At 43.9% G+C, this 57,671-nt stretch carries 52 protein-coding genes (2 of these 52 cut by a window edge); 13 read left to right on the top strand and 39 right to left on the bottom strand.

Going from position 1 to position 57,671, the window contains the following annotated elements:
• The 10 genes from Q1Q15_RS09915 to Q1Q15_RS09870 all read right to left on the bottom strand — a co-directional run.
• On the bottom strand, positions 1-570 hold the 5' portion of the coding sequence (locus tag Q1Q15_RS09915; protein ID WP_300459061.1) for an ATP synthase F0 subunit B. The gene continues 27 nt to the left of window position 1, outside the view; only the first 570 of its 597 coding nucleotides appear in the window; it begins with the start codon at positions 568-570; its stop codon lies off the left edge, out of view.
• Entirely contained in the window at positions 570-1,001 is a 432-nt protein-coding gene (locus tag Q1Q15_RS09910; RefSeq protein WP_300459058.1) for an ATPase, read from the bottom strand. The genes Q1Q15_RS09915 and Q1Q15_RS09910 overlap by 1 nt, the downstream gene beginning before the upstream one ends.
• A gap of 424 nt (positions 1,002-1,425) precedes the next feature.
• On the bottom strand, positions 1,426-2,532 hold the full coding sequence (rodA, locus tag Q1Q15_RS09905; RefSeq protein ID WP_300459055.1) for a rod shape-determining protein RodA: 1,107 nt from the start codon (positions 2,530-2,532) through the stop codon (positions 1,426-1,428).
• A 3-nt stretch (positions 2,533-2,535) separates the two neighbouring features.
• The gene (mrdA, locus tag Q1Q15_RS09900; RefSeq protein WP_300459053.1) at positions 2,536-4,380 is read right to left on the bottom strand and encodes a penicillin-binding protein 2; all 1,845 of its coding nucleotides are present in this window, start codon (positions 4,378-4,380) and stop codon (positions 2,536-2,538) included.
• A gap of 2 nt (positions 4,381-4,382) precedes the next feature.
• Entirely contained in the window at positions 4,383-4,913 is a 531-nt protein-coding gene (locus Q1Q15_RS09895) for a hypothetical protein (protein WP_300459051.1), read from the bottom strand.
• A gap of 22 nt (positions 4,914-4,935) precedes the next feature.
• Positions 4,936-5,748, bottom strand: a complete 813-nt coding sequence (gene mreC / locus Q1Q15_RS09890; RefSeq protein WP_300459050.1) for a rod shape-determining protein MreC — start codon at positions 5,746-5,748, stop codon at positions 4,936-4,938.
• A 4-nt stretch (positions 5,749-5,752) separates the two neighbouring features.
• Entirely contained in the window at positions 5,753-6,799 is a 1,047-nt protein-coding gene (locus tag Q1Q15_RS09885; RefSeq protein ID WP_300459049.1) for a rod shape-determining protein, read from the bottom strand.
• Between the two features lie 123 nt (positions 6,800-6,922).
• Positions 6,923-8,005 (bottom strand): serine hydrolase domain-containing protein, encoded by a 1,083-nt coding sequence (locus Q1Q15_RS09880; protein WP_300459047.1) that lies wholly within the window; start codon positions 8,003-8,005, stop codon positions 6,923-6,925.
• A 5-nt stretch (positions 8,006-8,010) separates the two neighbouring features.
• Complete coding sequence (locus tag Q1Q15_RS09875) at positions 8,011-8,880, bottom strand: LD-carboxypeptidase (protein WP_300459090.1); 870 nt, start codon at positions 8,878-8,880, stop codon at positions 8,011-8,013.
• A gap of 57 nt (positions 8,881-8,937) precedes the next feature.
• Positions 8,938-9,264, bottom strand: coding sequence for a cupin domain-containing protein (locus tag Q1Q15_RS09870; RefSeq protein WP_300459045.1), 327 nt, complete (start codon positions 9,262-9,264; stop codon positions 8,938-8,940).
• Between the two features lie 114 nt (positions 9,265-9,378).
• Between Q1Q15_RS09870 and Q1Q15_RS09865 the strand changes: the two genes are divergently transcribed.
• Entirely contained in the window at positions 9,379-11,334 is a 1,956-nt protein-coding gene (locus Q1Q15_RS09865; RefSeq protein ID WP_300459043.1) for a U32 family peptidase, read from the top strand.
• Between the two features lie 60 nt (positions 11,335-11,394).
• Here the strand turns inward: Q1Q15_RS09865 and Q1Q15_RS09860 are convergent, their stop codons facing one another.
• From Q1Q15_RS09860 to Q1Q15_RS09850, 3 genes are read right to left on the bottom strand one after another with little or no spacing between them, the layout of a single operon-like run.
• Entirely contained in the window at positions 11,395-12,225 is an 831-nt protein-coding gene (locus Q1Q15_RS09860) for a universal stress protein (protein WP_300459041.1), read from the bottom strand.
• A gap of 30 nt (positions 12,226-12,255) precedes the next feature.
• Positions 12,256-13,983 carry a chloride channel protein gene (locus tag Q1Q15_RS09855; protein ID WP_300459039.1) on the bottom strand — a complete coding sequence of 576 codons (1,728 nt, stop codon included), beginning with the start codon at positions 13,981-13,983 and terminating at the stop codon, positions 12,256-12,258.
• A 26-nt stretch (positions 13,984-14,009) separates the two neighbouring features.
• On the bottom strand, positions 14,010-14,684 hold the full coding sequence (locus Q1Q15_RS09850; protein WP_300459037.1) for a PTS sugar transporter subunit IIA: 675 nt from the start codon (positions 14,682-14,684) through the stop codon (positions 14,010-14,012).
• Between the two features lie 288 nt (positions 14,685-14,972).
• On the opposite strand from Q1Q15_RS09850, the gene Q1Q15_RS09845 reads away from it, so the two are divergent.
• Positions 14,973-15,101, top strand: coding sequence for a hypothetical protein (locus Q1Q15_RS09845; protein ID WP_300459035.1), 129 nt, complete (start codon positions 14,973-14,975; stop codon positions 15,099-15,101).
• On the opposite strand, the gene Q1Q15_RS09840 is transcribed toward Q1Q15_RS09845, so the two are convergent.
• From Q1Q15_RS09840 to Q1Q15_RS09810, 7 genes are all read right to left on the bottom strand, one after another.
• On the bottom strand, positions 15,091-16,503 hold the full coding sequence (locus Q1Q15_RS09840; RefSeq protein WP_300459033.1) for a transferase: 1,413 nt from the start codon (positions 16,501-16,503) through the stop codon (positions 15,091-15,093). The genes Q1Q15_RS09845 and Q1Q15_RS09840 overlap by 11 nt on opposite strands.
• Before the next feature lie 104 nt (positions 16,504-16,607).
• Positions 16,608-17,351 carry an NADH-quinone oxidoreductase subunit NuoB gene (gene nuoB, locus Q1Q15_RS09835; protein WP_300459031.1) on the bottom strand — a complete coding sequence of 248 codons (744 nt, stop codon included), beginning with the start codon at positions 17,349-17,351 and terminating at the stop codon, positions 16,608-16,610.
• A 26-nt stretch (positions 17,352-17,377) separates the two neighbouring features.
• Complete coding sequence (locus tag Q1Q15_RS09830) at positions 17,378-18,886, bottom strand: NADH-quinone oxidoreductase subunit C (protein ID WP_300459030.1); 1,509 nt, start codon at positions 18,884-18,886, stop codon at positions 17,378-17,380.
• The gene (locus Q1Q15_RS09825) at positions 18,883-20,322 is read right to left on the bottom strand and encodes a proton-conducting transporter membrane subunit (RefSeq protein ID WP_300459028.1); all 1,440 of its coding nucleotides are present in this window, start codon (positions 20,320-20,322) and stop codon (positions 18,883-18,885) included. The genes Q1Q15_RS09830 and Q1Q15_RS09825 overlap by 4 nt, the downstream gene beginning before the upstream one ends.
• A gap of 10 nt (positions 20,323-20,332) precedes the next feature.
• A complete protein-coding gene (locus Q1Q15_RS09820) occupies positions 20,333-20,974 on the bottom strand; it encodes an NADH-quinone oxidoreductase subunit K (RefSeq protein WP_300459027.1) in 642 nt (213 codons plus the stop codon).
• On the bottom strand, positions 20,971-21,891 hold the full coding sequence (locus tag Q1Q15_RS09815) for an NADH-quinone oxidoreductase subunit H (RefSeq protein ID WP_300459026.1): 921 nt from the start codon (positions 21,889-21,891) through the stop codon (positions 20,971-20,973). The genes Q1Q15_RS09820 and Q1Q15_RS09815 overlap by 4 nt, the downstream gene beginning before the upstream one ends.
• A 22-nt stretch (positions 21,892-21,913) precedes the next feature.
• Positions 21,914-23,872, bottom strand: coding sequence for a proton-conducting transporter membrane subunit (locus Q1Q15_RS09810; RefSeq protein ID WP_300459025.1), 1,959 nt, complete (start codon positions 23,870-23,872; stop codon positions 21,914-21,916).
• Positions 23,873-24,345: 473 nt separating this feature from the next.
• Here Q1Q15_RS09810 and Q1Q15_RS09805 point away from each other — a divergent pair, with 473 nt between their 5' ends.
• Both Q1Q15_RS09805 and Q1Q15_RS09800 read left to right on the top strand, forming a co-directional pair.
• Positions 24,346-26,514 (top strand): SulP family inorganic anion transporter, encoded by a 2,169-nt coding sequence (locus Q1Q15_RS09805; RefSeq protein WP_300459024.1) that lies wholly within the window; start codon positions 24,346-24,348, stop codon positions 26,512-26,514.
• 133 nt (positions 26,515-26,647) lie between these two features.
• Positions 26,648-27,484 (top strand): cytidylate kinase-like family protein, encoded by an 837-nt coding sequence (locus Q1Q15_RS09800; protein WP_300459023.1) that lies wholly within the window; start codon positions 26,648-26,650, stop codon positions 27,482-27,484.
• A gap of 96 nt (positions 27,485-27,580) precedes the next feature.
• On the opposite strand, the gene nhaD is transcribed toward Q1Q15_RS09800, so the two are convergent.
• Positions 27,581-29,446: a sodium:proton antiporter NhaD gene (gene nhaD, locus Q1Q15_RS09795; RefSeq protein ID WP_300459022.1), complete on the bottom strand. Its 1,866-nt coding sequence runs from the start codon at positions 29,444-29,446 to the stop codon at positions 27,581-27,583.
• Between the two features lie 402 nt (positions 29,447-29,848).
• Between nhaD and Q1Q15_RS09790 the strand changes: the two genes are divergently transcribed.
• The 9 genes from Q1Q15_RS09790 (at position 29,849) to Q1Q15_RS09750 (ending at position 38,426) form a co-directional block, all read left to right on the top strand.
• On the top strand, positions 29,849-31,252 hold the full coding sequence (locus Q1Q15_RS09790) for a sigma 54-interacting transcriptional regulator (RefSeq protein ID WP_300459019.1): 1,404 nt from the start codon (positions 29,849-29,851) through the stop codon (positions 31,250-31,252).
• A 100-nt stretch (positions 31,253-31,352) separates the two neighbouring features.
• Positions 31,353-31,712: a hypothetical protein gene (locus Q1Q15_RS09785; RefSeq protein WP_300459018.1), complete on the top strand. Its 360-nt coding sequence runs from the start codon at positions 31,353-31,355 to the stop codon at positions 31,710-31,712.
• Positions 31,705-33,414, top strand: a complete 1,710-nt coding sequence (locus tag Q1Q15_RS09780; protein WP_300459017.1) for a PAS domain-containing sensor histidine kinase — start codon at positions 31,705-31,707, stop codon at positions 33,412-33,414. The genes Q1Q15_RS09785 and Q1Q15_RS09780 overlap by 8 nt, the downstream gene beginning before the upstream one ends.
• Positions 33,407-33,790, top strand: a complete 384-nt coding sequence (locus tag Q1Q15_RS09775) for a response regulator (protein ID WP_300459016.1) — start codon at positions 33,407-33,409, stop codon at positions 33,788-33,790. The genes Q1Q15_RS09780 and Q1Q15_RS09775 overlap by 8 nt, the downstream gene beginning before the upstream one ends.
• Before the next feature lie 5 nt (positions 33,791-33,795).
• Positions 33,796-34,452: a hypothetical protein gene (locus Q1Q15_RS09770; RefSeq protein ID WP_300459015.1), complete on the top strand. Its 657-nt coding sequence runs from the start codon at positions 33,796-33,798 to the stop codon at positions 34,450-34,452.
• A gap of 200 nt (positions 34,453-34,652) precedes the next feature.
• Positions 34,653-35,870, top strand: coding sequence for a response regulator (locus Q1Q15_RS09765; RefSeq protein ID WP_300459014.1), 1,218 nt, complete (start codon positions 34,653-34,655; stop codon positions 35,868-35,870).
• A gap of 56 nt (positions 35,871-35,926) precedes the next feature.
• Complete coding sequence (locus tag Q1Q15_RS09760; RefSeq protein WP_300459013.1) at positions 35,927-36,355, top strand: response regulator; 429 nt, start codon at positions 35,927-35,929, stop codon at positions 36,353-36,355.
• Positions 36,356-36,374: 19 nt separating this feature from the next.
• Complete coding sequence (locus Q1Q15_RS09755; protein ID WP_300459012.1) at positions 36,375-37,844, top strand: SLC13 family permease; 1,470 nt, start codon at positions 36,375-36,377, stop codon at positions 37,842-37,844.
• A 21-nt stretch (positions 37,845-37,865) separates the two neighbouring features.
• Positions 37,866-38,426: a CBS domain-containing protein gene (locus Q1Q15_RS09750; RefSeq protein WP_300459011.1), complete on the top strand. Its 561-nt coding sequence runs from the start codon at positions 37,866-37,868 to the stop codon at positions 38,424-38,426.
• A 135-nt stretch (positions 38,427-38,561) separates the two neighbouring features.
• Here Q1Q15_RS09750 and Q1Q15_RS09745 read toward each other — a convergent pair whose 3' ends face one another.
• The 18 genes from Q1Q15_RS09745 to Q1Q15_RS09660 form a co-directional block, all read right to left on the bottom strand.
• Positions 38,562-39,986 carry a sigma-54 dependent transcriptional regulator gene (locus Q1Q15_RS09745; RefSeq protein ID WP_300459010.1) on the bottom strand — a complete coding sequence of 475 codons (1,425 nt, stop codon included), beginning with the start codon at positions 39,984-39,986 and terminating at the stop codon, positions 38,562-38,564.
• 1 nt (position 39,987) lies between these two features.
• Positions 39,988-41,466 carry an ATP-binding protein gene (locus Q1Q15_RS09740; RefSeq protein ID WP_300459009.1) on the bottom strand — a complete coding sequence of 493 codons (1,479 nt, stop codon included), beginning with the start codon at positions 41,464-41,466 and terminating at the stop codon, positions 39,988-39,990.
• A gap of 29 nt (positions 41,467-41,495) precedes the next feature.
• Positions 41,496-41,936 (bottom strand): response regulator, encoded by a 441-nt coding sequence (locus tag Q1Q15_RS09735; RefSeq protein WP_300459088.1) that lies wholly within the window; start codon positions 41,934-41,936, stop codon positions 41,496-41,498.
• Positions 41,937-41,996: 60 nt separating this feature from the next.
• Positions 41,997-43,139, bottom strand: a complete 1,143-nt coding sequence (locus Q1Q15_RS09730) for a response regulator (protein WP_300459008.1) — start codon at positions 43,137-43,139, stop codon at positions 41,997-41,999.
• 36 nt (positions 43,140-43,175) lie between these two features.
• On the bottom strand, positions 43,176-44,756 hold the full coding sequence (locus Q1Q15_RS09725) for a DASS family sodium-coupled anion symporter (RefSeq protein ID WP_300459007.1): 1,581 nt from the start codon (positions 44,754-44,756) through the stop codon (positions 43,176-43,178).
• 41 nt (positions 44,757-44,797) lie between these two features.
• Positions 44,798-45,211: a response regulator gene (locus tag Q1Q15_RS09720; protein WP_300459006.1), complete on the bottom strand. Its 414-nt coding sequence runs from the start codon at positions 45,209-45,211 to the stop codon at positions 44,798-44,800.
• Between the two features lie 16 nt (positions 45,212-45,227).
• Positions 45,228-45,659: a response regulator gene (locus Q1Q15_RS09715; protein ID WP_300459005.1), complete on the bottom strand. Its 432-nt coding sequence runs from the start codon at positions 45,657-45,659 to the stop codon at positions 45,228-45,230.
• Complete coding sequence (locus tag Q1Q15_RS09710; RefSeq protein ID WP_300459004.1) at positions 45,646-47,406, bottom strand: PAS domain-containing sensor histidine kinase; 1,761 nt, start codon at positions 47,404-47,406, stop codon at positions 45,646-45,648. The genes Q1Q15_RS09715 and Q1Q15_RS09710 overlap by 14 nt, the downstream gene beginning before the upstream one ends.
• Positions 47,407-47,671: 265 nt before the next feature.
• Positions 47,672-50,356, bottom strand: a complete 2,685-nt coding sequence (locus tag Q1Q15_RS09705) for a GNAT family N-acetyltransferase (protein ID WP_300459003.1) — start codon at positions 50,354-50,356, stop codon at positions 47,672-47,674.
• 76 nt (positions 50,357-50,432) lie between these two features.
• Positions 50,433-51,365: a universal stress protein gene (locus tag Q1Q15_RS09700; protein WP_300459002.1), complete on the bottom strand. Its 933-nt coding sequence runs from the start codon at positions 51,363-51,365 to the stop codon at positions 50,433-50,435.
• A 2-nt stretch (positions 51,366-51,367) separates the two neighbouring features.
• On the bottom strand, positions 51,368-51,850 hold the full coding sequence (locus Q1Q15_RS09695; protein WP_300459001.1) for a universal stress protein: 483 nt from the start codon (positions 51,848-51,850) through the stop codon (positions 51,368-51,370).
• 57 nt (positions 51,851-51,907) lie between these two features.
• A complete protein-coding gene (locus tag Q1Q15_RS09690) occupies positions 51,908-52,201 on the bottom strand; it encodes an isoamylase early set domain-containing protein (RefSeq protein WP_300459000.1) in 294 nt (97 codons plus the stop codon).
• 41 nt (positions 52,202-52,242) lie between these two features.
• Positions 52,243-52,734, bottom strand: a complete 492-nt coding sequence (locus Q1Q15_RS09685; protein ID WP_300458999.1) for a universal stress protein — start codon at positions 52,732-52,734, stop codon at positions 52,243-52,245.
• Positions 52,735-52,746: 12 nt separating this feature from the next.
• The gene (locus tag Q1Q15_RS09680) at positions 52,747-53,430 is read right to left on the bottom strand and encodes a CBS and ACT domain-containing protein (protein ID WP_300458998.1); all 684 of its coding nucleotides are present in this window, start codon (positions 53,428-53,430) and stop codon (positions 52,747-52,749) included.
• A 322-nt stretch (positions 53,431-53,752) separates the two neighbouring features.
• Entirely contained in the window at positions 53,753-54,655 is a 903-nt protein-coding gene (locus Q1Q15_RS09675) for a response regulator (RefSeq protein ID WP_300458996.1), read from the bottom strand.
• A gap of 67 nt (positions 54,656-54,722) precedes the next feature.
• Positions 54,723-55,247, bottom strand: coding sequence for a YIP1 family protein (locus tag Q1Q15_RS09670; protein ID WP_300458994.1), 525 nt, complete (start codon positions 55,245-55,247; stop codon positions 54,723-54,725).
• A gap of 232 nt (positions 55,248-55,479) precedes the next feature.
• Entirely contained in the window at positions 55,480-57,327 is a 1,848-nt protein-coding gene (locus Q1Q15_RS09665; protein ID WP_300458992.1) for a DASS family sodium-coupled anion symporter, read from the bottom strand.
• Positions 57,328-57,351: 24 nt separating this feature from the next.
• Positions 57,352-57,671 carry the 3' portion of a response regulator gene (locus Q1Q15_RS09660; protein WP_300458990.1) on the bottom strand. Its footprint extends 133 nt past the window's final position, so the window shows 320 of its 453 coding nt (coding positions 134-453); its start codon lies off the right edge, out of view; it ends in the stop codon at positions 57,352-57,354.

Raw genomic sequence — 57,671 nt, 5'->3', positions numbered from 1 at the left:
ATCAACAAGTTTATCCTGATCATCGGGTGAAATAGAGGCTTTAATGACTTCTTCAGCTTTTTCCATAGCTTTTGCAACAATTTCCTGCTGGAGTTTGGCTTTTGCAGACTTGAATTCCTGTTCGATATTGCGTTTTGCATTATCCTCAAGTTTTTCTGCCTGGGCTTCAGCTTCAGCCAGGATTCTTGTTTTAGCCGCTTCACCCTGTTTAATGTAATCTTCAACAATCTGTTTAGATTCCTGATCAAGGTTTTTAAACTTGGCTTGATATTCGGCAAGTTTCTTTTCAGCATCGGCTCGTTTTAGTTCAAGCGTTTTAATCTCATCTTCAATGCTTTTTGACCGGGATGCGAAAAATTCAGAAACCGGTTTTTTTGCCAGGAAAAACCCAACAACAGCAAGAATACCGAAATTCAATACTTTCCATGTATCGATGGCAAGCCACGAATTGTGTACTGCGCCATGTCCCCCATCGGATGAGGCCCAGGCAAATCCGCATACGGCACATACGAGCGTCCCAACAACAAGCGAAACTTTCAGCAGTCGTTTGTTTCGTCTAATTTCTTTCATCAGCACGCCCTCCCTAAAATCTTTTCGCCGATGGCTTTGGCATATGCCTCAACTTCGCCTTCAAGCACTTTGCGGGCCTGCTTAGTCTCATTTGCCACCTGTTTTTTAATTTCAGCAAGGTTGGCTTGAGCTTTCTTGTTAATCTTGTCGATTATTTCCTTTTCTTCTTGAGATGCCGCTTCCATAAAGGTTTCTTTCTTTTTCAAACCTTCAGATCTGGCTTGTTTCAATCCATCTTTGTAAGCATCTTCTCCAGCAACCAGGTCGCCTGCGGCTTTTTCAGCCCCACTTTGCATCCCTTCAATTTTTGCCTTTCTTTCGAGAAGAACATTACGGATTGGTTTGTACAAAACCAAATTGAGCACAAAAAGCAGAACCAGGAAATTGATCATCTGATATACCAGGGATATATCAGGAATCACAGTTATCATAAAATTTCCTCCGCCAGTTAATAATTATAAAAAAATCAACTACTTATATCCCATTGACTGTTTTCAAACAAAACAGGTCAAATTCGAATCAAATCGAGACTTGAGTACCATCCAGACAACCATTTGTCAACATTGAATGAGAAAATATTTCAGGTCGATACAAGTAATTTTTTGTCTGCCATTCTTCCGTGCAATGGGCACAAAAAGTTGACCTTTTTTCAAAATTTTCAATTTTTATTATTACAACTTAAACTTTCGGAGTTGACCATTTTTACATGGGGTCAGGCTTTCTTTATGGCACTTTTTACCCGTCTGGTTATGAAATAGTGATAAAAAAGCATGGCCCCGTCAATTAAAGCTAACGTCTGAACGTTGCGTTACAAAAAGACAGGGCTGGAAAAAAGACTTGAACCGGCTTTAACGTTTAATTGGGTGAAAATTTACGCATACTGATGTTCAAAAGAATGCCAAAGCCCACCATATTTGTGATCACCGAGGAACCGCCATAGGATACAAGGGGCAAAGGGACCCCCACAACGGGCATAAGCCCCATGACCATGCCGATATTGATAAAAATCTGCCAGAAAATCATGGTGGTGATACCAAACGCCAGAATAGAACCAAACATATTCCGGCAGTTATAGGCTATGTTCACCCCCCATAACAATAAAAGGAAATATAATATCAATAAACCGGTGCATCCCACAAGACCCCATTCTTCGGCAAGAACAGATACGATAAAATCCGTATGCTGTTCCGGTAAAAAAGAAAGGGCATTCTGGGTTCCTTTTAAAAACCCCTTACCGGTCAACATTCCTGATCCAATGGCTATTTTGGATTGAATAATATGGTATCCAGATCCCAGAGGATCCCGGTCCGGGTTTAAAAACGTCAATATCCTGAATTTTTGATAGTCTTTCAAACTGAACCAAACCAGGGGTGCCACAGCAAGCCCCATGCCGGATATGGTAAAGAATACCTTGCGCTCCACTTTGACAAACAGGGTAATTGACCCTGCAATTAACAATAACAGCAATCCTGTCCCCAGATCCGGCTGGTTCACGATTAAAACAAAGGGTATCATGCATAAAACAGCCGGTTTAATCAATCTCGTAAAATTGAGGCCGGTCTGGGATACCGATGTTGAATAGACTGACGACAGGCTTATGACCAAGGCAATTTTCATCAATTCAGACGGCTGAATCCTTACAAATCCAATCACCAGCCACCGTCTGGAGCCACCGCCAAGCTGACCGAAAACAATTACGCTGATCAACAGCCCAACGCACAGGGTATAAATAAATAAGTTCAATTTATCCAGCTCTTTAAAATCAATCATCACCGTGATCGCAATGATCAGGAACCCGGCCCCCATCCATATGACTTGTTTTTTGAACAGAATGTGAACCGTGCCGGCATCTTGTCCCGCGGTCAGGGCACTGTATAAAATCACAAGCCCCACAGAACAGATCAAAAAGATCAATATTGCAAATCCCCAATCAAAATTTTTTATCAATCTCCGGTCAAACATGCCCTACTCCCATCGTGTTTCTTCTGAAGACATCTTTCGAATATATTGATCAATTAAAGCCCCGGCAATGGGTGCGGCAGCACTGGATCCATGTTCACCATGCTCGATGATCACCGATACGGCGATCACTGGATTTTCTGCAGGGGCATAGCAGATAAACCATGCATGGTCCCTTAAACCATAGCGCAGTTTTTCCGTTTTTATTTTTTCCCCTTTTGCCATACTGAAAACCTGGGCCGTACCCGTTTTGCCGACGATATCGACCTGTTTCAGTCGAATGCTCCTGGCGGTTCCCCGGTCCCCCTGGACAACTTTTAATAACCCGCTTCTGATAATATCCAATGTATCTTTGCTGGCCGGCAGACCACCGGTGATTTCAGGATCAATTTTCTGAATAACCTGTCCATGGTTATCTTCGATGGTTTTAACGATTCTAGGTCTGTACAGGGTCCCCCCGTTTCCCACGGCAGCCATAAAAACAGCCATTTGCAGGGGTGTGACCAGGTTGTAACTCTGACCGATGGCGATGGAAAGCGTTTCACCGCCTTGCCAGACCTCATTGTATCGTTTCTTTTTCCAAATCGAGGTTGGAATGAGTCCTTTTCGTTCATTTTCAAGCACAATTCCTGTCCTTTTCCCCAACCCGCAACCCAGTGCATACTGTGCCAGCGTATCCACACCGACCTTTTCTCCGGCCTGATAAAAAAACACATCACAGGACTGGGCAAGACCGTTTATGACATTCATCTCGCCGTGACCATGTTTTTTCCAGCACCGGTAGACCCTGTTCCCATATTTATAAAACCCCGGACAGTATGCTGTGGAATAGCGATCGATATGGTTTTCTTCAAGCGCTGCAAGTGAGGTAATTATTTTATACGTGGATGCTGGAGGATATTCTGCCTGGATCGCCTTATTGTTCATTGGCTTACCCGGATCCGACATTAATGCTTTCCATTTTTTACTGCTGATACCCCCAATAAAATCATTTTGATCAAAACTTGGATTGCTTGCCATTACAAGGACATCGCCATTGTTCGGATCAATGGCGACAACAGCACCATCCCTATTTCCAAACAATTTCTCTGCCGTCTGCTGCAGTTCAAGATCTAATGTCAAATTCACATCAAACCCTGGGACAGGTTCAACTGTTTTCAAAATTTTAATCGTCCGGCCATTGGCATCTACTTCTATCTGCCTGCCGCCCCTTTTGCCCTGAAGATAGATTTCAAAGCTTTTTTCAATCCCATATCTGCCAATGGCGTCTCCTGTCCGGACATGGGGATATTTGCCCGTTTTCAGTTCCTGGCTGTTGACCTGTCCAAGATACCCTAAAAGATGAGCCGCTGTTTTTTTATAAATATAATATCGTGTTGGCTCAATATCGATAAGGATTCCCGGAAGATCAAATTTATGCGATTCAACCAGGGCAAGCTGCTCCCTTGAAATATCCGTTTGCAGTGTGACCGGTTTATAGAAAGCACCTTTTCCCGCCCGGGCAATCATCTGCATAAGTTCCGGAAAGGGCAGTTGAATCAATTCAGCCAGTTTTTGAACCGTCTCTTTTACGTCACCCGCATCTTCAAGCACTATTTTTAAATTAAATGAGGGTCTGTTGTCCACCAGCAGTGTTTTGTTTCTGTCAAATATCAGACCCCGGGAAGATTTAACACTTTTAAGGCGGACCGCATTTTTTTCAGACAAAAGCCGGTATTCTTCACCTTTTATTATTTGGAGATATACCAACCGAAGAAATAAAAGGACAAAGACCAGCAACACACACACACTGGCAACGATAAGTCTTTGCTTTATCCATTCTTTATCCGGATTTTTGCTGAATTCGCTCACGGTTACCCTCTGTACTTTTGAGCCATTTGTTTTCCCATTGCTTTGGTGATTAAAACCCACTTCTGCCGGAAGATGTTTACCAGCCAGATACCCAGGGGAACAAACACAATCCCCCAAAAAATCTGTCGTATCAAAAGGCCTAAATCAATGAATTGGGTCGCGCGGCTGCCATGATTGATAAAAATCGAAAACACGAACAATCCCTGCTGGATGACGATGGATACAATACTGATAATCAGTATAAAAATGATGCTTTGTTTGAAAAGAAATTGTTTGACCAGGTATACGATGATGTAGATCCATAAATAGGAAAATATATGAAGGCAGAAAGGCACACCTGAGACGCTGTCCATGATGCATCCGATCAGTATGATGGCAAAAGCCATGGCATAGTGGGAAGAAATGAAACTTAAAAAAAGCACATTGATGATCATCAGGTCAAAACACTGGGGAAACCAATCAAACGTAGGCAGAATGATCGTTTGCAAAATCATAAAAAACACGGTGAGAAGAATGAAAAACACGGCATTCATGATTGAATACTCTCAATAGCAGTCATCTGCTGGTTTTCAATACAAGGACTTCTTCGATTTTATCAAAATCAACACTGGTCTCTAACGTGATGTCCTGGAAAAGTTGAGAATGGACCTTTGTTACTTTTGTCACCCTGCCTATTTTAAGCCCCTTGGGAAACACTTGATCCAATCCGGATGAAACAATCAATTCACCCTGTTTCACCTCATCCTTTCTCAATGCATAGACAAAAGAACACTGATTCTCATTGTTCCCCTTAACCATCCCACGAACCCGGGAATTCTGAACCAGCGCATCCACAGCAGAGTTTCTGTCTGTGATCAAAAGAACTCTGGAATAATGGGTTGAGATCTTGATTATCTGTCCGACAATGCCTTCGGAAACCAGTACCGGACTTCCCTTGATAAGGCCGTCTGCTGCACCTTTATCGATCATAATGGTTTTAAACCAGGGTGAGGGCTCCCGGGCAATGACTTGAGCGGCCACGTAAGTGTCTGGAACCCGGCCTTTAAACTCGACAAATTTCTTCAGCCGGCTATTTTCACGTTCCAGCTCTTCATAGCGATTTTTAATTTCCAGTGCTCTACCCAGCTGCTTTTTAAGTGCAATATTCTCTTGAACGGCAAGGACACTCATAAAATAAGTTTCCCAGACGTTCCGGGTCTTCTGTAAAATTTTGGTAACTGCCTGTTGAACAGGCGCTGTAATAGAAATGAACAATCGCTCAATACCGTTGACCGGTAAAGTGTCTCTGGTGCTAAGGGTTATGACGGTAAAATTAATGGCAACAAATAATGCAACGCCAACAAAAATGAGTATGTTCCGTGAAAACATGGAATCAATTAATGACGACTTCTCTCAAAATATCAATATTGTCGAGGACTTTCCCGCACCCCAGCGCAACGGTAGACAAGGGATCTTCCGCCACAACAATGGGTAACCCGCTTTTTTCCTGGAGAAGTTTATCTAAGTTTTTCAGCAAACCGCCGCCACCGGTTAAAACGATTCCGGAATCAACAATATCTGCAGCAAGTTCCGGCGGGGTCTGCTCAAGGGCAATGCGAACCGTTTCAACAATCGCATCGATCTGTTCAGAAATGGCCACCCGGACTTCTTCGGAATCAATGGTAAGAATTTTAGGGATACCCGTCACAAGATCCCTGCCTTTTACCTCTATGGTTTCAATATTTTCAGGATCAGGATAGGCATTTCCAATGGTTGTTTTGATGATTTCTGCCGTTCTCTCCCCAATCAAAAGGTTGTATTTGCGTTTGATATGCTGACTGATGGAAGCGTCCATCTTGTCTCCGGCCACCCTTAAAGATCTTGTATAAACAATCCCGGCAAGAGAAATAACCGCCACTTCCGTTGTCCCCCCCCCTATGTCAACCACCATATTGCAGGTGGGTTCGGTAATGGGAAGGCCGGCACCAATGGCAGCCGCCATGGGTTCTTCAATCAGAAAAACTTCCCTGGCACCGGCAGATTCTGCCGATTCCCGGACGGCCCGCTTTTCAACCTGGGTAATGCCGGATGGCACAGCGATGACAATCCTGGGACGGACAAAGGTTCGCCTGTTATTATGAACTTTTCGGATAAAATGCTTTAACATGGCCTCGGTGACTTCAAAGTCAGCAATCACCCCATCCCGCATGGGCCTTATGGCGACAATATTCCCAGGTGTACGCCCCAGCATTCTTTTTGCTTCGGTCCCCACGGCAAGCACTCTGCTTTTTGCCCTTCTGTCCGTTCGAACAGCAACAACAGAGGGCTCACTCAATACAATGCCTTTTCCCTTAACATATACAAGTGTGTTTGCCGTTCCAAGGTCAATGGCCAGATCATTGGAAAATGCGCCGAGCAAAGCGTCTGTTAAAAAGTTCATTTTACCTCTTTCACGAAGAATATTTATAAATTGTATTTAAAAACCAAACAATCTTATTAAGCACTATCTGCTAACAAACTTAACAGGTTTTTACAAGTCCAAAAACGCTTATTCCTCAATATTTTACATTAATTCAGAATAGATCAAATCGTGGAGTTGAGGACGGAAAATGTTAATTCCCTCATTGGATCTCAAGGGGTGTCCCCTATTGGTTAAAAGGACAATTATCACGGATGTTTCAGGATCAATCCAGAAAGAGGTCCCCGTAAACCCAAGATGCCCCAGGGATAGGGTTGAAAAATATCGTCCGGAAGCAGAATTTTCCTTTGAAGGCGTATCAAAGCCGGCAACCATATCACCGTGATTTTTCCTTACCACAAACCTTTTTATAATATCAGGCGCCAAAACTGTTGTGGGGGTGTTCTGCACGGCATTCAATATTTCACAGCAAAGTGTATATATGCCGCCGGCACCCCCGAAAAGACCGGCATGTCCTTGTATTCCTCCGACAGCCCAGGCATTCTCATCATCCACTTCCCCCACAAGAAGACGTCTTCTCCAGGGACATTGCTGGGTGGCAACCATTTTTTGTGCATACGGGTGAAACCTATCCTTCTTTTGATTCAGGTCGATAAAAAACAAATCTTCAATTTCAAGGGGGGTGTATACCTGGTCTGATACAAACCGATCCAGCCGTTGACCGGTTATCGTTTCAATGATCCACGACAGGACCATAAATCCCAGATCGCTGTATACCTGACAGGTATCTATTTTATTTTCCAGGACCTCGTGGACAAGCAGGTGTCTTAAATATTGGTTTGGGTTTTTATTTGCCGGTATGATTTTTTTAAAATATTCCTTATGTGCGGGAAACCCTGACGTGTGTCTAAGCAGCATATCAATCGTAATATTTGTTTTTTCCGTTGATTTAAATTCTGTCAGAATTGACCCCAATGTCTGGTCCAGAGACACCTGGTGCCATTCAATGAGTTTGGATATGGCCAGGGCGGTTGCCAGGGGTTTTGTCAATGAGGCAAGATCAAAAATATGATCTTTTCTCATCTTTTCTTGTTTAAAAACATTTGCCATCCCATAAGATTCATGCAGGACAATTTTTTGATTTACCGCACACAACAAAACAGCCCCGGGGAAAACACCCTTTGAAATGGCCTGTTTTATTGTTCTGTCGATCCTGTCTTTGTCCATGGGCATCACATCCAGAGAATCCGTGAAGCAGCGGTATCCATTTCAACCTCAACGCCCATGCATAAAGACAAATTGGCGTGTCCATGGCCGGCATCCAACCCAAAAAGCACAGGGAAATGGTAGGGCTCAAATATTTCCCACAGGATCTCCTGGATGACCGCATCTGTGTCACATTTTTCAAATGACCCGGTAATGACACCCCGAATGCCATCAAACAAACCCGCCATTTTCATCTGTGTTAACATGCGATCAATTTTATAGGCGGATTCTCCAATGTCTTCGATAAACAGGACAGCATCCGTAAAGTCAGGTTGAAACCGTGTGCCCAAAAGATGGGATATGGTTGCCAGATTTCCCCCCTTTAATACCCCCATACCCTTACCCGGTCTCATGACCTGCGGGGATTTGATAACGATTTCACCCCCCCCTGTCACCAGGGTGGTGTAAAATGAATCAAGGGTCTCTTTTGATGCACTGTCAAAGGAAACAACATGTGGGCCATGAATCACCGGGTTTCCGGTTTTTCCAATAATGGACAATAAAATTGCCGTATTGTCCGAAAATCCAATAAAGGGTTTATGATGGTGCTGGATCACATGCCAATCCAGGTAATCCAGGATTCGCATGGCGCCAAAACCACCCCGGGCACAGATAATACCATCAATATCCGGGTCTGAAAAAAGACGGTTTACCCCATTGGCCCGGGATAGGTCGTCCCCGGCCAGATATCGTTTGGTTTTAAAGATATCTGCCGGGACAGCCACCTCAAATCCCAGGTGCCTCAATACATCAATTCCCCTGTTGAAGGCCTGAGCGTCAAAGCGTGCGGATGGTGCACAGACGCCTAATGTGTCCCCTGGTTTTAAATAACGAATTTTTTCATCCCCTTGCAGCCTTTTTCGATCTGTTTTTTTTCAAGGCGCTGTTTTTTTTTATTTGGGCAGATAATCTTCCCTTAAAGGAGCGAACACTTCAATGGCCACAGAATCTTCTATGATTTCAGCCCAGTGTTCTATCCCCCCTTTTATGGACCAGGTGTCTCCGGGTTCTGCAAGGAATGTGTCTGTCCCAATGAACAACTTGATCTTCCCCGAAACCAGAAACCCTGTCTGTTCCTGGGGGTGGCTGTGTTTTGGCAACACAGATGCTTTCTTTAGATGGAATCGCGTTAACAAACTGTTTTCACCATATACAAAGGTTTTCATTTGTATGCCGGGGAGGGGTGTCGAGAATCCTTCAGGACTGTACTTTGCAAACATATAAGGTTTCCTTTATCGTTGTTTGAACCCGAATTATAATTTTCATTATTTTGACAAAATTCACCAAAATTGCAATACTGTTTTTTTATTAATTTAACTTGGATAAAATGACAAATGAACATCACCACTCCCAAAATCCTTGCACCGGCAGGGGATAAAAATTCATTTTTAGCCGCCATTGCAGCGGGTGCCGACGCTATCTACTGTGGCCTGAAAATATTTTCCGCCCGCATGGAAGCTGGGAATTTCAGTATCGAAGAACTGGCAACGCTTACACGGCTTGCGAAAGCCAAACAGGTGTTGGTCTATATTGCATTTAATTCGATTATCAAGGAATCCGAACAGGAAAAAGCCTTCAGGCTCCTTAACAAACTCTGTTGCTTTGTGGATTTTGATGCCCTGATCATTCAGGATCTTGCCATGATACCCCTGGCCCGGAAAGCTGGATTTAAAAGAGAAATTCATCTGTCTACGCTGGCCAATTGCACCTTCCCGTCCGGATTGGAAACCTCCGCTCATTTGGGATTTAAAAAAGTTGTTCTTCCCAGGGAATTTACCATTGACGAGATCAAAACAATGGTTGAGCATGTCCCTGACAATATGGAGCTTGAAGTATTTATCCATGGGGCGTTGTGCTATTCCATTTCCGGACGATGTTATTGGAGTTCATGGTTTGGCGGAAAAAGTGCGCTCCGGGGCAGATGTGTGCAACCCTGCCGGCGGATGTATGAACAAAAAGGGAACAAAAAAAGACATTTTTCCTGTATGGATTTTTCTGCTGATGTGCTGGTAAAAGTTTTAAAACAAATCCCTCAAATCACCACCTGGAAAATTGAAGGCCGGAAAAAAAGCCCCCATTATGTGTATTATACGGTTAAAGCCTATAAGCTTTTAAGGGATGATCCAAAAGAAAAAAAACAGGCCCTTTCCTTTCTTGAATATGCCATGGGAAGAGAGTTCACCCATTATAACCTGTTATCCCAGCGAATCATGAATCCTCTGGATCACCAGTCCGAGACAGGTTCAGGGCTGTTTGCAGGACGAATACAAGACCCTGCATCTCCCTATTTTAACACCAGAGAAGCGCTTTTCCCATCCGATCTTTTGAGAATCGGGTTTGAAGATGATCCATTCCATGACATTCAAAAAGTCACCCGGGCCGTACCCAAAAAGGGAAACTTTTATCTGAGCAAAAAAAGTAAACATAAAATCAAAAAAGGCACCCCGGTTTATATCATAGACCGGAGAGGGGCAGAGCTGACAACATTGCTGAAAGATCTTGATGCAGAACTTCAAGGGTTGGAGAAAACATCCATTCGGCCTGTTGACAATACATTCAAGTTTCCATCGCCCCGGAAACCTGCAAAATCAACGATCAGAATCAAGGACATCACCCTTTCCCGGGGCGGGGGACAACCCCCATCCACCAGGGGAGAAACCGGCGTATGGATTTCAAGCCGGGGATATTCCATCCCCCCCAACAGCAAAAATTGGTTATGGCTGGATCCCCTGTTGTTTCCGGATGAAGAAAAAAAATGTTCTGAATATATTGCCCGGGCCATAAAAAAAGGGGCAAAAAATTTTGTTGTGAATGCCGTATGGCAACTCTCTCTTTTTAAATCGCCAAAGCAGTTAAATATTTGGGCGGGGCCTTTTTGCAATATCACCAACAGCATGACGGTGAATCTGTTAAAACCCTATGGGGTATCCGGTGCCATTGTCAGCCCGGAACTTGATCAAGAGACCTTTTGTTCCATGCCCAGGGCCTGTGACCTGCCCCTGGGGGTTGTGATTTACGGCAACTGGCCCTTGGGTATCTCAAGAATCATTTCCAATGATCTTAAACCGAACCAGGCGTTCACAAGCCCGAAAGGTGAAACTGCATGGATATCAAAACACAATAATAATTATTTTGTTTTCCCCAACTGGTATCTGGATTTAACGTCCAAGCGAGAGATATTAAAAAAGGCCGGGTTTTCAGTTTTTATCACCCTTCATGAAAATATCCCCCGGGGTGTTAACATAAAAAATCGGCCGGGCCTTTGGAACTGGGATCTCAAGCTTTTGTAGCAAAAAACGAAACGGCCACCCTTACAAAAGCGATCCTGGTCTTAAAATCAGAACACCCGACTATTGCAATGACATTGAACAATGGGGTCCTGTAATTAAAAGATTGTTCATCACTGTTGACTGGATTTGCTCCATTTTGCTGCCCAGCAGGAGATCCTTAATAATCCCGTGACCATAGGCGCCCAGAACGATGAGAGAATTATGGGGCACGTCATACAACATGGTATCAAAATGGGCTTTTTCATAAAAAAACCATTGGCGAGATAATTGGGTGACCGGTTCGTCTAGCCCCTCTTTTTCGATCAACTCCCGATAATAGGCTTCATCCTGTTTTTCCAACAGGGTGTAGATATCCAGAGGAAGCCCTGATGCCAAGGCAATTTTCAGTCCCAATGTCAATGCGGTCAAGGCATTCTTAGAACCGCCGAAAAAAACAGAAATACTTTTCCAGGGTTTAAATACCGGACTTGTGATTAATACCGGAAATGTCGCATGCTTGATTATTCGCCTGACCCTTGGCCCGATGTGGCCCAGCCCTATTTTTGAAGACATGTCGCTGACAGACCGCGGGCAGCACAAATAATCAAAATTGGTTGAAATATCAGGCAAAGAAGAGGCCGTAAAATTTTTAGGTTCATAGAACATGGGTTTGGTTCCCATTTCCTCGAACAACTTCTCAGCATTGCTTTTGGCTGTATCCGGTGACGTCAGATAAGAATGATCCAGGTCAACCTGTACGGCATCATTGGAAAAATACAATAAAAATTTATCACTCCTGGGAATATAGGCCAAAGGAAACGCATTTATTGTTTTACAAAAATATAATGATTGAAGAAATGTTTCCCTGCCAAAAGGGGTATTCCTGAAAATATGTAGCAATTTGTAATTCATCCTCTTCTCCTTGATCTCTGTATAAAATAGCTAATGCGCACTGGTCTGTACAATCAATTCCCGGCGATACAAATCCAGTATTCTTGTTTTTGAAATCATACCGACAAACCGGTCATGTTCAACAACCGGTATGGTTTCCATACCGTTGATATCCATAATTTCCAGCACTTCCTGCAAATCATTTTCCAATGATACGGTCATCACTTCGGTATCCATAATCTGACTTAGAAAAATCATGTCATACATTCCCGGATCCAGGACATATTTTCGAATCGCACTGATTTTAACCATCCCCTTATATTCATTGGTCCGGTCATCAATGACAGGAAAAAAATTCTGGCGGGAGGTTTTTATGATCTCAATAAATTCTCTGAACACCATATTTCCCGAAACCTTGGTGTACCGGGTCTCAATGAGCTCACTGATATTCAAGTCGGACAGGATTCTTGCATCCGTACCCGGTCTTAAGAATTGTCCCCGTTCTATCAAGTCTTTAAAGTAAAAAGATGCCGGTTCAATATAGTGACTCATGGTGGAGGAGATGGACGACACAACAATTAAGGGGAGTGTCATCTCATACCCCCCCGTGATCTCAACGATCAAAAAAATACCGGTTAAGGGCGCCTGCATCACCCCGCTGATAATCCCTGTCATCCCGAGCAGGGCATATGCACCTTCTCTTGCACACCCAACAGAGGGAAGCAGGATAAGCAGGAATTTATGAAAAACAATGCCGGTGAGACTACCGATAACCAGGCAGGGGGCAAATATTCCCCCTGATCCCCCCCAGCCAAGTGTCATGGCTGTGGCAAAAATTTTTGCAAACACCGCTACAAATGTAATAAAAACACCCAGGGAAAAGGTTCCGGAAATCATTTCCTGGATGAAATGGTATCCTTCCCCCAGTACAACCGGCATAAAGATCCCGATGGTCCCGACAATACAGCCGCCAAAAACCGCACGAACCCATAAGGGGAAAGAAGAGGTCCGGGCAATTTTTCCGCTCTGCTGTAAGGTTTTTGTAAATACAACGGAAACCAGCGCCGTAACCAGTGCAAGACAAAGACTTGGCAGAATATCCAATAATCCGACCTGAAACGTCTGGTGGTTAAAAATAACCTGTTCCGGAATAATGGCCTGGCTGACTTCCGCCCCTGCCACTGCAGCAATGGCAATGGGAATAATATTGACAAATTTCCATTCTCCCAGGATAACCTCAATGGCAAAGACAAGACCGGCAATCGGGGCATTAAAAATAGAGGCAATGGCACCGGCGGTACCACATCCCACCAGCGTAATTCGCTGGCGCTCGTTCAAAGAAAGAAATTTGGCAATGTTGGAACCAATGGCGGACCCGCTCATGACCACCGGGGCTTCCGGTCCGGCAGATCCCCCGCTGCCAATGGTTAAAAAACTGGAGATCAATCTTGAATAACTGGATCGAAATCGTAATAGCCCACCATATCTGGACACCGCATATATGACTTCCGGTACGCCATGTCCTGCCCCTTCCCGGGCAATTTTTTCAAGATAAAGGGATGACAGCAGGGCACCAACCGCCGGCAATACAAAGGCCCACCCATAATGACGGAACGGATGGAGCCATTCAAGGACTGTCTGAAGGGATAACCGCAGTGCCACTGCAGCCAGGCCGCTGCAGATTCCCGCAACAGAGCCTGCAATGATCAACAGCAATCGGTCATCCCGATGAAACAGCCATTGGTATAGAATGCTATACCCTTTTTTTAGTGTGGACATTTAACTTGAATGCTCCATTTTGCCGGCTATATCGGGTTTGCTGTTTGCAGAATCTCGATTTTTTCAATCAATTGATGGGGATCGGGCCTGGCGTTGAGAAATCGTTTGAATTGTGCATCCCTGAGGCAAAATGATAAAGCAGATAATAACTGCAAGTGCATTTTCAGTGCCGGGCATAATATAAAGAAAAGAACGGACACGGGCTGGTGATCCAATGCGTTATAATCCACTGGGTCCGCAAGAAAGAAAATCGACACCGCAGGATCATTTAAATAGCTCAATTGCTCCCGGGGATGCGGAATGGCAATCCCATTTCCGATACCCGTAGAAAGTGCCTGTTCCCTTTCTACCAGCCGATCAAAAAGGTCTTTTTTGAAATCATCATGGATGATTGACATTTTCTTAATACATGCTCTCAAAACACTCGTCACATCATCGCCGATAATATCAAAATAGATCCCTCCATTTTTGACAGCACTGGACAATGAGATGATGGATTCTCTTTTTTTTTCCGCTGGATCTTCATCTGATAGATTCAAACAAATATTATGGGTGGCGGCCCATTTTTTTAGTTCACTTATACGAAATTGGTAATTTTTTCCTGTTCTGGAAACCGGTAGTTTTCCCTGCCGTACCCATCGTTCAATGGTGTCCGGGACAACTCCCAAATGTTTTGATAGCTCAAAAACTGAATACTGCATTTATTCTTCCTTTAATCATAACGGGAAAACAACATATCAATTTTGTTATTCCTGGTTTAAGCACATTCGGCACAATTTGGATCACGCCTTCCGGAGGAATCCGGAAAAGATCAGGTCTGGCTGGTCAGGTTTAGTTCCAGATGAATATCATATGTTCATATATACACGTTATTAACCGTTATAAGCGACTTAATTCATAAACTTTTTGAAATCTGTTATAAAACAAACAGGCGCGAATAACAACCTTAAAAAACTTCTAAGCCGGATCAAGGGTGATAGGACTTTACAATGGTAAGGATTCCGGTTTCAAACACCTCTCATGGGAAAAAAATGGGCAGCGGCGACACTCTTTCCATGGGTCCCGGGCTGAAACAGATTATGGATACGATATCCGTCCAATACTCTGTCAGGGGTTAATCCTTATGGAAGGATACAAGCCTTTAAGTTTTCCAGTTGTATACGGTTGAATGATATTAAAGGAGATGTTTTGATCATCTTGAGCATGACCCCGCTTTTCCCCTTTATCAAACAGGGCACCATTTGCCAGTAAAATCTGACCAATTCTTTTCCGGAAAACATCAATAAAAACGGATCCCTTACCGGAGAACACCATTTTTCCAATGACCAGGGTATCCCTGGCTTCAGCAAGATCATCGAAAGCAATCGTGTTGTTTTTAACATCTTCTTGAGAAAGAATAAATCCCCATATCAGATGTTCACTGGGTATTTTGATGGGACCATCCGGATCGATGATGGTGTGTGGCATGACAATACACCCTTCACCAATATCAATGGGGGCATGGGCTTTTCCATTTAAAAATGAATTAAACCCCACAAAGGTTTCAAACCCAATATCTGCATGGATGATCTTTCCACCATGAGCGGTGATGCAGTTGCCTGAAAGAGTTGAATTAATAATATAGGTATTTTCCTGGGCATTGGAACCATCTCCCATTGTGGCATTTTCCAAAAAAGCCCTTTGGGCCACAAGGACATTTTCACCAATGCGTTTTTTACCCTTTACCACGGCATATCGACTGACGGCAGAGTTCACCGGAACATCTATCGGTTCAAGATTCATTACATCAAACAGCTTTTCATAATCCTGTTCCCGTTCTTTAACAAAATCGTAGATGAGCCCCCGGGGCTGATGGGAGGAATTGACACCCACAAAATGTTCTAAAATATTTTTTTTGAATTTATATTTAAACTCAAAATGCTCGCTTCTTATCCACACGGTACCCGGATCGATTTTTCTATGGAACAGTTCACCCGCCTGCACATATGAAAACTCACCCACGATACAGGAATGAAGGTTCATCTGATCAACGGTTGCAAAAGGGCCTAAGAAACAGCCTTGAAGGGTTGTCCCGTGGATATTCACATAATGGGCTGAAATTGTATTCTGAATACTGAATTCCTCAGGGCTCTCCAGATTATGGGAATTGCTGTGAACAAGGGTCTTATATAGAAGACTGTCTCTGATCGTGATCCGTTCGTCTTCGATAAGGGGGACATCTGTTTTATAACGGATCGTATCCCCCTTCCGTTTCAACTCATCGCCCCTCACATCACTTTTATAAATGGCAGATCTGCTCACAAAACACTGCCCGAGAAAATAACTACCCGCAATATTAGAATTTTTAAAATGGAAATAGATGGGATGTTGAGACGTAATGCCATAAAATGCGTAAAATTTCAACATCTTATCATGTTCAAGAGAATTATTTACATACCCTTCCGTATCAAAATCAAATTCATCTAAATTAACATTAACCCGCCGGATAATTCTATCATTCAATTGCCTTAGCTTGTCCATGATTAAATTCCTCTTTTATATAAAAAAGTTCGTATTATATACCATCAATAAACAAATAAAACCTGATCCTGTCCATCAAAGCGGACGTCCAAACGTTGATATTCTTATTTAAAAAATGTCAACAATGCATGAAGGTTGGTGAGAGGATGGGGTGGACAACCGGGAATAAATAAATCCACAGGCAAAATAGTGTCCAGACCTTCCGCGATTTCAGGACTTCCACAGAACGGACCGCCTGTTATCGTGCAGCTGCCCACCGCAATGACGACTTTGGGGGATGGAATGGCTTCATAGGTCTGCAAAAGCGCTGTTCGCATATTTCTGGACACAGGGCCAGTCACCACAATCCCGTCTGAATGGCGGGGGGAGGCCACAAAGTTTATCCCAAACCGTGCCAGATCAAAAAATGGGGTGGCCAGCACGTTTAAATCTGCTTCACAGGCATTACAGCCGGCCGCGGATACTTGACGGAGCTGCAGGGATCGGCCGAACAAGCGTTTAAAATGCTGTTTTGAATGTCGGGCAAGGGCCGGCAGGTTCCCATCGGTCAACAAATGACTTTTTTGGGATGTGGAAATTTCAAAATCCTTGGTGAACTTGACAAATTCCCCGTTTGAAATCCGTTCACATGCACCGCAGAAGACACATCGACCCATATCAATTTTTTTCTGGCCAACATCAATGGCATCCTGGGGACAGGCCTTGGCACACTGCTCTACAATCTCGGCAGCCACCCCTTTCTGGACCATGGGTTTCCCTCGATAGCGGTCAAATACAGCCGGTTTTTCATTGGGGTAGGCACAGGTTCTATATCCCTGTTCAAATCTGTTTTTAAGTGTATTGAGCATTTAAGACTCTCTTTATCCTTTTATTATCATAGATCAAATCCACAATAAGAAAGATTAAAACTTTTATTATTTAAAGGGAAATCCGATATTCCAGTATCCCGCAAAGCCATGGAAAGACCGTTCCAGTTGTGAAAAGACGGGTCCTTGACTTTGTATCGAAGGATGGCACCCGTTTCATCCGTCACCATCACATGGGAGACTTCACCCCGCCACGCCTCATTGACGGTTACCACAAAAGACGAAGGTGACAGATCGAAACTGCCGGTTTCAACACATTCGGTTTCAATGGGAGCCCAAATCAAAGATTGAATGATATGAATCGATTGCAATACTTCATCATATCTGACTTTTGCCCTGGCATAGACATCCCCGGAAGTTTTTTTATTTTCAGGAATCTCTATCCGTCCATAGGCTTCCGCGGGAAAGCACCGTCTGGCATCATAGGGGAGGCCGCTTGCCCGACCAGCCGGTCCCACCAGGCCCAGTCTATCGGCATCATGGGTGCTGACAGTGCCGCAGTCTTCAAACCGGGTCCGGACAGTTGAAGCGGAAAAAAGAAGTTCAAGAACATGCTCCACCTGGGGTTTTAATTCTTTAATCCGTTCATCAAGTGTTTTCCGGATATCATCGGACAGGGGAAAACGAACCCCTCCAGGTCGTACCAACCCTTTTCCGAACCTGTTCCCGCACAACAAAAGCGCCAGGTTTAAAAAATCACCCCTGATCCGTCCAAAATAATTGGCCGGCGGTAAAAAAGCAACATCTCCGCTCAGTGCCCCAAGGTCCCCGATATGATTGGCAAGCCGTTCCAGTTCCAGTGCAATGGTCCGAATCACCTGGGCCCCGTTATCCGGTTGAACCCCGGTCAAAGCCTCAACCGCCTGGGCCATGCAAAGACCATGACCGATAGTGGTATCGCCGGCAATATTTTCCGCAAGAATGGGCAATCTTTTTGCCTGAACACCTTGCAGCAGATTCTCCACGGCCCTGTGCTGGTATCCCAACTGGATTTCCAGGTGAAGCACCCGCTCGCCAATACAATTAAACCTGAAGTGACCCGGCTCTATCACACCGGCATGAACCGGCCCCACAGCAACTTCATGGATTTCATCGCCATCGACCTGATAATACGCATAATTGCCTGGGATGTCTTTGGTATAATCATTGCCAAACACATCCGGCAGATCTCTATAGTTGGGATGGTATCTGACCATTTTCAGCCAGGGATGACCCTCGGGCCGGATACCGAATTGTTCGGCAATTTCCCGTTCAAACAGATGAAAGGGTTCACATATTTGCGTAAATGAGGGGTAAGACTCGGGGGCATCACAGGTTGCAACCAGAAGCTTGTCTGTTCTTAAGACAGCCATGAGTTTTATGGATGCCTGGTCCTTATAGCCGAAATACTGAACCACTTTTCCGCCCTGTTTTACAATACTCAAGGCATTTTCTTGAAACGCGTTAAAGGGAAGATGAACAATTTTTTCCCTTGCGATGGCCTCTCCATTTGAAACTTCTAAAAAAGCGTTACTCATTTAAGTCCCCCACCTATGGCAGTCACTGCATCAACAATGGTTTGGTATAATGTATCCGGAATAAAGAAGCACAACATCAGGGATGTCAATAAAAGGATATATTGAGGCCAGACCATGCCGGCCTTTTCTGTTAAGCCCATGGTTTTGCCGGAATCCCCTTGCTTGAAATCATCAAAAGAAATCTTCATGACCTGGTTTGCAAATCCGGCAAAGATGAAACACAGACTCAGGATGAAAATACCGGCGGCTATATAGTGACCGGTTCTAAATGCCCCCACAATAATGAACAATTCTCCAATAAAAATCCCAAATGGCGGAAATCCTGAAATACCGGCAAATCCGGCAAAAAAAGCAACAAAAGTTTTTGGCATCCGGCTGACCATATCGCCCGTACGGTGAATCATTCTATCCCCATATCCCAGCAAAATATTCCCCGAGGATAAAAACAGGGAAGATTTGATCAGGCTGTGGTGAATCATGCAGATCACAGCCCCATATACCGCGATACCACCAATGCCGGTACCAAAAGCAATAATGCCCATATTTTCAATACTGGAATAGGCCAGCATTCTTTTATACTCGTTCTGTTTGAGAATAAAGGTGGCTGCCGCCAGGATGGACATCAGGCCAAACGCAACGAGAATGGTGCCTGAAAAGTCACTGAGTCCGGCAGCATACATAATCTTATGTGTCTTAAAAATACCCAGATACGCACAGTTCAAAAGAACACCGGACAAGAGTGCCGAAGCCGGACTCGGTGCCTCGCTATGGGCGTCCGGAAGCCATGTGTGCATGGGGGCAAGGCCCATTTTTGTTCCATACCCCACCAGAATGAAGACAAACCCGGCTTTAAGCCACAGGGGATCTAATTTTGCAGCAACCTGTGTCAGCGCTGAAAAAGAGAGTGGCACATCAACATTCCCGATTTCCAGGGAAAGGGTAATCAAAACAGATCCTAACAATGCCATGGCAATCCCCACGGAACAAATGAGGACATATTTCCAGGTGGCTTCCAGGGAGGCTGAGGACCTGTGGGTATAAATCAGTGGTGCACTGGCAAGGGTCGTCGCTTCAATGGCAATCCAGAAGACCATGATATGATCGGACAGCGTCACCATGGTCATGGTGGACAAGAACAGGATCATGGATCCGATAAATATATTTTCTGACTGGATCTCACTGGCTTTCAGATAACCCATCGTATAGACGGAAATCAGGAAAAACAGCAAAGAAATGACCAGAAGCGATAGCAGGCCTTCCGGGGTTACGGCAAAATAGCCATTCAAAATGGCTTCCGGCCGGTTCATCCATAAAAGGAGAGACAATATCAGATGAATGGCGCCTGTACCGACTAAAACCTGGCGACCCATGGCTTTAGGAAGAAAGAAAGCAACAATGCCTGTTATAAAAGGTGTCAGAAAAACAATTTCTACCATGAAATAACCCCTAGTCCTTTAAGGTTCTGAGTAATGCCGTATCAACGTCATCAAACGTCTGTTTGATGTTTTGAAGGATAATGGCCATGATCATAACACCGGCAAGCACATCCAGCAGAATTCCAAATTCAACAATGTGGCGGGCGCGAACGGAGAAGGTTGTTCCGATGAGGTAGATACCATTTTCCATCATGATATATCCCAATACCATGGCAATGGCATTACGCCTTGCCATCAAAAGGAACATACCGCTCACCAGAAGCGCAATAGCCGCAGGAAATAAAAGCGTATAATCACTGATAGTCGGAATATTCAATTGCCGACTGATAAAGGTGGCCGCAACAATAAGGCCAAGACCGCAGAATATGGAGGCATGATACCCGATAATGGGTTCCACCTCTCTCCGGATGGCCACCTTTTTGATGACCCAATAAATACTCATTGGAATGATAATACCTCGGACCGCTAAGGTCACAAAGGTAAAAATGACACCCCCGGCACTCATTCCGTGGCCAATGAAAAAAGGCACAATTGACGCGACAATTCCCTGGAAGCCCACCACCAGGATAAGACCGGGAAGTCGACTGGAGCCAAAGGAAAACAAGACAGAAAGCAATACAAGTGATAAAATCGTATCCACTGGATGCATCATTTGATAAACTCCAACGTAATAATGGTTGCAAAAAAGGCCAAGGCAAAGGATGTCAGAACAAATTGCGGCACTTTATCCATTCGATAACGGGCAATCACCGATTCTATAATACCAACAATTAGATAGACCAGAGCGAGCCCGGCAATATAAACAACAAACGTCCCCCCTGGAACACTTGATCCAAACGGTAAAATCAACCGTGAAATAAGGGTTGAATAGAAAAAGAGCTTGCAGAATGACCCCAGCTCAATAAGCGCCAAATCCGGGCCGCTGTGATCCAGCACCATGACTTCATGAATCATGGTCAGCTCCAGGTGAGTGGCTGGATCATCCACCGGAACCCGTGAATTTTCCGTGAGCAGGATAATAAAAAAGGCCATCACAATAAAGAGCAAGGGGGCCCCGGCCAAATTCCAGAGCGCAAGGGGACTTTCTCCCGTAAAATAGGCGGATAACTGTAAGTGGCCGGTCAAGCGATAAAAGAAAATCAAGATCATGAACATGGTGGCTTCACAGATAATGGGAAAATAGGCTTCTCTTGCAGCCCCCATACCTTCAAACGGAGAGGCTGTGTCCATGGCAGCAGCAATGGTAAAAAAACGACCCAGTCCCATGACATACAAAACAAAAATAATATCCCCATTAAATGAAAAAATCGGCGGATACCCCGCAATGGGCAGAAACATGAGGACCGTGATGGCAGAACCCAATGAGATAATTGGCCCAAGCTTAAAAATAACCGTGGTACTGGTACTGTAAACCGATCCTTTTTTAAACAGCTTGATCAGGGTATAATAATTAATCATCAGAGGAGGTCCTTTTTTCCCTCCGAAAAATGCCTTGACCTTAAGTATCATTGCTGAAAAAAACGGTGCCGTTAAAATTGCAAGAAACCAGAGAATAATGGAGTCAATCATAAAGTTTTCCCAGTTAAGGTGGTTATATAAAAAACAATAATAATACGATCGCCAGTAAAATATACCCAATATACAGATGAATATCACCATGCTGAATCCATCTGAGTTTATCAAACAAAGACAAAACAGGATTAACAATGAGCCGGTTCAAATGACGGTCTGCAATATCATTGACATGACTTTGGTATTGTGTTTTTACGGGAAATCTTCCCTTAATTTTCAAGTGCTTTTCTTCCAAAGGTGCAACCGGGCTGAAAAGTTCTAAAATTGATGCTGCATAGGATGAGCCGGTATACTGCATTCGAACCGTTGGCTGGGTAAACCCACATCCCCAAGTCCCGGATCTTGAAATGGATTTTCCCCGGTAGGCAAGGAATCGAATCGCCATCACCAGCAGTAAAACTCCCAGAAAAATCGTGGCACCAAAGGTAATATTTCCAGTTATCCGTTCAAAAGGGGCCAGAGGAACACGGGCATACCCCAGGCCCAAAGCGGAAACCGCGTTAAGGGACAGATGGATAAAAATTCTCGGGAAGATGCCGATAACTATGCAGGCAGCTGCAAGGATCACCATGGAAACCAGCATGCTCGACCCTTTTTCATCCACATTCTCTGCCGCTTTAGTCCTGGGTTCGCCTTGAAAGACAACCCCCACCACCTTGGTAAAACAGGCCAGGGCCAGACCGCCGATAATGGCCAGGCTGATAATGGCCAAAATACTCATGACAAAAGCTGACTTATCCAGGGCAACCCCCTTAAACCCCCCAATATAAATAAAAAATTCACTGACAAATCCATTAAACGGCGGCAGCCCACAGATAGCAAGAGAACCGATGATAAAGGTGGTTCCAGTAATTTTCATATTTTTGATCAGGCCACCCAACGCATCAATGGAGCGGGTGCCGGTTTTATGCACCACCATTCCAGCCCCCATAAACAGAAGAGACTTGAAAATAGAATGGTTGAGAACATGAAGAAGCCCGCCGCTGAATCCGAGAATCGCCATAAGTGGGTTCCCCGAAGAAACACCCGTCATTCCAATACCCAGACCCATCAAAATAATACCGATATTTTCCACACTGTGATAGGCCAGTAGCCGTTTTATATCATGTTGACCCAGGGCATAAACCACCCCCAGAACACCGGAGACCGCTCCGGCAATAATCAGAATATTTCCGCAAACAGGCGTATGAAAATCCAGCAGGGCATAGATACGTATAATACCGTAAATACCGGTTTTGATCATAACCCCGGACATGACCGCGGAAATATGGCTGGGGGCGGCCGGATGGGCATAAGGCAGCCAGACATGAAAAGGGAACACACCGGCTTTGGATCCAAACCCGATAAATGTAAAAATAAAAATTAACATTTTTGCTGTGTCCGGAAGGGATGCCATGGCACCAAATCCAAAATTCCCGGAGTAGCCGTAAGCGATTCCAAATGCTGCAAATATAAACATGGCACCCACATGGGAGAACACAAAATACAGGAATCCTGCCTTTCGATTTTCAGCAGAATGGTGGTTGTAAATGACCAGAAAAAACGATGACAGGGACATTATTTCCCAGGACAGCATAAAGGTAATCATATTGGCTGCGGTAACAACTAGCGCCATGGAGGCAATGAGAATGCTGAAAAAAAAATAGTGGACAGCGGTTCTCAAGGGGTTTTGTGAATCCTCCAGGTAATGGAAGCTGTAAATGGCGGCAAAAAGAGAAACAGCGAAAATGGCCACTAGAAAAAATGAGGAAAGGCCATCCATTTGAAACGTCAGTGAAAACACATTCAGATAGGTGAAGGATGCGGTATCACTGCCTGATTGAATGAGATTTGTCAGGGCATTGAATAATCCCCAAAAGCAGCCGGCGCTCAACAAAAAAACCGCAATGATCCTCATTAACCGAACCTGGCGAGCCAATACGAGGGATATACTGCCGCCTAATATAATGATCAGTATTGCTGTAAAAAATTGACTCATAAATTCCCCTATGTCACTTAATTTATTTTAGCAGTTTAAAATCTGATTCAACTTTTTTATGCTATATGACTGTTTTTATATACCATCCTTATCATTGTGTGGCATGATATTTTTGTTTCAATTTCTTATTTCAGGACCAAAGTGTTCAGTTTTCACTCATATCATATAAAAAAATTAACCTGTCATATCACAAGTCAATTTTTGAAACAACCCTAGTTTTCGTTGTTCTATACGAATGCGCCTTTAATTCCTCAACTTCTTGAAATCTTTTGTCTTGCAATCGTTGGATATCCTTTAACGGTTAATATTTTAATTCCTTACCGTTGACAAACAAAATAATCTTATATAATCAGAGTAACTTGTATGGTTTAACAGTGAACGGTTCAGACATTTTTTTGATTTAAGTTGAACAAGGCCGCAGCGCTTTTGTTCAAAAGGATATAATGAATAAATTTTAATACAGGAGTAAAAAGATGCTTTATAAAATTTTTCCTTTTTTGTTGTGGTTTACAAACTACAACAAAGAAAAATTTAGCGCAGATGTGATTGCCGGAATTACCGTGGCCATGGTTTTAATCCCTCAATCCATGGCCTATGCTCAGTTGGCAGGACTTCCCGCTTATTTTGGCCTTTATGCTGCATTTTTACCGCCCATGGTGGCCTCTTTATTCGGATCAAGCCGCCAGCTCGCTACAGGGCCTGTTGCCGTCGTCTCCCTTATGTCTGCCGCTTCACTGGAACCCCTTGCCACAGCAGGCGGTCCCCAGTTTATTGCCTACTCCATTATCCTGGCACTCACGGTTGGCTGTTTCCAGCTTTTTTTAGGCGTTTTCAAACTTGGCCTTGTGGTTAACCTTCTTTCCCATCCGGTTGTAAACGGTTTTACCAATGCAGCCGCTATTGTTATCGCTTCTTCACAATTCTCTAAATTGTTTGGTGTTTATGTGGATAAAGCACCCCATCACTATCAAACCATTATCAATGTGTGCAAATCAGCCCTTCATTATACCCATGTTCCCACTTTAGCCCTGGGGATACTGGCCATTGTTATCATGGTCATCTTAAAGCGGATTAATCCAAGAATTCCCAGTGTTCTGATTGCCGTAGCCGTAACCATTCTAATTTCAAAATTCACCGGGTTTAACAATGACAAATTTATTCCCCTTGAAAACATAAAAGATCCGCAAATTGTTGAACTGATAAATCAATTCAATACTGACGTCATGACCATAAAAGAACTGGCAGCCAAAAGAGCAGATCTGAACAATATTCTTAAAGCCGTCAAGGAAGAAGGAAAAGATCACAACGTCCATATTGCCTCGAAAAGACAACTGGACATCGAGCATGATCTTGCCCTGATTCAGGCAAAAATTGATCAAACAAAGGGCGCTGCTCACATTAAGCGTGAAAATCTTCGGTTTGTTCACTTTTCAACCGCACCCGATGCGGGTGACAGTCCTGTCTTCTATACGGCACCAACCCTGCCACCCGGTATGACAACCGATGGCAACAAATGGCGGATAGCGGTGAGCAACAAACTTCTGGATGTAAAAAATCTTAAACTCATCGGTGCCGGGGCTGTGGTTGGAGATATTCCAAAGGGACTTAAAATCAGTATCCCCAAAGCACCTGAAGGCTCGTCTTATATTGCTGCTTTTTTACAATTGCTGCCATTTGCCATTATTATTTCGCTTTTGGGGTTTATGGAAGCCATTGCCATTGCCAAATCCATGGCTGCCAAAACCGGACAAAAACTGGATCCAAACCAGGAATTGATTGGACAAGGTCTGGCCAACATCATTGGTTCTTTCGGCCAAAGTTATGCCGTCTCAGGATCTTTTTCACGGTCTGCCGTCAACCTTCAGGCCAATGCAGTCACCGGGATATCCTCTGTTGTCACCAGTATCATGGTTGCCCTGACGCTTCTTTTCTTTACCCCCCTTCTCTATCACCTTCCCCAGGCTGTTCTGGCAGCCGTCATCATGATGGCGGTGATTGGCCTTATCAATACTTCGGGCTTTATCCATTCATGGAAAGCCAAACGATCAGAAGGGATTATTTCGGTTATCTCTTTTATCTGCACGCTTTATTTTGCCCCTCATCTTGAAGAAGGCATTATGGTGGGTGTTCTTTTGACATTCGGACTCTTTATTTACCACCATCTTCGCCCAAGGGTCGCTCTATTGTCAAAGGCAAAAGATGATACACTAAGAGATGCCGTCAAGGCCGGCTTAAGGGAATGCCGGCATATTGCCGTGGTCAGGTTTGATGGATCGCTAATCTTTACCAATGCCACCTATCTTGAAGATAAAGTTCTGTCGTATATTTCGGAAAAACCGGAGTTAATGCATATCTTAATTGCGTCAAAAGGAATTAATGATATCGATGCTTCCGGTGAAGATGCCATTTCCATCCTCATTGATACCATTAGAGCCAGTGGACGAGAAATTTCTTTCTGCGGCCTGAAAGAAGAAGTGTTGGCTGTGATGGAAAGGACCCATTTGATCGACAAGCTGGGAAAAGAAAATATCTATCCGAACTCACGGGCCGGCCTGGAATCCATTTACAAACAGATCCATTCCAAGGGAGACTGTATTGACTGTCCGTTGAAAAATTATATGCCCATTGAAATACGGGGTTGATATCTGGAATACGAAAAAAATGACTGTACTATTTCTAAGGTGACGCGTACCATTGAAATGGTCCATTTTTCCAAGGGGTCTGGTAAATAGTGCCCTTTTATGCAATTGATTTAGTTAAACAAGGAGAGGTGTTGTGCCGATTATAACAATTTCCCGAGGCTCTTACAGCATGGGTAAGGCTGTCGCTGAAAAATTAGCCCAAAGGCTAAAGTATGATTGTACATCCAGAGATATCCTTCTGGAGGCTTCCGATGAATTCAATATTCCAGAAATTAAACTGATCCGGGCACTTCATGATGCCCCCACAGTGCTTGAACGGTTCCATCATGGCAAAGAGCGATATGTTGCCTACCTTCGGTCTGCCCTGCTCAACCATATGCTCAAAGATAACATCGTGTATCATGGACTGGCAGGGCACTATTTTCTCCGGGATGTCTCCCACACACTTAAAGTCAGAATCCTTGCCAACATCGATGACCGAATCAGAGAAGAGATGCGCCGGGAAAACATTTCCGCAGAAGAGGCACGCCATATTCTGAAAAAAGACGATGAAGAACGCCGCAAATGGGGAATCAAGGTTTATGGAGTGGATACTAAGGACAGCAAGCTGTATGATATCGTTATTCACATCGATAAAATAACTGTGGAGGATGCCGTGGACATCCTATACGAAACTATTCAGAAACCCGCATTTAAAACCACACAAGAATCTCAGAAAAAAATTGAGGACCTGGCGCTGGCTGCAAAAGTAGAGGCAGCGCTGATAAGCCTTGTCTCAACGGTCAAGGTAACAGCTATTGATGGCGTGGTCTCCATTGGTAACATTGAGGAGAAAAAAACCATCGGCAAAGATACTGCTGGAATGTTACAAAACATGGCCAAAAAAATTGATGGTGTCAGGGAAGTTCACGTCCATTTGATTCCTATTAAAAAAAAGGGCGATCACATCAATCCATTCTACAACATGTGATGGATGAAATTTCTATTTAAGTCCGGCCGGGCCATGGTTCAAAAACAACCATGGCCCATATTCATGGCCCATATTCATCTATTTTAGACGCATCCCCTACATAAACCGTGCATTAATAAAGAGATGAACAAAAATACTGGCGATATACCCCAGGGCTATAATCGGCATCCATTTGAGATGAACACCAAAGGTATAGATCCCCCGGGCCGTTCCCATCAGGGCAACACCTGCGGCTGATCCGATGGAGAGAAGGCTTCCCCCCACACCCGCCGTCAGGGTCACCAGCAGCCACTGGCCATGGGACATAACCGGGTCCATCTTGAGAACCGCAAACATGACCGGGATATTATCAACGATGGCCGAGAGAACGCCCACAAGGGAATTGGCAATGGTGGGACCGAGATCTCCATACATGAAGTTTGATACCAGGCCCAGATAGCCGAACTGCCCCAGACCGCCGACACAGAGGGTTACCCCGTAGAAAAAAAGCAGGGTGTCCCACTCGGCCCGGGCAATTCTCTCCATGATGTCAAAATACACCCTTGTCTCCTGGACCTCCTCCATATCCTCGATAATTTCGATAACCCCCACCACCTGGCCGTTTATATCCTTGAGGGGTGCTGAAGTAAAATACCGCCAACTGCCCTTCTCACCAATGGAAGGATCAAAATCCGACACCTCATAAACAGATTCAAGAAAATTGTTGACCATGTTTTTGCCGCGGTAGAACTTCTCGATCAGGGTTTTTGAGCCGGTTTCCAGAACCATGTCTGCAAGGACGGGCCGCTCTTTGGGATAAAAGGGCTTCCATTGCTCCTTTGTACCGACTTTATCCCGGGCAGAAACACCGGTCAAAACCTCCATGGCCTTATTCCAGTGGGTAATTACATGATCCTTATTCAGGATAAACGCTGCCGAAGGAAGGGTATTGATCATATGAATGATCTCGGAATGGGTCTTTCCCTGGAGAGCGGAAAGGGACGTCGAGGCCATACCCTTTTTCCGGGCACCCAGGATATTGTCATAAAACATCCGCCGCCCCTCTTTGCGTTTGATATGGTAACTTAAAAATCCCAGATACCCAAGTCCCAGCATCATGCCGGCTGCCGGGGGAAGGTGGAGAAAGTTATGAAAGCTGACGGCCGTAATGATGGTCAACAGAAAGAGGGCGATCACAATCTTGGCGCCGTACTTCATCTCAACTTTATCGTCCAGTTTCTTGGGAGAGCCCTTGTCAATGGCCAAACTCATGCACAAGGCCGGCACCAGCCAGTTGACCAGGGACGGCAAAAAGATATGAAAAAATTCAGAAAACGCCACCTTCCCATTCTGCCACACCATCAGGGTGGTGATATCCCCAAACGGAGAGAATGCACCACCAGCATTGGCCGCAATAACGATATTGATGCAGGCCAGGGCAACAAATTTCTTGTTGTCCCCCCCGACAGACATGATCACCGCACCCATGAGGAGCGCAGTGGTCAGGTTATCTGCCACAGGAGAAATAACAAAGGCCAGAAGGCCGGTGATCCAGAACAAAAGCCTCAGGGAAAATCCCTTGGAAACCAGAAATGCCCTCAAGGCCTGGAAAACGTTCCGCTCCTCCATGGAGTTGATGTAGGTCATGGCGACCAGCAGGAAAAGGAACAGTTCTGCATATTCCAGCAGACTGTCCTTAATGGCTTCGTGGGCCGTATGGGTATCCCCGATGCTCATATAGGCAAGGGCAACCAGGACCCAGATAATACCGGCGGCAAGGAGCACGGGTTTGCTCTTGCGCAGATGAATCGTATTTTCAAGGGGCACCAGCATATACGCGGCCACAAAAAGCCCGATCCCCAGGTACCCGTATATGGTTTTTGTTAAATCAATAAGTTCCGGATGACCGGTCCCTCCACCCGATGCCCAGGCCAAAACCGGTGCAACCAAAAGGGCAGGCAACAACAACAATATTTTTTTCATTTTCTGAATCCTTTTTTCAATTCCAGGTCCCGGGTTAAGCCAGCAAAGAAAAAGGCCCACCCGTTTATATAACAGGAGAGCCTGCGTCTTGAACAACATCCAAGGGCCTGGCAAAAATTTAACTCAACTTTTGGGGTTGGCCATTTAAAGCTGAACACCGAAAGTTGAGAATTTAATATAAAAACACCCGATTTCATTAATCAATATTGGACAAAAAAGCAATTTAAAATTTTACGTCATTTGAATAAAAAGGATGTTGTGTTAAAAAAAATAACGCCTATCATCTTTAGAATTGCTGAAGGAGACCCCATTGAACAAAATAAATTTAATTGATAAATAAAACTGTGGATGATACTAAAAACAATTATGATACGTCTACCCAGTCCATTGATAGAAAGCTTGATGACAAATCCCATCGACTTTACTCACCTGATCGATGAAATTCCTTTGGGTGTTTTAATTCTGGATACGGATCGACGGGTTGTTTTTTTAAACAGGGCCTTTGAAGTCCTTTCCGGGTTTTCCCTTACAATGGCATATGGAATGAAATGCTACAACATTCTCAGGGGAACTGCATGTATTGCCAATTGCCCGGTACTGTCCATGAAAAATGACAACCGGTCTATCTCCTGTAAAAGTGATATGATAAACCTGAACCGGCAGCGTCTGCCGATCCGTATGACCACCGCATCCATATTAGATGATCAGGATCATACCAAAGGCTTTATTGAAACCATAGAGGATATCCGACTGTCACAAAACATTGATTGGGGAAAAAGTGCTGCCTACAGCTTTGCAAATATTGTCGGAAGATGTCCCCAGATGGAAAAAATTTTTCAAACCCTGCCGGTTCTGGCACAAAGTGATGCCTCCATCCTTATCACGGGAGAAACCGGTACCGGCAAAGATCTTGTAGCAGAGGCCATCCATCAGACATCAGGTCGGGAATCCGGACCTTTTATTAAAATCAATTGCGGGGCACTTCCGGAAACCCTTCTGGAGTCTGAAATATTCGGCCATCAAAAAGGGGCTTTCACAGGCGCGGTTGAAAACAAACCGGGCCGATTCAAACTGGCCCATAACGGCACCATATTTCTCACAGAGATTGGTGACCTTCCCCGCCCTCTTCAGGTAAAACTCTTAACGTTTCTTGACGATAAGATTATCTACCCACTGGGCAGTACCAAAGGGTTTAGAGCCAATGTCAGAATCATTGCTGCAACCCACAGAAATTTAGAGCAAATGGTGAAGCAAGGCAGTTTCAGAAAAGATCTTCTTTTCAGGTTGAATGTTGCACGAATTCATTTACCCCCTTTACGGGAGAGGGACGGTGACATACGGCTTCTCATCGACCATTTTTTCAACTATTATAAACAGCAGCTTGATAAAAAAATTAATGGTTTTTCAAAAAATTCCCTGACGATTCTTTTAAATTATAATTATGAAGGGAACATCAGAGAACTTAAAAATATTGTGGAATATGCGGTGAATGTTTCAAACAATTTAATGATTGAACCCCATCATTTGCCTTCTTACCTTTTAGATTTGCCCCCTTCCAATGAATTCAGGCGGGCTCCGATTGAACGCCATGCCATGACACAGAACCCTGACCCGATACCGGAAGGCGCCCTGTTCAGAAACCCTACCCCTCTCAACACACAGGAAAAATGGCCGGCTGTCCAAAGAGAAATGATTATAGACGCCCTGAGAAAGTCAAACGGGAAAAAAAACAAGGCGGCCGAACTTCTAGGATGGGGAAGGAGTACGTTATGGCGGAAAATAAAACTGTTTAAAATTGATTCCTGATGATATTTATCTATACTTAGATGAACCATTATGATACCTAATTTAAACAATAATTGGTGAGTATGCGGCACCCTATGCATCCGGTTTGATGAATTGATTTATGATACACAAAATAACCATTCCACTATATCATGAGGAAGTGGCACCGAGATTTGATCTGGCTACAGAAGTTTTGATTATCTTATTGTCAAAAGGCAACATCATCGAAGAAAAAAAAACCATTGTACTGCCCAGACCATCAGCAGATGACCTGTGTCATCTGCTGCTGGCAGAAACTATAAACACCTTGATATGTGGTGCAATTGAAGAAGAGTATTACCAATTCCTCAAATGGAAAAAAATCGATATATATGATTCCATCGCCGGAAAATGGTCCACGGCATTCAGCCGGTGGGAAAAAAACAAATTGAATCCCGGTGACCTTTTATCCGAACGGACAATAGAAGGAACATATGTTTAAGAGACTTGTCAACACCTTATTCCTTATGGACCGTCCTTCTCAAGATCGTTATGGTGTTTTAAAAAGGAATATCATTCTTATCATGTTGTTGATTACGATCCTTCCCCTTGCAACAATGATTGTGATCAACTTTTTTCAATACCGATCCCATCTTAGAGGCCAAATCATTGCACCACTTTATGCTATGGCGGAAAAAACCAGGCATTCTTTTGAATTATTTATGGATCAACGACTGGCCATCATACGATTTATATCCACAACGTATAGCTTTGAAGAATTAAGCGATAAGCAGAGTATAAAAAAAGTCCTGATTTCCATTAAAAAAGAATGGAGTGGCTTTGTTGATATCGGTCTGATTAACAGCCAGGGTGAACTGGTCAGTTATTCCGGCCCGTATTCTCTGCTGGGCAAAAACTATTCAGAGCAGATTTCTTTCCAGGAGACACAATTAAAAGGACAATATATCAGCAATGTGTTCCTGGGTCATAGAAAATATCCCCACATCGTTATTGCTGTTCAGCATTCAACGGATGATGGACAAACCTGGATATTGAGGGCAACAATTGACACGAATTTTTTTGATAACCTCATCTCCAGCATGGGGCTCCCAAGGCAGACCGATGCTTTCTTGCTCAGCAGGGACGGCATCCTCCAGACACACTCCCTTTATTATGGCAATACCCTTGAAAAATGCCCCCTGCAGCCGCCTATCAGCCATAGATCCAGCAGTTTTGAAGGGACTGACGATAAAGATCGGGCTGTGATCATTGTGGCGTCTCCTTTTTCAATTGCAGGATATACCCTGGTTATTGTTCAACCGCAATCGGTGGCGTTACAATCGTGGTACGCCCTTAAAACAGAAATGATCATCATATTTTTGATGAGTCTGACCATCATCGTTTTTGCGATCCTGCAAATGACCCGTGTTTTGATCAGAAGAATCAAAACATCCGATGAACACAGAGAAAATGTCCTTGCTGAACTTCAACACGCCCAGAAGCTGTCTTCCATTGGAAGACTCTCGGCAGGTGTCGCCCATGAAATAAATAATCCCCTTGCCATTATTAACGAGAAAGCCGGGCTCATGAGTGACCTGATAAAGCTTTCTGACGATTTTAATAAAAAAGAAAAATTTATTGACTTGACCGATGCCATTCTTAATTCTGTAAAAAGATGCAGAAAAATAACCCATAGACTGCTTGGTTTTTCAAAACGAATTGATATAAAAATAGAACCGATCAATATCAATTACATCATCAATGAAGTCCTTGATTTTTTAGAAAAAGATGTGCTTTACAGAAAAATAGATGTCCAGTTGTTGTTATCGGATTCTCTTGTGCTAATCCACTCAGACCACGGGCTGATCGAGCAAACCCTGGTCAATCTTTTAACCAATGCCTTTGCTGCAGTTGAAGAATTTGGAGAGGTGCAAATTCAGACACAAAACTTAAATGACGGTGGCGTAAATCTAAAAATTAGTGATAACGGATGCGGAATTCCTCAAGATGTTATTAAAAACATCTTTGATCCGTTTTTCACCACAAAAAAAGAAAAGGGAACCGGCCTTGGCCTTTCTATAACCTATGGAATTATTAAAAAACTTGGTGGACAGATCAGCGTAACCAGTAAAATCGGTGAAGGAACCGTTTTTACCATAGACTTGCCTGAAAAACCAAATGAACTGGAGATGATGAATGAATAGTCAACGTATCAATATCCTCCTCATTGATGATGAAATCGAATTTATTTCAACACTTGCCGAAAGACTTGAACTAAGGGGGTATGCATCGACAATCGCTTCAGACGGAGAGTCCGGCATCAGCCTGGTCGCAAAAAAATCCTTTGATGTGGCAATCCTTGATTTAATGATGCCCGGACTAAATGGTCTTGATACCCTCCGACAGATAAAAACCATCGATACCTCCCTGCCGGTTATCCTGCTTACCGGTCATGGCTCAACCAAAGATGGTATGGAAGGAATGCGGATGGGTGCCTTTGATTTCCTCATGAAACCGCTGGATATCAATGAACTCCTTGAAAAAATAAAATTAGCAATAAAAGAACCTGCTAAAGAGTGATGCAGATGAAAAATTCAAATGACAAAGCGGGATTTTTGGGCGGTGTAACCGCTTCTGTGACCCATGAACTTCAAAATGTCCTTGCCATTATTAAAGAAACGTCAGGGCTTATGGAAGACTTTCTTCTCATGAACCAGGCCGGTGGCATGCCAGATCTTGATGAGAGGCTTGGCAAATGTCTTGAAACGATAAAAAAGCAGTCTTATCGGGGGGTTACACTGACATCACGCCTCAATGGGTTCGCCCACACGTCTGACAGCCCCCAGAGCACCATTAATATTTTTGAAACCCTTCAAAAAATGATCTCCATTACCGACCGACTGTTCAAGCAAAAGGGGATTGATGTATCGATTATCCCGTGTGATACCCCCTATTCAATCATAACGGATGCCATCCTTTTCCAAATGATCGCGTTCTCTTGTATTGAATGTCTCATTGACGCTTTTCAAGCAAATACAGCTATTATACTGGCGATTCAGTCATCAGAGAGTCAGGCCGCTATCCAGCTTTTGTGCAACAACAGAGATCTCAACCATATGGATTATCGACAAAAAATCATCCAAACCCATCATTGGGAAAAAATAAATGCCCTATGTGAACAACTTGGACTGAAAGCAGACATATCAACAGACATCCCTGCCCTTCTCATTTTTTTCAAATAAATATATTCTATCCCTTTCATTATGTTCCATTGTGTTTCATTATGTTTCAATGTGAATGTTCCAATTTGATTCATATTGATTCTTATTTTTCCAATTCACTTATAACAATTTGTATTTAAAGCATTTTAAATACTGGCACAAGTATTGCTTTATCTTAAAATAGAAGCAGAAACAACCCTATAAACGATAAGGAGGCAAACGTGTCTATCTTAGCCATAACCAGTGGTTTGTATTCAAATGCCGGAAAGACGGTCACTATGCTGTCTGAGAAATTAAACAGCAAACTTCTAACAGATTCCGATATTCTTGAAAAAACCCACCAGATCCATAACATTAAACCCCAAACACTTCAAAAAGTCATTGAAAGCAGACCGATTGCGTTCAATGACTTTACCCATGAAAAAGAAAAATGTATCGCGTTAATCAAAAGAACAATGTCTGACTACGTCCTTAATGATGATTGCCTCTTTCACGGAATCCTGAGCCACCTTATTCCAAGAGGCATCACTCATGTCATGCGGGTTCTCATTATTACCGATAAAAAAACCCGAATTAACCACGGCGTAAAACACCATGGTCTGACTGAAAAAGAGGCCATACGGGACATTGAACAGGCAGATAAATATGCTGCACTCTGGAGCAATTCCATTTTTGGTAAAAAGGCCTGGGATGAGTCCCTTTTTGACATTGTCATTCCAACTGACAAGCTGGATCCGGAAGACTCGGTAAACCTGATCTTAAAACAGCTAGAAAAACTTTTGTCCAACAAAGAAAATCTGATCAAAAAAGAAATTTTTGATTTCAAGCTGACTGCGGATGTTGATGTTGCATTAAGTGAAATCGGGCAAGGGTTATTGGCCAAAGTTGACGATGGTAACGTTGTTGTCACCATCGATAAAAAAGTCATGATGCTGACAAAATTCCAACAAAACATCATAAAAGCCGTAGAAGAATTGCCCGGTGTCAAATCCGTTGAAACGAAAATCGGCCACAACTATTATAAAGGGAATATCATCCATAACTATGAATTTGAGACACCCTTAAGAGTTCTGCTGGTAGATGATGAAAAAGAGTTTGTTCAAACATTGTCCGAGCGCTTGAAAATGAGGCAATTTTCAAGTGAAATCGCATACAATGGGCAGGAAGCCCTTGACTTCACGGACCAGGAAGATACTGAAGTCATGATTCTTGATTTGAAAATGCCGGGGATTGACGGATTTGAAGTTTTAAAAAAAATCAAACAGACAAAACCGAATATCGAGGTGATTATTTTAACCGGCCACGGAACAGAAAAAGACAAAAAAACCTGTATGGATTTGGGTGCTTTCGCTTATTTACAGAAACCTGCTGATATTGATTTAATTACCGATACCATGAAACAGGCTTATGAAAAAATAGCCGCCAGAAAGGCCCATTAATGCCTATCTATACAGTTAACCATTTTTCTCAAGATAGAACAGGAGAGTAAATTAAAATGAAAACCAAAATATTGCTAGCGGATGACGAAAAAGAATTCATTGAAATGTTAGCCCAGCGACTTGAATTGAGAGATCTTGCCGTCACCACCGTATATTCAGGAAAAGATGCCATTGAGTTGGCTGAAAAAATAGACTTTGATGTCATTATCCTTGATGTTCTCATGCCGGAAATCACAGGAATTGATGCCTTACAGCAAATCAAAAAGTCTAAACCGTTCACGCCAATCATCATGCTGACCGGTGAGGCAAGCATAGAGAATGCTATCCAGGGCATGAAACTAGGGGCATTGGACTTTCTTATAAAACCTGCAGACACTGAACTTCTTATTAAAAAAATATCCCAGGCCCGAAAATTAAAACATGAGCATGAAGAGCGTATCCGGCAGGCAGAAATCGAAAATATCTTAAGAACCAGAGGCTGGTAATTTCAGGAGATTAGTTAACATGACAGCACAAACGGAAAGTTTAAATTATAAATTTGATTGGAAGCGGATCCTTTTTTTATTGATTGGTCTGACGCTTTTTTTTGTTGTTAATTTTGCCCCACCCTGGCCCGATGCCATCGATCCCACCGGCAAGCACTTTGTCCTGAGCAAAGAAGCCAAGGGCGCTCTGGCAGTATTCCTTCTGGGCGGTACCTGGTGGGTGTTTGAAGTGGTGCCCATCGGTATCACCAGTCTTACCATCGGCGTTTTACAGGTTCTGTTCATGATCCGCCCGGCAAATTCAGCATTTAAGGACTTTATGACACCCTCAGTACTGTTTATTTTTGCCTCCTTGGTCATTGGTATGGTTTTTACCAAAACCGGTTTAACAAAGCGCCTGGCCTATAAAATGCTGGCAATTGTGGGGGAACGGACCAGTATGATTTACCTGGGGTGTTTTGTTGTAACGGCGGCCCTGACCCATATCATGGCCCATACAGCTGTTGCGGCAACCATGTATCCGCTTTTGATGACCATCTACAGCATGTATACCGATGACGACACGCCCACCAAATTCGGGAAAGGCCTGTTCATGGGAATGGCATTCGTTGCCGGTGCCGGCAGTATCGTCACCCTGCTGGGTGCGGCAAGGGGGGCGGTTGCCCTGGGGTTTTTCAAGGATATTATTGGCAGAGACGTTTCCTTTTTTGAACTTACCTTTTATATGTTTCCCGTTGGTTGGGTCATGACCCTTCTTTTATGGGGATTTTTCATGATTTTTTTCAAACCGGAAAGCGCCACCATCCCCGGGCTGAGAGAAAAAGCAAAAAAACTGAGTATTGCCATGGGCAGCATTACAAAAAATGAAATCCTGGCAGCCACCATCATTTTTCTCTGTATTTTTGTCATGTCTGTAAAACAATTTGTTCCCATATTAAAACCGGTGGATAAAACCGCCATCATACTGATTTCAACGGTCCTCTTTTTTATCTTTCAAATTCTGGATATCCAGGATCTTGAAGCCATTCCATGGAACATTATCCTGCTGTTCGGCGGTGCCATGAGTATTGGGTTCTGTCTCTGGGAAACCGGTGCTGCTGAATGGCTGGCCATCAACTGGCTGAGCATGTTCAAAGAATCCCACTGGTTTGTTTTTGTCATGAGCATTGCTTTTTTTGTCATGATTATGACCAACTTTATCATGAATGTGGCCGCCATTGCCATTTCCCTGCCCGTTGCCCTGGTGATTGCACCCTATCTTGGGGTGGCACCGGAAGTCATCCTTTTTTCCGCCCTGGTGACCGCAGGCATGCCGTTTCTGCTGCTTGTGGGAGCCGCGCCCAATGCCATTGCCTATGATTCAAAGCAATTCACCACAGGCGAATTCTTCCTTTTCGGAATCCCTGCCAGTATCATTCTGATGGTTGTTGTGGGGCTTGCCGTATATGTGATCTGGCCCATCATGGGAATGCCCATACTGGTAAACTAGTGACACGATTAAGGATTTAAGATGATGAAAGAAAGAAAAATTAAAGAACTAATGATTCCCTTATCCGATTACGCAACCGTTTCAGAAGAAGATACCCTTGTCACGGCAATCAAAACACTGAAACAGGCCCAGAACAAAACAAAACAAAACTACAAACACAGGGCAGTGTTAGCGTATGACAAAGACGGTAACATCACCGGAAAATTGAGTATCCGTTGTGTGTTAAAAGCGCTTGAGCCCAAATACCGGCAGTTTGAACATACGGAAAGCAATGAAAGCATTGGACTGTCCCGGTTCGGTTTCAACAATAATTTTTTAAGTTCGCTTCTTGACAACTTCAGCCTCTGGGATGAAACCTTGGAAGAGCTTGTTAAAAAGGCCTCAAAACTAAAGGTAAAAAACATCATGTACACCCCCTCCAATGGGGAATATGTTGATGAAAATGCACCCATTGCCGAGGCCGTGCATCAATTCATCCTTGGTTGCCACCAGTCGCTTCTGGTACTGAAAAAAAATAAGGTTATCGGTATTATAAAGCTGGCAGATATTTTTGATTTAGTCTGCGATATTCTAAATGAATAGGATGTAAAAGGGACTGCCTGTATGGTGTATTTTCCGTCATACAGGCAGTGCTTATTTGAGGGTTTAAGGTTTCAATGGCAGGGCATTTTAGCCCTTTTGGAGCCGCCGTCTGAGCCACAGGCTCGACCTGCCCGGCTAATCTGATATTTCAGTTTTAAGTTTAATATTGTACTTGTCGATTTTGGCATGAAGCGTCGGTCTTGACACGCTTAGCAGTTTCGCAGCCTGGGAACGGTTTCCATTAGTTATTTTCAGGGCTTCTGCCACGACAATACTTGACAGGGTATCAATAAAATCATCAAAACTATATTTTTCAGCTTTGTTGGATAATATATGCCGGACCCATTCCTGAATATTATTTAATTCAATTTCTTCAGTGACATTCGTTTTTTCTTTTTTATTGATGACCTGTTCCAGGTCTGCTATGGAAATTGGAGCGCCCCTGTTAAAGATCAGTACTTTTTGTATCAGGTTTGACAGCTCCCTTATGTTTCCCGGCCAGTTATACCGCTGGAGTCGTTTTAACGCCTCTTTTTGGATACTAGGATTATCCACTTTTAATTCAGCGGAAAATTTAGCCATATAATATAAGATCAAACTATGGATATCATCTCGCCGGTCTCTTAATGGGGGGAGATCAATGGTCACCACTTTTAACCGGAAATATAAATCTTCCCGGAATTTTCCTTCCTTAATCGCCTGTTCCAGGTTGTTATTTGTGGCGGCAATGATTCGAACATCAACAGGAATCGTTTCTTCGCCCCCCAGACGTTCAATACTTTTTTCCTGCAATAACCTTAAAATCTTGGCCTGGATGTTTAACGGCATATCCCCGATTTCGTCCAGAAACACGGTCCCGCCGTTTGCCTGTTCAATTTTTCCAATATGCCGCTGGGAAGCCCCGGTGAATGCCCCTTTTTCATAACCAAACAATTCACTTTCAAGAAGATTTTCAGGTATGGCCACACAATTGATAATCAAAAAGGCCTTATCCGAACGAATACCATGCTGATAGACCGCCCTTGCCACCAATTCTTTCCCGGTCCCTGATTCCCCCAGAATTAATACGGTGGCATCGGTTTGAGAAACCCGACCAATGGATTTATACACATTTTGCATGCGTTTACTCTGACCGATAATGGCATCTCCAGAGGGCTTATCAGGAACGGTATCTATTTCAACCGGAGATCGCATAAAATATCCTGCCTCTATGGCCAGTTTGATCAGAGTCAGCATCTCCACCACATCAAACGGCTTGAGCACATAATCATAGGCGCCCAGTTTAGTCGCTTCTATGGCAATCTGGGTCGTTCCATAGGCCGTTACAATAATCACCGGCAGTTTTGAATCAATGGCCTTGATTTGTTTGAATGTTTCCATCCCGTTTATTCCGGGCAATCGCAAGTCTAGAATAACCAGGTCTAAAGCATTCTCTTTAACAATTTCAAGACCGGCCTCACCGGAAGCAGCGCTGATAACCGCATACGTTTCTTCCTTTAACAGCTTGCAGAAACTTTTTCTCAACTGATCGTCATCATCAATGACTAAAATGGTATCCATATTAGATGTCCTTTATGGGAAGTGTGATAATAAAGGATGCGCCCTGGCCTTGTTCACTTGCCACATCCAACCACCCCCCATGTTCATTTATGATATTAAACGCAATACTCATCCCTAGGCCGGTACCTTCTTCTTTGGTTGTAAAAAAAGGATTAAATACCTGTTCTTTGATCCCTTGAGGAATTCCCGGACCATCGTCTATGATTCTGATCACGGCGACTCTCTTTAACGGCTCCACATAATTTTCTTCTTCCTGAATGATGATCAAGCCACGCTTATCCATTGCTTCACAGGCATTGATAATGATGTTCACCATCACCTCCTTGAGCTGCTCCGGATCCAGGAACGTCTCTGCAAGCGGGTGATGACGGATCAACCGGGTGGTCACATGATAGGATTTCAGTCGCTGCTCCAGAAGCCGCAGCGCACTGTCCACAACCATGGAAGGACTCATTTTTTTCATCTTCAGCTTAGGCGGACGGGCAAATTCCAGAAAATTTTCAACAATTTTATTAATCTGCATTATCTCGTCGGAAATAACATTAAAATCTTCTCGTTGATAACTGGTAAAATGACATGACCGGTTTAATGAGAACAATCTCATTTTTACAGAGGTCAATGGGTTGCGGATGCTGTGCGCTGTTCCGGCAGCCAGTTTCCCGAGCAACGCCATTTTTTCAGACTGCATCAAGGTTTCCTGACTGCGCTTCAGTTGCTGATGGGTCTGGGCGGTGTCTTCAATCAGGCCATGCACGCTGTTTTTTAATGCCGCAACTTCATCTACAGGGGACGTTGAAGTGCCCATTATATCTGCTTCTTTCACCAATTTCCGAATCGGTTCCAATATCAGACGGGCAAAAATATAATTGATCATCAAACACAAGACCACCACAATAATAATTCCCAGGAGAGCGATATACCTGAGCCGATTGGATTCCCTCCGACTTGTCTCGATGGCATCTGATATTTTTTGTTTGTGAAAGGACTTAAACTCTTCACACAACTCTATAATTTTAAAAAAATGCAGTCGCACGTCCTTATGAAGAATAGATCCTTTGCCATCATGACCGGATTTATACAAGTCAAGGACTTTCCGTTTAATGGTAACATAATAGGTATATTCAGATTCAATCTGGGCAACGGCATCTTTTTCCCATTGTTCTTCCACCAAGGTTTTAACCGTTGTCAATTGCTTCTTGAACAGCTGCTTGTATTTACTCAGCTCGTCAAGCCAGGCCGGGTCGCTGTCCAGAATGTAATAGGACACAAATCCTTTCTGGTTGACAAGGGATGTACCAAGGGCTTCAGCAGATTGATAAATAACGATATTTTTATCAATAATATCCTTGAAAATTTTTTCAATCTTATAAGTGTACCAGACCATGAGAACCGCTCCAACCATGGTAATACACAAAAGAATAGCATTCACCAGATACACCCTGTTTTTAAGACTCAATTGGACTGTAAATTTTTTCATCATCCCGAACATCTGCCTTTTTAACCTGGGGGTTATATATCTCCACTTCTTCTGATCAGGAGCCTGACCTCTGCCTGCCGGATTCGTTCTTCCTGTTCATCTTTTCGTTTCCTGGCATTTTCCAGTTTGATTTTAATCTCTTCAAAATCAGCCGGCTTCATCAAATAATCAAAAGCGCCCAGTTTCATCCCCTCAACTGCTGTTTCCGTTGATCCGTGGCCGGTCAGCAAAATGACTTCAACAATGGGATAACGCTTTTTTATCTGTCTTAAGGTATCAATCCCATCCATACCCGGCATCCTGATGTCCAGGATAACCACATCAATGGGCTCATGCTCCAACACTTCCAAAGCCTCTCTACCACTGTGGGCGGTGGAAACTTTTTCACCCTGCTTCTCCAGCCGGAGGGAAAACATTTCAACAAAATCTTTTTCATCATCAACGATCAGAACTTTCGCAGGTATTTTTATCATCATTGTTCTCTCCTTAAATCATTCATTATTGTATAATTGATATCGGTTCATCACTTGTTTTCACCTACCGTTCTTTGGTAATTTGATCATAAAAGCACTGCCCTCACCCAATGTGCTTTCAACCTTTATTTGCCCGTTAAGACCGGACAGGATTTTATGGACCACAAACAATCCCAAACCCGTTCCTTCATCAAACGTTTTGGTGGTAAAAAACGGATCAAATATCCTGCCTAAATTTTCTTTGGCGATCCCAATTCCGTTATCCTTAATTTCAAGGGTGACCGCATCATCGGTTTCACAGGTGGTCAATGTAATCGCACCATTTTTTTTCACCGCATGAACCGCATTGTTCAAAAGGTTCATCAAAACCTGTCGTATCTGATATGGATCACTCCAGAGTTTATTTTTTGCTTTATCAATTTTCCAGTCGATGGTGATCTGTTTATCTTCCAGTTCTTTTTTTAGCAATCCCAGGGTTTCAGACAGCAATGCCGCCAGATGAACTTCTGAAAACTGCGTGTCCTGTTTTTTTACATGCCCCAGAAGCTGATGGGTTATCCTGCGGGCTCGCTTAACACTTTTCTCTATTTTTCCTATCCCCATCAGCAATGCCTCTTTCTGGGCGAACCCCGACATTTCCGGTGAATTGATCACCTGTTGCATAAACCCGGCAGACTCATTGATGATGGCCAAAGGGTTGTTAATTTCATGGGCAATGCCGGTGGACAAGGTACCAAGAGATACCAGCCGTTCCGTATCCACCATTTTTTTTTCCAGCCGGGCACGGTATACCAGTTCTTTTTGTTTTTCTTCTTCCAGTCGGGTCATTTCAAATGCCTGATTAATCTTATTTACCAGGTGATCAATTTCCACGGGTTTTGTCAGGTAATCAAATGCACCGAATTTTATGCCTTGAATGCCGTCAGAAACCGCAACATTGCCTGTTAAAAGAATAACCTGAACCTTTTGATACGATTGTTTAATGGCTTTTAGTGTATCCATGCCGCTCATTCCAGGCATTTTTACATCCAGAACAACAACATCCACAGGGTTGCGGGCCATAACATCCAGGCACGATTCTCCACTGACCGCCTGCATCGGCACAAACCCCCTTTTTCCAAGCCGCTTGGCAATGGTTGTCCTGAAACCGTCTTCATCGTCCACCAGAAGCAGATTGGCCTTATGGTCATTTCGGTTGTTCATCCCTTATTCTCATCACCCTTTTTACAAATCTGTCGACTAAATTAACCCCAGGATTTTCCACCACACGCTGGCAACAACAATTAATACTATCAGCAAAATCGGCGTGGCAACAAGTCCGACCTTTGTCAGGTCAGATGATTTAAAATACCGGTAACTGTATGCAATGGCATTGGGGGGACAGCCAATGACAAGGAGCATGGCAAAAGAGGTGGCCGTTCCCAGACAGAGGGCCAGGATCGTCGGATCAACGCCTTCAAGCTGTGCCATGGGGATGACAATGGGAAGGATCAGGGCTGCCGCAGCAACATTTGCCATGGCGTTTGTTACCAGGGCACCGAAAACTCCCACACCAATGAAAAGAACCAGCCAGCCTTTTCCCTGGATCAAAGGAAAGAACAAATTGGCAAAATAATCTGCTGCCCCGGAATATCCCATGGCCAGCCCCAGTGAAATTCCGCCGCCGAAAATAAACAATGCCGTGCCCCATTCCAGGTTATCATTAATATCCCGCCATTTTAACACTTTAAACAATACCAGACAAGTCACCCCCAGCATACCGGTGACAGAGTAATCAATGCCGTGGAGCCCCTTGGTCAGCCAGAGCACAAATGAAAGGCCAATAATGGTCAGGGCTTTTTTCTCAATTAGTGTCATGGGCCCTAAATCTTCATCAAAATCCGGTAACTTGAATTTTGGGTCCGGTCTGAAAACCAGGTACACAATGAATACTGCAATGGGGACCGTAAGGAATGCTGCCGGCATGCAATACAGCATCCAGTCAAAAAACGTGATCTCAATCCCTGTAAACTCCTTTAAAAATGCAGCGGAAACCATACATCGCCCTCCCCCGACAAGGGTTCCCATGCCACCGCAGGAGCAGGCAAAAGGCAATGACAGCATCATAAACTTGGCTGTATTGGTATGGGGCTCTATACCCACGGCCCGCATCAGAGGCAGCATGGTCACAATCCCGATGGCACAGGCTGCCGCATCGTGCATGAACGATGAAGCAAGCCCCAGCCCGATGGCAATAATAAAGGTAAACCGGGTAATACTGTTACCGGCTTTTTTGATGATAAAATATCCCAGCCGTTTTGTTAAGCCTGCTTTGTCAAGGGAAATGGCAAAAATCAGGCAGCACATGATAAAAATAACCACTGGGTGCATATAAGGAGCCCAGGCAGATTTTACATCTGTGATCTGCATGATAACCAGAAAAACACCGATGCAGACGGCTGTTATTTCCAGGGGGATGGGCTCAACGACAAACAAGATAACCAGAACAGAAAGAATGGCTAAAAATCGTTTTGCCTTTGGCGAAAGCCCGTCAACATAATCCACCGTAATCGTATCCAGATTCATATCCCTGGCTTTTTGAACTAAAAATTTCGCGCTGGCTTCCAGTGATCCGGGTGTGGTTGCCTTTAAAATATATGATGCCGTATCCGCCTTCCCACCAGGCATAATCAAAAAATGTTCTGCCACATTCTGCAGGAGGATTTGATCGGTATCCCCTGTAATTTTAAATTGTGTTCCTTCCGGCCTTGGCAAAAGGAAAACAATAACGCCTATCAATATAGCAACACAGAGTTTAAATCCATTTGTTTTGTAAAACATATCTTCTCCTTAACAGCTCAACTCGATATTAGTATTTTTATTTAGTCAGAATGGGGGTACAATTTTTGTTGATGCTTGTGGGCTTCATGGATTTTATCCATTAACTCCACAAGCTCGCAGGGTTTGGTCAGGTAGTCAAATGCGCCAAATGTGATGCCTTCTTTTGCCGCCGTCTGTGAGCCATGGCCCGTCAATATGATCACAGGAAGTTCGGGAACCATTCTTTTGATCACCTTTAAAACTTCGATCCCATCCATATCTTCCATTTTTAAATCCAGGACCACGACATGAAAATCTTTTTTCCGAAGTATCTGTATGGCCTGGGTACCGCTAAACGCCTTTGTTGCAGTGATGGATCGCCTGGACAGCCTGTTTGACAAAACATTCAAATACCCTTTTTCATCATCAACCAACAGAACGTTTATGGTGTCCCCGGTCTGGTTGTCAGTGCTCATGATGTGCCTCATTCCCTTATACCCGACGTTCTGTAATCTCTCGGATGCGGGCTTCTGTAATTTTTTCTTCATGCTGTCTTTTCTTTTCAACAGCCGCTTCTACTTTGCTCACCAGCACATCAATGTCACAGGGTTTCATCAGGTAATCAAATGCCCCCATCTTCATCCCGTCAATTGCCGTTTCGACAGTGGCATGCCCTGTCAGCATGATTACCTCCACCAGCGGAAACTCTTTTTTAATTTCCACCAAGGTCTGGATGCCATCCATTCCCGGCATTTTTACGTCAAGGACAACGGCTTCAATGGTTTTATTGTTCTCAAGCTCTACCAATGCATCCTTCCCACTGTATACGGCAGAAACCGTCACTTCTCTTTTTTCCAGACGTTTGGTAATGGTATCCAGGAATGCCTTTTCGTCATCTACGAGTAATAATTTAATTTTCTTCATATCTATTCTCCTTATCGGTTGTATGATAATCTGTGTCATTATCTGTCATTTCAGTTAACGCCTCTTGAAAGGGGATCCATATGCGGAATTTGGTCCCTATGCCAACCTGGCTGTAGACATCAATTTTTCCCTTCATCTTCTGGATGATGCCATAACATATAGAAAGCCCCAACCCCGTGCCTTTTCCCACGGCCTTTGTTGTAAAAAACGGATCAAATATTCTGTCAAGATTATCTTTAGGGATGCCGGGTCCATTATCTTCAATTGAAATCACCAGGTGATTTTTTTCAATCTTACTGATGTTTGTTTCAATTTGAATGGTTCCCCCGCTTTTTTCCATGGCATCAATGGCATTGTTGATTAAATTTAGAATCACCTGCTGCAATTCCGAAGGGGATATCCGGATATACGGAATTCCCTGGGTCAGTTTTGTTTCAATAGCGACATTGTTATACCGGGCCATTTGAGCGGTAAGGGAAACAATTTCCCTTACCGCATCATTAATCTGAACATCATTGATGGTGGAATCGGTTTTCCTGGCAAAGCTGAGCAACTTATGGGTAATCTCCTTGCAGCGTTTTCCCTGGGTGTTGATCTGATGCAGGGCCCGTATAAATTCATCCAGATTTTCCGCGCCGTTTAAATCTTCTTCTTCAAGCAGATCCTCTATCCATCCGGCCTCTTCAACCATGATGGCAACCGGATTGTTGATTTCATGGGCAATACCTGCAGCAAGTTCACCAATGGTGGCCAGTTTCCCGCTTTCAATGACCTGTTTGTTCATGACATCACTCTTTTTGTCTGCACTGGAAATCAGTGTCACAATATTGCGGGGAAGGGTAAAGGCCACAAAAAGGATGGCCATACATCCAAAAACCAGTATCACCAGGGTGAGCATCTGGGTTTTCCACAAATCATGGAAGGCATCGTCTATATCCTGGCGAAACACCATTAACCAGTCGATATTTTTAAGTTTGGAGATGACACACAAATATCTATTTCCAGAGGCATCCTGTTTTTTTGCAAACACTGTTTTATTCTTGTTATCACTACTCAATCCCAACATGGATGCAATGATTGGCGGGTGGAGCCCCACATCCGTTTTCGTTTGCAATTGGCCTTTACCATTAATAATAAAAGCGATCCCGGTTTCCCCGATATGAATATTTCCCACCAGAGAATTAAACGACCCGAAATTAATGGTGGACCGCAGCGTATAATCAGTGCCGTTGGATCCAACCTTAACCGCAATAATAAAATGAGGATGCCCTCTTAAGCCGGCAAACACATCACTGATATAAAATGGTTTATCTTTTGCTTTCACAAACCATTCCGCTTTTGAGTAATCGGCATTTTCAAATTTGAACGGTCCTTCATACGCGAATTGAATGCCGGTTGAATTGACCAGTCCCAAATCAGTAAACACATCTCCATATTCGCTTTTTAAAACGGCCAGATGCTGCTGTAAAAATTCAGTTGGTGTCTGTTGAATGGTGTCAAAATACCGGGCCACGAACCGAATATTGCCAAGTTTTTCCAATAAAAAGGTATCAATATTCTGGGTGTGCTTTTGAACCAGTTCTGAAATATGAGCCTGAATTTTGTCCGTATATGTCAAATTAAATCGATAAAAAAGAGTCCCAGTGGTTAATATCATGGGGAAAAAAGAAACAATGATGATTAAAATCCTTATTTTTCTTGTCAACTCCTGATAAAATGCTTTCCGTTCGTTTAAAGATTCTCCCATTGTCTTTTCCTTTTACAGGTTTCCCATAATCCATGCCCCTGTCTCTCTGATTATCAAAATACATGCCAGGCAACACTACACGACCAAACAGGCTATAACCCATTAAAAACAAAATAGAATTTAATATGTTAATTTTTTTGACAGGCTTACCGATTATGTCAGTTTTTTTTACACTTCGGAAAATTAGTTTACTTATCGTAAACAAACAGAGAAATGCTGTTGGATCAATTGTTAAGAATTGTGACAATATGACCTGCCAGGGCCGTTAGTCAAAGTGCATATCCTTAAAATGAATGGTCAATTCATATTCCCCGGAATGCGAGGTCCGATGGATGGTAAACCCCAATTTTTTACCCAGCATCAGCATTTGCGTATTTTCAGCCAGAACCAATCCCACAACATGTCGAACGCCCCGGCTCTGGGCCGCCTTAAGGCACTGCTTGAGCAACGAGGGACCAATGCCTTTACCATGCCACTCATCACTGATGGCCATGGCAAATTCCCCCCTTGTTTTGTCAGATTCAAGTATAATCCGACATACCCCCACTATTTTTTTTTCCTTGCCCTCTCCCATCAGTGCAACAAGGGCGATTTCCCTGTCGTAATCAATCTGTGTCAATTTGATTAACATGCTTCGGGAAAGCTGTTTGACCGGTGAAAAAAATCTCATATAAATACTTTTGGGTGAAAGGGAATAAAAATGGTTGATCAACAATTCTGCATCACTGGATCGAATCGGCCTGACAAAAATTTCACGCCCATTTGTTGTATACTCTTTTTTTTCATACTGCCAGGGATAGGAACTGATGATTAAATGCATGGGAGATGGAACAGGGGGTACTCGAACAAGCACCCGGGCATCCACAGCCGTTATACACCCATTTTTCACCAGTAACGGATTGATGTCCAATTCAATGATTTCCGGAAAATCGGTCACCAGACGGCCGACCCTTATCAACAATTCCTCCAGCAATGAGGTACTAATCGGTTTGATATTTCGGAATCCCTTTATCACCTGTGATATTTTTGTTTCTCGGACCATCTGCCTGGCCAGGAGGCGGTTCAATGGCGGCAGACCCATTGAAGTGTCAGTGAACACTTCGGTCAGAACCCCCCCCATCCCAAAAATAATTACCGGTCCAAAATTCGGATCTGTCTTTGCCCCGATGATCAACTCGTAATCTGGCGATTCCTGCATGCCTTGAACGGTTACGCCTTCGATGGTCGCCTTGGGAGCGAATCCCTTGGCATTCTGCAGTATGTCAGCACATGCTTTTTTGACCTCGCCGGCTGTTTTAAGGTTCAGGATGACCCCATGACAATCAGACTTATGAAGGATCTGCCGGGAACAAATTTTTAACACAACCGGATAGCCAATCTCTTCTGAAATGCGGACTGCCATGACTTGTGATTCAGCGATTCGGGTTGTATTAACCGGAATGCCATAGGCGTGGAGCAAATTTTTAGCCTGTATCTCCGTCAGGGTTTCAGCCCTGTCGGTAATGGCCTTTTTAATAATATTTTCAGCCTTGGAACGATTGATGATCAGCTTTTTATCCGTCCGGACAGGTATCTCCAAGAGGGTTTCAATATTTTGACCATATTGATACAGATTTTTAAACGCCCTCACGGCCCGCTCTGCAGAATCATAGGTAACAATGCCGGCCTGATTGAAAACCTGCCGGGCCTCCTGCACATTATCTCCCCCTATCCAGGCCGTAATCACCGGACAAGTCAGGGTTTTCAAACACTCTGTCAAGGACGTTGCCAGATGCAGCGTATCCATTGTCCCGGCCGGAGAGCACATCAGCAGCAAGGCATCTGTTTCCCGGGCACTGGCAATAATTTTTGTTACCTCAATATATGTCTCAGGTGGGGTATCCCCAACGATGTCTATGGGGTTTCCCCGGCTCCAGTTTTCAGGAAGAACCTTGTTCAGCTTTTCAATGGTTTCAGGGCTAAGCTGAGCCGGTTCCATTCCATAGGCGGCCAGGGCATCTGCGGCCATAACGCCCGGGCCGCCGGCATTGGTGATAATGGTAAGGCCGGGCCCCGAAGGCCGGCCGAGTTTTGCCAGGAATTCAGAACAATCCAGCAATTCTTCAAATTCAGTTACCCTTAAAATACCGGCCCGACGGAATGCGGCATCATACACGGCATCCTCGCCTGCCAAAGCGCCGGTGTGAGACGCAGCAGCCCTGGCACCGGCCCTTGATCTGCCGGATTTTAAGGCAATAATGGGTTTCACACGGGAGACAGCCCGGGCAGCACTCATGAAATTCCGGATATTGGTGATATTTTCCATATACATGACAATGCTTTCCACGGAACTCAAAGACCCGAGATAATCAATCATATCTGCGAAATCAACATCCATCATTGAGCCAAGACTCACAAAATGGCTGAACCCTATTTTTCCACGATGGGCAAGGTCTAAAACAGAGGTACATACGGCACCACTCTGGGAAAGAAAGGCGATTTTCCCGGACAAAGGGGATAAATGGGAAAAACTGGCGTTAAGGGCCTTTGATGTATTGACAAATCCCAGGCAATTGGGTCCAATAATGCGCAGGTTATATTTTTGGGCCTTTTCCAAAATCCTGGCTTCAATTGCCTTGCCTTTTTCACCGATCTCCTTGCCGCCGGAAGAGATGATCACCGCCCCGGCCAACCCCGCCCTTCCGCAGTCGTCAATAAGGGGGGGGACGGATAAAATGGGGGTTGCAATGACTGCCAGGTCTATATCCGTCCCGATCGACGCAATGCTTTTGAAACACGGCAAGTCCATCAGACGGCTATAATTGGGATTCACAGGAAAAATATCTCCCCTGAACCCGTTTTTGATGAGATTTCCCATAATTGAGAATCCAACAGACCCTTTTTTTTCACTGGCACCAATCACTGCAACGGATTTCGGATTGAACAGTCTGTGTAAATTACGTGTACTCATAATTTATCCTCTCAGTTTTAGTAACCCCGGACAATCGGGGGGCGGGAGGTTAAAAAAACCCAATCACGCGGCCGTGTTACGGCACCATCCATACGGTCATATCTTTTGCACCGTGAACAACTTTCCAGGGAACCCGGCCGATATCAAAACGGCTGACATTGGATTTTCCTTTTCTGCCAAATACAATGGTGTCACACTTTTCTTCCTTAGCCGTCTCAACGATAGCACCGGATCGACTTTTGGCGCCCTGGATGATTTTAAGCGAAATATTTTTGCTTTGAATACCCGCCGTTTCAAGTCTTTTTCCGGCATCATGGGCCACGATTTCGATCTCTTCAAACGCGGCTTTAATAAACCCGGTTGGGCTTTTTTCCTTCTTTCGTTCATCATACACATCAAAATCCCTGAGAACACTGCACAAAACAACCCTGCAGGGGGAATCTTCAATGGTTTCTGCCACAAATTCAACTGCTCTTTTTGACCCTTCCGACCCGTCAATGGCAAGTAAGAGAGAATGATTCACCTTTTGTACCCCTGCCAGCATCACCGGAAGAAACGTCGATTTTTCAACCACTTTTGTCGAGACACTTCCCATGACAAGGGGCAAAAAAGACTGCCCACCGCCTCGTCTCCGTATCAAAAGGGCATCATACCCTTTCCGGGCTTCGTCCATGATGTCCCTTGCGATACCCTTGTCTCTCCTGGCAATAATGATGGTGATGGCCCCGGGGTTAAATCCTGCAGTGATGAGCCGGGTTCTTGATTTTTCCATAAATGCTTCCATTAGTGATGTATACCCAAGTTCCCAGGCATGTAACCGGGCAGTGGCTTTAAAGCTGAACGGCTCTTTTTTCAAATCATAATAACACTCCGGCACTCTGGTGATAACATTGTGTAAAACCAATTCCTTTTTAAGGAACGGTTTAAAACTGCACAGATAGTCAATGGTCCTAAAGGCCTTTTGTGACCCATCAAGGGCCACAAGAATTTTATGTTTGTATTCACCCATTTTCAGTGCCCCCTTTTGAATTTCATTTTATCCCTGACGCTGACAACCGGAACCGGGGAATGCCGAAACACCTTCTCGGCCACACTGCCAAAGAAAACCCGGGAAAGATTTCCCCTGCCCTTATTGGCCATGACTATCAAATCTGCCCCCTCTGTTTCCACTGCTTCCAGAATACATTCAAAGGGGATGCCCAAATCAATTTTTATCGTCATCATTGATTTTTCATTAAAAAAATTTTCTTTTATCATGTTTTTTATCAACCCAAGCCTCTCTTTTCTCAACTCCTTGACATAGCCTTCCACGGTAAATTCACTGGAATAATATCCACTGACCATTTCAACGCCATGAAGATCCCTTTGATTGATGACATTCAAAAGAATAATGTCGGCCTGATGTCCTTTTGCTAATTCCACAGCAGACTCAAGTGTCATCAGCGAATAGTCTGAAAGATCAATACAGGCCAATATCTTGTTTATTTTTTTCATTTCACGTTTCCTTTCCTATTGCCTTAATTATCCGCCATTCAAGTCACTTTTCCCCTGTCAGGCAGGCAAGGTAACAACACTGTTTACGGTCCCAAAACAATTTGAACACATCTGGGGATTTTGGGGGTCTTCTTTCCACTCGCCATCAATTAAAAATTTATACTCGTATTTCCCGGGAGGAAGGATAAGGGATTTGATCCATGATCCGTGTTTGTCTTTTTTCATCTTGTGCTGATTGGGTTTCCAATGATTAAAATCTCCCATCAAAATCACCTCTTTTGCCACTGCCGCCTCAATAGAAAACGTTATTTTTTTACGTTTTGGTTTTGGTTTTGACTGGACCTGCTTCATCGCCTTTCTCCTTAAAAAAAATCCCTTGATTGTTTGATTGACTACCCCCTTTTAAATTTTTTTTGATCCCTGACACTGACAACCGGAACCGGGGAATGCCGAAACACCTTTTCAGCCACACTGCCAAAGAAAACCCGGGAAAGGTTTCCCCTGCCCTTGTTACCCATGACAATCAAATCAGCACCCTCTGTTTCCACTGCTTCCAGGATACATTCAAACGGGACACCCATTTCAATCTTCAGGGTCATCATGGATTCGTCATCAGGAAAATTTTCTTTTATCAAACTTGTTATTTTCTCATTTCTATCTTTTTTCAACTCCTTGGCATACTCTTCCGCATTCATGTCATTCACAAAATAACCGGGGAAATACCCGGTGATCATTTCAACGCCATTCACATCCCTTTGATTAATCACCGTAAAAACGATAATGTCAGCCTGGTTGCCTTTTGCTAATGTTACCGCATACTCAAGGGTCATCATGGAATAGTCTGAAAGATCAACACAGGCCAATATTTTTTTTATCTTTTTCATTTCAACACTCCTTTATCTTCTAATGATTTTCCTGAATCCCCTTGACAAATCCGCCACATAAAACAGATCTCCTGCGCCGAGAAGCGTTTCCACCAAATTGTCAAAGTTGTCAGTGTCAATATCAAATGTATGGAAAAACACCTTTCTAAGTCCTTCTTCTATATCATCATAAGAGGTCATGATGCTGCACAACCGCCCGCCGCTGTTTCTGATCATATCGGTTAAATTTTTGATAATGCCGGGTTTGTCCGGCAGATTAAATGCAAAAACCTGGCCTTTGTTTGAGACCCCAGTAAAAGACACAAAACAGCGGAAAATATCACTTTTTGTAATAATTCCCTCCAATATACCGGCCGTATCCACCACCGGCATTCCGGAAATGCCTTGACTCAACATGATTCCGGCCACCTCATCCACTGTGTGATCTGAACAAATGGTGATAACCGGCTTGGACATGACAGACGCAATACTGACTGAATCCATCAGGGATATCAGTTCAAATTTATCCAAGGTTGTGGCATCAGACGGCATGGCTTTTTTAATATCACCATCAGTGACGATACCAGCCAGGGTACCATTTTTTAAAACCGGCAGCATGGAAATCACCCTTGTCCGGAATAATTTCGCCGCATCATTCAAAGACTCGTTATGATCAATGGTGATGACGGATTTGCTCATCCATTCTTTTATCAGCATGTTTTATCTCCTGTGGGTTACGGGTCATTCATTACAGACCCTTGCCTGTTATCTTGCTTAATAGCAATTGACGTGCCATGTTTGAAGAAAAGCGTAAAGCCCCTGCTGAAAGACATCCACAGCGCTAAGGGGCGGCGAAAAACAATCTGTCTCACATAAAATACCGGTCTCGGTTTTCCAACCTGTTAAAAAAACTGACACCCTCCATGGAAATTTATCGTCAAACAAGAAGGGGGGGTAAGAACAAAAAAAGCCTGGAAATGGGACCTGCCATGTCTCTTTTCCAGGCTGTTTCTGCTTTACTATAAAACCGGTGCCCGTATCAGGAATTTAAAATTTTTTCCATTTCAAAAAACAGGTCCTGCTCTCTTATCACCCCCACAATTTCGTCGGATACTGTAACCAGCAGCCGTCTCTCATTTTTATAAATCATGAGGTATGCCGCTTCCATCAGGTTGGACCTGCCGTCAATGGAAACAGGAGAGGGACTCATGACATCACTCATGCATATATTTTTCTTTTCCACAATTCCCTTGGTGAACATGCCTTTCCAGAACATGGGGGAATATTCAATACTGTCTGCCAGGGATGGCTTGGGTGCGGAAAGGTAGCCCGGCATGACCATTTCCAGCAGATCCCGAATGGTTAAAATGCCTTTTACCTCATCGTTATTTCCCGTCACAAGAATCGATCGATGACCGGTTTCCATGAGTTGGGTTGTTGCCATTTTTGTAATAAACGATTTCTTCAACTCGTTAATGGCATCCTGTATGGTTTTCATTTCATTGATGCTGGAATACTCTGTGATCGGTATCATGACCGATATCACCGGTCTTTCTTCAACGTCAGCTGATGCGTTTGGCTGGCGACAGGCCTCTTTGATTTTATCGGATAGAAAATCAATATCACAGGGCTTGCTCAGGTAATCAAATGCCCCTTCCACAAGGGCCTCTCTTGCCGACGGCATCCCCCCGTGTCCGGTCAGCATGATCACCGGTAGATCCGGTTTGATTTTTTTTATTCGTGAGAGCGTCTCATGACCATCCATTCCCGGCATTTTAATATCCAGAATAACCACATCCGGGTTCTGATCAATTTTTTCCAGGGCCTCCTCTCCCGTTTCTGCAAGAAGGGTTTCAAATCCTTTTTTCATCAATATTTTTTTGGTCGTTTCCCTGAACCGTTTTTCATCATCCACCATTAATACTTTTATTTTCTGGGTCATTATTATTATCTCCTTATTGATCAGCATTTTTCATACTGTTTACGTAATCGTATCGGGTGTTATCCTTTTAATTAACGAATGCTATAGCTGCCGAATAGAGTAAAAAAAACTGAATCGTCATGGAAACCAGCAGGATCAGCAATGCCTGTTTCCCGGTAAATTGGCACGCAGTTTTAAACCCTGTGTATATCAACCACCACTTCCACGGTTCAGTAACCCATAGGAGAAACGGCAGCCATGACAAAAAAAGGGTTACCCCGGATGAAAAAACGTACAGACTGAAAATAACGAAAAAAGAGGTGCGTTTCCCCAGAATAATGACCATGACAATATACCCCAACCCCGATGAAATGACTATCATTCCTGCGGCATTGGCAAAAAATATAATGGCCATTACCCAACCGGATTTGGCATATGCCCCGGTTAAAAGGCTTGCAATGGTGAAAAAAACACAGCAAATCATCATAAACCCCACTGTTTTTCTCACTGTTGTCTTCTCTGGCAGTTCCTTGAAAAACTGACCGGGCTCAATCAACAGCTGAATCAGAGAATAAGAGTAAAACTGCCAGATTTTTAAATTTGATTCCAACATAATCGCACGCTCCTTTGGATATCTTTGTCTGAATCCCTCATGTGCATATCCCGGGCTATACCAGTTTTACCACCAAGCCGACAAACAGCATGATGACTGTCATAAAGAAAAGGATTTTCCGTTCCGTTTCTTTAGTGAAAAACAATTTTCCGTTTTCCATTATTATTTTTTTTGATTTTGTCTTTTTAATGTTTTGTTGTTTCTTCATCATAGCATCCGTTTGAAAAATTGATTAAAATCCCGGCATTGTACCAAATCCCCTGAAGGCCCAGAAAACACCGGTCATAAACAGCAGCACAATATTGGCAACGAAAAAAATGGGAATCCCCACCCTGAGATAATCTTTGGGCTCCAGGTATCCACTGGCGTAAACAATGGCATTGGGCGGCGTGCCAATAATCAGGCAGTAGGCAAAGGACGATGCAATGGCAGTGGCCATGGCCATGAACGGCAGATAACTGGTCCCGGGATGAACCATACCCGCCATGTTCAGGGCAATGGGTCCCACAGAAGCGGCAGCAGGCCCATCAGCCATAAGGTTTGTAAGGATGGATGTCAGTCCATTACTGACGATCATCAAGGGCAGGCCGGATTCCATGCCGAACTGTGATAAAAACTCAATGACGGATCGCGCCAGCCAATAGGCAGCACCGGTCTGATCCAGGGTCCGCCCAAAGATGATGGCACCGGCATACAGCCAGACAACCCCCCAATCCACCTTATCCTGGTAATCCCGCCAGTTGACCACCCCGGTCAGGATATAGCCCACCGCACCTGCCACGGCAATGACACCTATTCCCAGCCGAATGGGATAAATCCCCATATTAAAGAATGCTTTTTCCGTAAACCATCCAAACACCATGATGATAAATATGACCAATGCCCATATCTGCTTTCCGTTCCATTTTCCCATTTTATCAATTTCGATCTTTAATTGATCCATGGCCGGGGCCAGGGAGACAATTTTAGGCCTGAACCGCAGATTACTAATAAACCAGGTAATGGGAATCATCACGATGATAAAGGGAAAACAATAGGTCACCCACTGGAAATAGCCTATGTCAACCCCAAACATATCCGTCAAATACGTCATCATAATCACATTCCTGGCCCCGCCGGAAGGTGCGCCAGGCCCACCGATATTGCAGGCCATGGCAATACTGATCATCAAAAGCTTTGCCAGTTCCTTGTCTTCGGGAACTTCCCGGGTCAGGCTGTTCTGGTATAGCAGCATTCCAATGGGAAGGAACATAGCGGCCAGGGCATGATCCGATATAAATGCAGCCAAAGGTGAGATGATCAAAAAGAAAATCAGGGTGATCCATTTGGTATTGGGGACAGCCAGTTTTTTGAACATGGCCATGCAGACCCGTTTGTCAACACCTGTCTTGACAAAGGCGGCTGCAAACATCAGGCTGCCCATGATAAACCAGCAGGCATCACTCCAATAGAGCATGGCCACTTCTTGTCTTGAAATCACGCCGGTGAACACAAGGATCAGGCCGATACAAAATGCAACCGCGGGAAGGGGAATACATTCGGTTAAAAAACAGGCCACAACAAACAAGCCCATGCCAATGGCCACTTTTATATGCCAGGCCCCTTTGTCCGCCGCTTTTTTATCCGTTCCTGTCAGGTCTTCATATTTAAGGCCTTCTTTTCTGAGCGTTAACGCAGCGTCCATGATCTGCAGAAATTGATTATCGTCCACATTTATTTTGATATAGTCATGGGCTTTATCAAAGTTTTTCTGGCTGGCCTCAATCTTATTTTTTTTACACCATTTGACATTTCGCTTCATGAAACGTTCTTTTTGCAACGCGCCCATCCGCATGTTCTGTTCCATCATCTTGGCAACGAGCAACTGCCATTGTTCCGCATCAGAACTGCTGACATCAAATAAGGCTTTGGTGATATGATTGACCACCGCCTTAGGAGCGACCTTGAATTCAGTCCCGACATCCTTCATTCCATAAGGGGTTGGCATCAATAAAACCGCAACCAAAAGGACAACCGGAACAATAAAAATTTTCCAATTGATATATTTATCATACCCTGTGACCTGCTTTTCTTTTTTCATTCATCAACCTCCACTATTAATCGTCTATTCTTCTTCGTCTTTGAGAATTTCACGAGGCGATCGCATATATTTTTTAGATTGTGCGATCCTGATTTTTTCCTCAAGACGTTGCCGTTTTTCAAACGCCTCAATCGCTTTTTCAATGATTTCATCAATATCCGCGGGTTTCATCAGGTAGTCGCAAGCCCCTGATTTCAGACCGTCAATGGCGGAATCCACAGTGGCATGCCCGGTCAACATAATGACTTCCACCAGCGGATAAAGGGCCTTGATGGCCTTTAGGGTCTCATTTCCATCCATCCCGGGCATTTTGACATCCAGAATCACCACATGAACGGTTTGTG

The sequence above is a fragment of the Desulfobacula sp. genome (genome assembly GCF_030145145.1).
GTDB lineage: Bacteria > Desulfobacterota > Desulfobacteria > Desulfobacterales > Desulfobacteraceae > Desulfobacula.
This window is presented reverse-complemented; position numbering and strand designations above follow the sequence as displayed.

Coding starts and splice junctions, on each gene's coding strand:
- Q1Q15_RS09910 (WP_300459058.1), bottom strand. CDS start 1,001: ATGATAACTGTGATTCCTGATATATCCCTGGTATATCAGATGATCAAT.
- rodA (WP_300459055.1), bottom strand. CDS start 2,532: ATGTTTGACCGGAGATTGATAAAAAATTTTGATTGGGGATTTGCAATA.
- Q1Q15_RS09895 (WP_300459051.1), bottom strand. CDS start 4,913: ATGAATGCCGTGTTTTTCATTCTTCTCACCGTGTTTTTTATGATTTTG.
- mreC (WP_300459050.1), bottom strand. CDS start 5,748: ATGTTTTCACGGAACATACTCATTTTTGTTGGCGTTGCATTATTTGTT.
- Q1Q15_RS09885 (WP_300459049.1), bottom strand. CDS start 6,799: ATGAACTTTTTAACAGACGCTTTGCTCGGCGCATTTTCCAATGATCTG.
- Q1Q15_RS09880 (WP_300459047.1), bottom strand. CDS start 8,005: ATGGACAAAGACAGGATCGACAGAACAATAAAACAGGCCATTTCAAAG.
- Q1Q15_RS09870 (WP_300459045.1), bottom strand. CDS start 9,264: ATGTTTGCAAAGTACAGTCCTGAAGGATTCTCGACACCCCTCCCCGGC.
- Q1Q15_RS09865 (WP_300459043.1), top strand. CDS start 9,379: ATGAACATCACCACTCCCAAAATCCTTGCACCGGCAGGGGATAAAAAT.
- Q1Q15_RS09860 (WP_300459041.1), bottom strand. CDS start 12,225: ATGAATTACAAATTGCTACATATTTTCAGGAATACCCCTTTTGGCAGG.
- Q1Q15_RS09855 (WP_300459039.1), bottom strand. CDS start 13,983: ATGTCCACACTAAAAAAAGGGTATAGCATTCTATACCAATGGCTGTTT.
- Q1Q15_RS09850 (WP_300459037.1), bottom strand. CDS start 14,684: ATGCAGTATTCAGTTTTTGAGCTATCAAAACATTTGGGAGTTGTCCCG.
- Q1Q15_RS09845 (WP_300459035.1), top strand. CDS start 14,973: ATGGTAAGGATTCCGGTTTCAAACACCTCTCATGGGAAAAAAATGGGC.
- Q1Q15_RS09840 (WP_300459033.1), bottom strand. CDS start 16,503: ATGGACAAGCTAAGGCAATTGAATGATAGAATTATCCGGCGGGTTAAT.
- nuoB (WP_300459031.1), bottom strand. CDS start 17,351: ATGCTCAATACACTTAAAAACAGATTTGAACAGGGATATAGAACCTGT.
- Q1Q15_RS09830 (WP_300459030.1), bottom strand. CDS start 18,886: ATGAGTAACGCTTTTTTAGAAGTTTCAAATGGAGAGGCCATCGCAAGG.
- Q1Q15_RS09825 (WP_300459028.1), bottom strand. CDS start 20,322: ATGGTAGAAATTGTTTTTCTGACACCTTTTATAACAGGCATTGTTGCT.
- Q1Q15_RS09820 (WP_300459027.1), bottom strand. CDS start 20,974: ATGATGCATCCAGTGGATACGATTTTATCACTTGTATTGCTTTCTGTC.
- Q1Q15_RS09815 (WP_300459026.1), bottom strand. CDS start 21,891: ATGATTGACTCCATTATTCTCTGGTTTCTTGCAATTTTAACGGCACCG.
- Q1Q15_RS09810 (WP_300459025.1), bottom strand. CDS start 23,872: ATGAGTCAATTTTTTACAGCAATACTGATCATTATATTAGGCGGCAGT.
- Q1Q15_RS09805 (WP_300459024.1), top strand. CDS start 24,346: ATGCTTTATAAAATTTTTCCTTTTTTGTTGTGGTTTACAAACTACAAC.
- nhaD (WP_300459022.1), bottom strand. CDS start 29,446: ATGAAAAAAATATTGTTGTTGTTGCCTGCCCTTTTGGTTGCACCGGTT.
- Q1Q15_RS09790 (WP_300459019.1), top strand. CDS start 29,849: ATGACAAATCCCATCGACTTTACTCACCTGATCGATGAAATTCCTTTG.
- Q1Q15_RS09785 (WP_300459018.1), top strand. CDS start 31,353: ATGATACACAAAATAACCATTCCACTATATCATGAGGAAGTGGCACCG.
- Q1Q15_RS09780 (WP_300459017.1), top strand. CDS start 31,705: ATGTTTAAGAGACTTGTCAACACCTTATTCCTTATGGACCGTCCTTCT.
- Q1Q15_RS09775 (WP_300459016.1), top strand. CDS start 33,407: ATGAATAGTCAACGTATCAATATCCTCCTCATTGATGATGAAATCGAA.
- Q1Q15_RS09770 (WP_300459015.1), top strand. CDS start 33,796: ATGAAAAATTCAAATGACAAAGCGGGATTTTTGGGCGGTGTAACCGCT.
- Q1Q15_RS09760 (WP_300459013.1), top strand. CDS start 35,927: ATGAAAACCAAAATATTGCTAGCGGATGACGAAAAAGAATTCATTGAA.
- Q1Q15_RS09755 (WP_300459012.1), top strand. CDS start 36,375: ATGACAGCACAAACGGAAAGTTTAAATTATAAATTTGATTGGAAGCGG.
- Q1Q15_RS09750 (WP_300459011.1), top strand. CDS start 37,866: ATGATGAAAGAAAGAAAAATTAAAGAACTAATGATTCCCTTATCCGAT.
- Q1Q15_RS09745 (WP_300459010.1), bottom strand. CDS start 39,986: ATGGATACCATTTTAGTCATTGATGATGACGATCAGTTGAGAAAAAGT.
- Q1Q15_RS09740 (WP_300459009.1), bottom strand. CDS start 41,466: ATGATGAAAAAATTTACAGTCCAATTGAGTCTTAAAAACAGGGTGTAT.
- Q1Q15_RS09735 (WP_300459088.1), bottom strand. CDS start 41,936: ATGATAAAAATACCTGCGAAAGTTCTGATCGTTGATGATGAAAAAGAT.
- Q1Q15_RS09730 (WP_300459008.1), bottom strand. CDS start 43,139: ATGAACAACCGAAATGACCATAAGGCCAATCTGCTTCTGGTGGACGAT.
- Q1Q15_RS09725 (WP_300459007.1), bottom strand. CDS start 44,756: ATGTTTTACAAAACAAATGGATTTAAACTCTGTGTTGCTATATTGATA.
- Q1Q15_RS09720 (WP_300459006.1), bottom strand. CDS start 45,211: ATGAGCACTGACAACCAGACCGGGGACACCATAAACGTTCTGTTGGTT.
- Q1Q15_RS09715 (WP_300459005.1), bottom strand. CDS start 45,659: ATGAAGAAAATTAAATTATTACTCGTAGATGACGAAAAGGCATTCCTG.
- Q1Q15_RS09710 (WP_300459004.1), bottom strand. CDS start 47,406: ATGGGAGAATCTTTAAACGAACGGAAAGCATTTTATCAGGAGTTGACA.
- Q1Q15_RS09705 (WP_300459003.1), bottom strand. CDS start 50,356: ATGAGTACACGTAATTTACACAGACTGTTCAATCCGAAATCCGTTGCA.
- Q1Q15_RS09700 (WP_300459002.1), bottom strand. CDS start 51,365: ATGGGTGAATACAAACATAAAATTCTTGTGGCCCTTGATGGGTCACAA.
- Q1Q15_RS09695 (WP_300459001.1), bottom strand. CDS start 51,850: ATGAAAAAAATAAACAAGATATTGGCCTGTATTGATCTTTCAGACTAT.
- Q1Q15_RS09690 (WP_300459000.1), bottom strand. CDS start 52,201: ATGAAGCAGGTCCAGTCAAAACCAAAACCAAAACGTAAAAAAATAACG.
- Q1Q15_RS09685 (WP_300458999.1), bottom strand. CDS start 52,734: ATGAAAAAGATAAAAAAAATATTGGCCTGTGTTGATCTTTCAGACTAT.
- Q1Q15_RS09680 (WP_300458998.1), bottom strand. CDS start 53,430: ATGCTGATAAAAGAATGGATGAGCAAATCCGTCATCACCATTGATCAT.
- Q1Q15_RS09675 (WP_300458996.1), bottom strand. CDS start 54,655: ATGACCCAGAAAATAAAAGTATTAATGGTGGATGATGAAAAACGGTTC.
- Q1Q15_RS09670 (WP_300458994.1), bottom strand. CDS start 55,247: ATGTTGGAATCAAATTTAAAAATCTGGCAGTTTTACTCTTATTCTCTG.
- Q1Q15_RS09665 (WP_300458992.1), bottom strand. CDS start 57,327: ATGAAAAAAGAAAAGCAGGTCACAGGGTATGATAAATATATCAATTGG.